Source organism: Enterocloster sp. OA13 (assembly GCF_022440595.1).
Lineage (GTDB): Bacteria > Bacillota > Clostridia > Lachnospirales > Lachnospiraceae > Enterocloster > Enterocloster hominis.
Map to the genome: position 1 here is coordinate 4959752 of NZ_JAKNTF010000001.1, position 57671 is coordinate 5017422.

Sequence of the window (57671 nt, forward strand, 5' to 3'; positions counted from 1 at the left end):
TAGGAAATCTTGTCTGACATTTGCCGCATACTGTTTGAAAGGCTTCCCAACTCATCCTTTGATGTATATTTTACATCAATTTTCAGATGTCCCTGCTCCATCTGCCTGGCTGCAGATTCCAGTTCCTTAATCGGTCTGGTAATGCTGCGGGTGATATAGACTCCAAAAAGAACGCTTACAAGTACACTGGCTAACCCCAACACAGACAATACAACAATAAATTTTGTCTGCGCGGCGCGCAGATTCATAATCAATGCATCTGCTTTCTTGTCCGCTATTTCAATAAGTTCATCCAGTTCCGCCTGTGCTTTATGGATGGTTATGATATTATTTGCCTCCATATAGGCAGCAGCTTCTGCCTTTTGATCCTGCACCGCAAGTCCCAGGACATGCTCACGCTGCGGCGCGAGTTCAGTCAGCGCCGCCTGGAGCCGATCCACAATTGCCTGGTCTCCCAAAAAATCTTTCTGGATAATAGGTATCTGTTCCTGGATCTTGCTTTCACACGCCCTGGCATTATTTAACGCCTGCTCCGTATCCGCCTGATTGGTACTGGCGATGGCACGAAATACAGATTTCTGCATTGCCTCAAAACTGGAATTAACCGTATTCGCCGCATTCAGGACTTTGAAGGGGCCATTATAGAACACCTCCACTTTTTTCCTGATACTTATTAAGTTTCCAATACTCACGGCAATGCTGATTACCAATAAACTCAGAACAAATGCATAAGAAATCGTGAGTTTTTTACTGACTTTAAAATTCTTCATAGCTATTTTTCCTCCTGTTACCGAATCATTCCATTTTCCCCGTTCCATATGGATCAGACTGAATCAAAACAGAGGTTCCCAGCATTTGTTCCTTCTTTAATAATTCCAAAAATGATTCCGCGTTCATCGGTCTGGCAAAATAGTAGCCCTGTCCATGGTCACAATGATATTGATGCAGCAGATTCAGCTGCTCCACCGTCTCAATCCCTTCCGCTAAAGAGCGTGTCATGGGAAGCTCGCGGCAAATCTGCATCGTGTTTTTCATGACAATGCGGCTCTTTGCATCGCTGCTTAATTTATCTACCAGAGACTTGTCAAATTTAATCTCATTAAAATCAAGTGTAGTCAGAATAGACAGGTTGGAGTATTTTGAACCAAAATCATCCAATGAAACAGAAAATCCCTCCGCCGCAATCTGGTTCATTAAGTCAATCAATTGCTGCGGATCCAATTTACTGATACTTTCGGTTACCTCTATGGTAATCTTTTCCGCAGGAACTCCATATTCCTGGCAGATTTGTTTGATTTGGCCCACAACATCGGAGGCCATCAGTGTAACACGGGAAAAATTAGAGGAGATATGGGTTTCAATCCCCTGCTTCTTCCAGTTCTCCCAATCGGCACAGACGGTCTGGAATACAAATAGATCCAAATGGCAGATTACACGCTCCCTTTCATAATGGGGAATGAAACGATCCGGCAGGATTAAGTTTCCCCGCTTGCTCCTTTTCCGCACCAGGGCTTCCGCACCGATAATCCGCCCGGTTTTAAGGCAGATCTGAGGCTGATAATGGACCTCAAAGCGGTGGTCGGCAATATCCCTTAAAAGCTCCGTGGCAATACCTGCGCGTGCCATTCTGTCACCTTGCAGGATGGCATGGTAATACCGCTGCTTTTCTGCATACATCAGGTCATCAGCCTTCAGGATTTCTTCGTCAGCCGATACATTCCCTTCATTCCAGGTATGGCCAATGGATACGTCATACTCTTTGTTCTTATCAAAATCCTGAATCAGCTTCTCTGTAAGCGCCTGAAAGTCCTGTTTATCCATATTGGGGCAAAGCACCGTAAACTCATCTCCGCCCACCCGGTATGCTTCACATTCCACGTGCAGTTTCAGGATATCTGCCACTTTTTTTATCACCTGGTCGCCATATTCATGGCCATTGCTGTCATTGATTTTCTTCATTCCATTGATGTCGATATAGATGACACCTAAGGAACGCAGGGTTTGATTGGAAAGCTTATCCAACATTTTTATAAAGCTGTTCCGGTTCTGGAGGCCAGTTAGTAAATCCGTATAGCTGAATAATTCGAGGGTCTGGATCAGCCGGCGCCGCTCCATTTCCTCCAATACAAAGCTGCATACACTACGGAGCAGGGATAGATCCTCCGTGCTCTCTGTCGGATTGTCAACACCGAGGAAACCGATTATCTGACCATTTTTCTTAAGCGGGGCGGCGGCAAGGCTTTCAATCCCCTGGTCTTTTAAGATACGGTAATCAGGTGAATCAACTGCCAGGTCCTTATCCAGGGAGGTAATAAAAAACTCTCCGTCAATCTTAAATTTGTGATTCCAGTCCCTGATGTATTCCATTGGGATATTTTTTAAAACTTCTATCTGACGCAAAATACCAGGGACGCACCATTCAAAGGTGTTATCAATGTGGTTTTCTCTGTATTCAAAGATATATGCCCGGTCAGCCGCATAAAAGCGGCATATGGTCTCCAAAAAGCGGTTCACCGCCGCGTTGACATCTGCTTCACTGGAAAGTGTCTGAATACAGTCCACCAATGTTTCTTCCACTGTAAGGCGGTTCGAAACACGGTCGAATTTTTCTTTCTGGGCAGTAACATCCCGCGCAATTTCAAGCCGGCGATATTTCCCTTCATACAAAACCAGGATATCCGTGATGTCAAACCACATCCGGAGCTTTCCGTTATAATGCTCCCAATGATATGGCTGGCCTGGCGCCAGTTTACTGTTTGTACAGAATGGGCAGACACTGTCCAGTCCCTGAATCAACTCATAGCATTTTCTTCCATAAGTATCCTGCGCATGCTCGAATCCGTATAGGGAGGCTGCCGCCTGTGTCATATATATTACTTCGTTGGTATCCGTATCCGTAGCATAGGCCACCAGATTCTGCTGGTTTATAATAAATCGTTCAAAAAAAGTTTCGTTCACAGTATACCTCCCGGATAATCAGACTGCAGGGACTAAATATTTTTCTATTTCCAACGCAAGGGTATCAAAACTTAAAGGCTTCGCCATATGACCGTTCATCCCGACGGCCTCTGCATTCCGGATGTCCTCAACAAAAGCATCGGCTGTCATTGCAATAATCGGTATCGTTACGGCATCTGTACGGTTAAGCGCCCGGATTGCACGGGTAGCCTCATAACCGTTCATCACCGGCATCTGTATATCCATTAAGATCAGGGAATAGTAGCCGGGAGTGCTCGCCTGAAAAAGCCTGATTGCTTCCTCGCCATTTACCGCGGCCTCCAGCCTGGCTCCAAAGCCGCCCAAAAGCTCCATGGCAATTTCCCGGTTCAGCTCATTATCCTCTACAAGCAGGATTGTCTTATCATGCAAATCATAGGTTTTGGGTTCCTGGCTTGATGTCTCCTCACCTTTTAAATACTTCATCATGCAGTTCCTGAATGTGGATTGGAAAAAGGGCTTTTCTATATGTCCATCGATACTGGCAGTTATCCCGTTTTTGATTTCGCTCCAATCGTAGGCGGATATAATCAGCAGCGGCGGTTCCCCCGCAGCTTCCCTCCGGACCTGTTCTACCACAGCTGAACCATCCCGCCGGAGCAGCTCCCAATCCATAATCACCATCTGATAGCTTTCTCCAGCCTTCTGACGACCACGGATATGGGATAGCGCTTCACTGATGCTTCCTGCGCAGTCTGTCCCAACCCCCAGGCCGCCCAGGGCCTGCTGTGCATCTTTTAGGACAACCGGATCTGTATCCAACAGCAGAATATTCCCACATTCATCAATACATTCAATTGGAGGAACCGGAATGTGCTGCATCGGCAGCGTCACACGGAACGTGGTCCCCTGTCCCGGCAGGCTGCCCAGTATAATGTCGCCGTCCATCAGCTCCGTGAGCCGTTTCACAATGGCAAGGCCAAGGCCGCTGCCTTCAATCCGGTCGGTGCGGCTATCGCGTTCCCGGGCAAACGTCTCGAAAATATGTTCCTGAAAATCCTCCTTTATGCCGGGTCCTGTATCCGAAACCGTAAAGGAGAGGGCAGCGTTATTCTCCAGCTGTTCCACCTCAAATACAATCTGTCCATTTTCAGGCGTGAATTTAGAGGCGTTGGATAAGAGGTTCAATAATATCTGCCGCAGACGCAGTTCATCGCTGTAAAAATGCTCCTGTCTGACATTCATTAAATGAACCTTGAACTTCTGCCGCTTTGCACGGACATTGGGCAGGGTAATCATGATAATCTCCCTGACTAAATCAGGCAGCGAAAGGGGCGCCATATGTATGGACACCTTTCCGCTTTCAATCTGCGACATATCCAGCACATCATTGATCAGGCCCAGAAGGTGGTGGCTGGAGAGCCGGATTTTGTGCAGGCAGTCCTTTACACGTTCCGGATCCTGGAGGTGGGCGTCGGCAATCTCCGTCATCCCGGCAATCACATTCATGGGTGTACGTATATCATGGCTCATCCGGGAGAGGAACTCCGACTTGGCCGCGTTCGCCAGCTTGGCGGCCTCCAGTGCCGTATTGAGCATTTCCGTGCGCTCTTCCAGCTGGTGCTGGAGTTTTCTAAGCTCTGTAATATCCGTAATGTCAATAAACACCACCAGGTAAACCGGATCATCGGCAATGGCGTCAATACAGGTGCCATGGAGCTGCAGCCAGCAGTCCCTGCCATGCTTATCCTTGACACGGATGGATTCATCCAGTTCCAGTGCCTCCCGCCTCCGCAATTCCGGGAGCAGGGCCTCAATGACCTGGCGGCTCTCGGGCTGTAAAACCCCCATAAAATCAGTATCAGCCAGATGCTCCAGATCCACATCAAAAAAATCCTTGATGCGGCTGCTTGCATCAATCATGATAAGCCGGTCCGGTAAGACCCGGTACTTGACAATAAAACCGGGGACGTGTTCATAAGCAACGCTTTTATCCTGCTGGGCCTGCAGCAGTTCGGTGACATCAATCATGGTGGTATAAGCCATCTGGATCCCGTCCTGATATTCATTGGTAAAGAAATCCACCAGCTTCACCCAGCGCGAGGAGCCGTCCGGGAGCTTCAGCGGCAGATATGTCTCAAAGCTGTCCTCCCCCGCAGCGGACATGTTGTCTATTTTATTGCAGAGGATATCCCAGGTCTCCAGGTTATCCATGAAATACTCATCACAATGATTATGGAACCTGGCCTCATATTCGGGCTTGGTGTACCCGATGAGCTGATAATAAAAATCATTGGCCCAGACCACGGAGAAATGCTCATCCACCTTATGCTTGCTGACGCTGACCTTCATAGCCCGCATCATCATTTCCAGCTCATTCTTCGTCTGAACAAGCTCTGTCACATCTGTCATGACCGTGTAGGAGGTGCGGTAACCATCCACATATTCATCTGTAAAAAAGCTGACCAGCTTTACCCAATAGCTGGAGCCATCCTCGTATTTCATGGGGACAATCATTTCATATTTATCCTCCCCCTTCTCCAGCACAGATGTGACCTTCCTCGTAAGCAGGTCCCAGCCTTCCGGGTTATTGGCATAATATTCATCCGCATGGTTGTGGAACAGGGACTCATACTTTGGCTTCGGATAACCAATCAGTCTGTAGTAAAATTCATTGGCCCAGATACAGGTGAAATGCTCATCCACCAGATGCGAGCTGACACTGACATTGAGCGCGCTCATGAGCATTTCCTGCTCACGTGTCATTGTTTCATAGTTTTGCTGTGCGCGCATCTGCTCTTTCTGGGCCAGCATCATTTCCGTCACATCAACCATGGTGGTGTAGGCGACCCGGTACCCGTCCATATACTCCTCTGTAAAGGCAGCCTGCAGCTTAATCCAGAATGGGGAACCATCCGGATAGACCATGGGCAAATAGACCGAGTACCCTTTTTCCCCGCCTGCCAGACTGGATTTTATCCTATCCGTAAGCATTTTCCACCCCTCCGGGTTGGTTTCAAAGTACCTGTCGCATTGGTTTTGAAAACGGGCTTCGTACTCAGCCTTGGTATAACCAATCAGCTCATAATAGTAGTTGTTGGCCCAGATGCAGGTAAGGTGCTCATCCATAAGGTGCTTACTGACACTGGCGCCCAAAACTCCCATCAGCATACTGTATTCGTTATTGAGTTGCTCATAGCTTAAATTGATTTCCACCTGGCTCTCCTCCATCGTATCTTCTGGTGTAAATATCTTTTGGCGCTAATATCTTATGGCGATAATATCTTATGGCGTTAATATCCTGTGGCACTAATAAATCCTATCTTCCCTGGCGGAAAACAGGCGCCCCGGCTCCGTCGCCATCCCCTCCTGTGAACAGGTGCCCTTCCTCCCTCACCGTCCCTCTTTATCCAGGAGGCGAGTATATGGAATATCGGTTCCGTCCATGGTTCTTAGATTCATACAACGCCTTATCGGCATTCCGGTACAGTTCATCGAATGTCGTTCCATGCGCCGGAGACAGCGCAATCCCAATGCTGATGGAAACAGAACCAGGGTCTTTTCCAAAGGAAAAGGAGTGGTTAAACAGCTCACCCAGCCGGGCCGCTATTTCCATTACCTGTTCAACGGAGGGAACATCATCCATGAAGACCACAAACTCATCCCCGCCCAGGCGTCCGGCCACATCGCAGGGACGGACCTGTTCCCTGAGCAGGGCCGAGGCATCCGAGAGGACTTCATCCCCCCGCTGATGGCCGAAGGTATCGTTGACCCATTTAAAATTGTCAATGTCAATCAGCAGGAAGGCATGATTCTGGTCCGGACCGCAGTGCTTAAGATGCGACTCTACCAATTGCTGAACCGTACCGCGGTTCGGCAGGCCGGTGAGGGCGTCTGTTTCCGCGCGTTTCTGCATCTGGGCAGCTGCCCGCTTATCCTCATCAATATCAATAATAATCCCCACCACCTGCTTCTGCCTTTTATCACTGCCATGGATGACCGTCATACGGGTCCGGCACCAGATCAGCCGGCCCTGTCCAGCACGAAAGCGGTATTCTATCACGACATAGGATTCACCGGCTTTCAGCCTGCTGACAGCCTCATCCACAATAGGGCGGTCTTCTTCAAAAACCCGGTCATATATCTGCGCAGGAGGCGGGAAGCCGAATTTACTTTCGAAAACAGGGGAAAAGTGGATGCTTCCATCCCCCAGGTTCCAGGTGAAAATGATATCCTGGGCCTGTTCAGCAATGATCCGGTACCTCTCCGCATTGATAAGCGACTCCTCCTCCGCCCGCCTGCTTTCAGTAATGTCAATAAGCACGCACTGCACAGAGTTTTTCTCTTCCAGACCGCCGGGCACCCGTGCCGCACTGGCCCGCATCCAGCGCACCTTTCCGGCCTTCGTGAGGATGCGGTAGTCCAGGGAGGGGCAATCCCTCCTGCTGGCAACAAAACTTTTTACCCGGTCAAGTACCATCTCCCTGTCCTCCGGGAGAATGATACGGGTATAACGCCGGTGAATCCCTTCACCGTTGAATTCATCTTCCGGGTACCCGGCCAGGCGGTAAAATCCCTCGTTGGCATAATCGATATAAATGTCGTCATCCACATGCAGCCGGACCACGCCTCCAGGGATACTGTTGGTAAGGGCCGCCAGCCTGCGCTCCGACCGTTCCAACAGGGTGGAGTCCAGGACAATGATATCAATATATATCTGGTCCCCGGCCTGCTCAACCTTTGAGCAATAGGCTGTATTCTGCGAAACGTCCCCATTTTTCATACGGATGCGGTAATCCACACTGACGGCACTGTTGTTCCTGATTAGTTTATCAATAGCTGCATTGACCTTAGGGAGGTCCTCCTCCAGGACAAAATTTAAGGCATTTCCATAAATCGGCGCCTGTCCGCATTCCTCCCTGCTGTAGCCGGTCAGGGCATAATACCTGTCTGTTGCCATCACGATACGGTTGTTGTCAGACAGGCAGAGACGCGCCACACCGCCGGGAATGGTGTTCATCAGGTTACCCATCTTGCGCCGCATCCCTTCAGCGTCCCAGGCTGCTTCCATCCGCTGCGTATCATCCAGCAGGTACAGGAGCAGACAGGATCCCCACGGGGAGTGAGGCAGCCTGCCTGCAAATGCCCTGACCCACATCAGGCCGCCATCCCTTTTCATGATACGGAAGCCAAGTTCCGTTTCGCTGATGGCTTTGGCCTGTCCAGACATGCTGGCATTGGACTGCGCCGTAATGAAGGCTTTGACACATTCCCGGTCCTGCGGAAAAACAATCATATCCAGACATCGGTGGTGACAGCTGACTTGAATCTCCTCCCGCCCATAACCTGCCATATCAAATATACAGCCGCCGGCAAATAAAATATCCCGGCTTTCAAAACTGATTCCAACCAGACCACCCGGAACCATGTCCATTATTGAGTCCAGGATCCCGCCTGCATATTTTTTCTCAAGTCCTCCCGGAAAACCTGATATGCTGTGATGTTCATCCATACCTTCTCATCTCCAAATCCTGGCCATCATCCAATGCCCAACCGTATAGTTTAACAGCCCCTGTGTGGGAGCAAGCCGTCTTGCCGGCCACTGCGGCTTATCTGCATCGTCCCGTTTGAGGACAGCTGGTCATGCACTTCCCTGCAGGACCCTGATCAGAAACCATATCGGGGGACGCCAAACGGACGCCCCCTTCCAAATCCCAGACATATAAATTATCAATATGGAATAATGATACCGTCATACATATATCCCCTTCCCGGCCAGGTTGTATATCAGACAAGGCCATAGGAATATCCCCCATACCGCCCCGGCCTGGGCTTAGGAAAGCGTTCTTCCAAACGTCATCCGCTCGAACTCCTCCGGAGGTACCGGACGGGAAAATATATAACCCTGAAGCAGATCACAGGTAGTCCCTTTCAGGAAATCTTCCTGTGCATCTGTTTCCACGCCTTCTGCAACCGTAGTCATATTCAGCTTGGCCGCCAGTTCAATCACGGATGTTATTACATCTCGTTCCCTCGGATTGTCCATCTTTTCAGAACCAAAGAACGCCTGGTCCAGCTTAATGGAATCAATATCTATATCTTTCAGCACATTGAGCGAGGAATAGCCGCTGCCAAAATCATCCATGGAACAGCGGTAACCGCATTTATGAAATGCATCAATAACCTGCATCAGCACATCCGGGTTCCCAAACACCAGTGTCTCCGTCAGTTCGATTTCCAGCAGGTCTGCCGGGACGCCGTACCGCTCACGGATTTCCTCATACCGCTTTAAGAAATCCCGGTCAGACAGATGGGCACGGGACATATTCACGGAAACCGGCACCGGATTTTCGCCATGATCAATCCATTTGCGGAGCAGGGCGCACACACGCTCAAACACATAGAGGTCCAGCTTAACAATGAACATGTTCTTTTCAAACAGGGGGATAAAATCCTTGGGCGGGATTAATCCTCTCTCCGGGTCAAGCCACCGCACCAGCGCTTCCGCTCCTGCGATGGACTGGCTGCGCAGGGACTGCTTCGGCTGAAGGTAGACGACAAACTGTTCTTTTTCAAGTGCATCACGCATCCGGTTTTCAATTTCTTTCTCCTGCATCAGCCGCAGCTGATCCAGCTCAGAGTAAAACATGCAGAGACACAGCTTTGCATCCGCTGTCCTGATGATGTTCTCCCGGGCCACGTTTGCCCGGTCCTGGATCTGCATGATTGGCAGTTTTGGGTCCTCCACATAGTAGACTCCCGCTGTCAGCGAAAGGATATATTTCTCCTCCGCATCCTTGTTAAAATGATTGACCTTCTCGGCAATGGAGTTTAAGCGTGCCTCCATTTCCTGTTTTGGGGAGGCCTTGAGCAAAAGGCTGTAGTTGTCCGCAGAGGTACGGCTCACATATTCCCCCTGCTCCAGGCAGCCGCGGATTACGTCATGTATGTATTTCAATGTCTGGTTTCCGCCTTCAATGCCAAACATCTCATTGAGAAGCTTGAATTTCTGCACATCCATCCAGACCAGGGCATAGGTGCCGGCCGGGGCCGCCCTGACCCCTTCCCCTGCCTTCAGTTCAAAGCAGGTGCGGTTGTAACCGCCTGTCACCGGGTCCGTGAACGCCAGCCGCTCCAGCTGCATGTTGGTTTCCTTCTGAAGTTCCCGCTGCCGCGTCAGGTCGGTAATATCGATGTATACAATCAGGTAGACCGGATCGCCGTCAATCCAATCAATACAGTCACCATTCAGCTGCAGCCAGACAGCATTTCCTTCCTTATCCCGCGCCTCCATGGTAAACCGGACCGGTTTTCCTCCTCGCATGGCGGGATAGCATTCCCTTAGCTCCGCCTCATTTTCAGGTGTGCTTAGGTTCGTCAGGGTATTCTGCTCCCGATGGCCAAAAAAACAAAGGAAACGTTCATTGGCATCCACAAGCTCTATCCTGCTTTCCCTAATCCTGAATTTTGCGATAAAACCAGGAATGCTGTTATAGGTAACGGTCTGTTCTTTCTGCATCCGTATGATATCGCTGACATCACTCATCACGGTATAGGCAATGTGATATCCGTCAACAACATCCTCCGTGTACGTCCCAACCAGCCGGACCCACATCATATGCCCATCCTTGTGTCGCATCCTTGTAATATGCTCGTAGCGCGGTTCACCGGCTTTTAGCGCCCCCATGGCAGCCGCCACAATCCCCTCCCAATCATTTGTATTGCTGCGGAAAAAGAGGTCGCATTGGTTATGGAACACAGCCTCATATTCTTCCTTTGGATACCCGATCAGGTCATAATAAAAATCGTTTGCCCACACAACTGTAAAATGGTCATCCAGCAGGTGTTTGCTCACACTGACGCGCATGGAAGTCATCAGCAGGTTATATTCATCGTCTTCCACAAAGTTTTTCCCCAACTGGCTTCGCCCGGACTGTTGCATTTTCCCATTCCCTCCTTTTACAATTGATGGTTCATAATGGTTATTCTTACATAAATAGCAGGGCGGAAGTACCGGCTTATTTCCCAGCATGCATTACCAAAAAAGTAAGCACGCCCGGCTTCCGGCACCCCCTGCCATCCACTGCCAGCCACTGCTTCAGGCAGTAAGCCATCCTGATATCCCAGAGGGATAGCAACAATGAAGGAACATTTTCCATATAAGCCCTTTACCTGGACCGCTATTCCCAAACGCGGCTTGCAAAACTGTTCTAAATATATTTTATTATGCTCAATTGATATTTTTCATTATAAGCGATGTCCAAAAATAATTCAAGAAAATAGTATCCATAATGATATGGAAATGATAAAATATAAAAATATGATAAACAATGTTTTTGGAAGGATGAAAAACCTTGGATGAATTAAATTTATACAATATGGCTTACAGACATCTGTTTAACTGCATTCATTTTGGCTTGTATCCTACTGGTTCGAGTCTTCCCACGGTACCTGAACTATGCAGGACCTTTAATGTTTCAAGCGCCACAATCCATAATGCGTTAAGGCTTCTTCAGGAAGACCATTATGTATCCCTGAGCCAGGGACGGAGTGCGATTGTAACTTATGATGTCAAAGAAGAGGCATGCAGGGCAGAATACAGGGCTTACAGCTATGCCACAAAAGCTGCACTCCTGGACCTGTGTGATGCCATGCTGCTGATCTGGCCGGATGTCATGCTGCAGGGCCTGAAACTATGTGATGATGATGATTTTAAAAAGCTCACTGAAATCTTTGAGCGGATGTCACCCTATAATGAATATCCGTTCTTCGAATTTTTCTTCCATATCCTGAAGGCCCTGGGAAATCCTCTGTTTCTCAACTTATATTTAAGCACAAGTTTCTTTGGGCACACTACAATCATGCACCTGGGGGATAAGGCATTTATTTATGGTTATATGACCTATTTAAAAAGGGAAACCGCACAGATACTTTTCCTGTGTAAGACGTCTGATTACGGACAGCTAAAAGATTTGCTGGTACGCCTGTACCAGAAACAGATTGAATGGGTACGCCTGTATCATGACTCGCTGCTTCCGCCTGAGCATCCGGTTGAACCAATTCCATATGAATGGAATTATTTCTCGGAGCGTCCGCTGGTCAATTTTAATCTGGCCATGAAACTTCTCCGGCAGATTTATTCGTCCTTTGGGAACCAGGAATTCCTTCCGTCATTTGCCTCCCTGGCGAAACAGTATTCTGCGCCATTAATAACGGTCCGCCGCGCCGTTAAGATACTCAGCGACATTGGGATTGTGGAGACCATCCCGGGAAAAGGGACACGCGTGCTGGTGGGACTGGATAATCCGGCGCCGATTTCCAAGTTTACCACACCCAATCTGAAAAAAGCCTTGCTCCAATATCTGCAGAGTGTGCAGGTCATCCTGGTAATCTGTAAGGATGTGGCACGGTCTGTTTTTCCTACGCTTACGGATAGTTCCATTCAAGGGGCGATATCCTGGCTGCGAAACATTCTTACTTCCAAGGATTACTACATGACCTTCGGCATCTGCTTCAGCCTGCTGAACGAGAATGCGCAGTCACCAGCTTTAAGGCAGATACTGGGCGGACTGATGCACTTTCAATATCTCGGTTATCCACTTAATGATCTGAAGCCCTATGATTTCAGGTTCGATTCCCAATCAACCTTAATCCTGCTGAAAAGCCTGGAAGAAAAAGATGCGGAGCTATTTGCAACAGAGCTGCAGCGCCTGGGCCTTGAGATTTTTAAGGCTGGGAAAGAGAAACTGATTGCTGGCGGTATTCATGAGGCTGATGCGATTATGCTGCCGTTACTTGATTAAGGGGTGGGGTGGTTATGGGAGTGGGGATGGGATGGGGAAAACTGGATAGCATCCAAAAAAAGCGTAAAGCCAATCCGGCTTTACGCTAAACTATCATACACATCCATTGATTACTATCCCACATGAACATTAATTACCCAAATGAATTTTTATCTTGAATACTCTTAATTACTACTTTTATGCGCTATTCCATCTTCAAACATTGGGTGGTCCTCGTTATCTATAAAAAAGTTCTTTATTCTGCGGGATTCTTTCAAACCATACTCCATTATTTTTGATTGCGCTGCTTGTCCTTGTACATAAGCTGATCCAGTTCATCTAACGCAGCATCAATTTGTTTACCAAGTTGACCGATTCCCATGCTAAAGGAAAGGTTTCCATGTTGGCGGTAGGCTACCTCATACCGGATCCGTGCCTGCTCTAGTGCTTCGGAAACGCCACCAGCAGTCTCTCCACTTTGGAAAATGGCAAGGAACTCATCACCACCCAGTCGGATCATCGCCATGACGCCAGACACCTGTTCCCGAATAAAGTTGACAAAATCACGCAGGACCTTATCCCCAATGAGATGCCCTTCAAGGTCATTAACAGCCTTAAAATGATCCAAATCAAAGACTGCTGCATAGTGTCCAAAAAATTGTTCTGAATGCATCTCCAGGTAGCGCCGGTTTTGTGCGCCGGTCAAACTATCCGTCAGCGCATTCTGCAGATTGAACATATCCTCCTGATAAAGCTCTGTCACATCATAGGCAACGGTAAATATATACTTCGCCCCATCAAGGGTTACCCAGTACTTCAGCGCATCAAAATACTGGGATGGTTCTTTGGTACCCACTGCCCCTTTAAATTCCAACAGCTTCTTGACACCGGTTCGGTTGCTCTGCTCCTTTTGCAGGTCAAGGCTTCCATCGTGGCACTGCATAAAGGTATCTGCCACATTTTCCGGTACAATTGCTGCCAGGTCTATATTGGTTTTTCCCAGCGAATCCACATCCGTATACTTTGCAATCCAGTCCCGGAAATTTTGATTCAAATATACGATTTGATGCTGCTCATTACGAAGGCTCAGGAAACCTGGATATGTCTCTGCCAAAACCTCTTCAAACATCCGCTTACTTCTCTTTTCCCAGTTCGGAACCATGGAATTCCCGCTCTTGGCCATGCGGCGCGGGGGTAACATGATTCGTGGTCCAAACACCGGATATTTCTGATCGAATGCTTTCTGTGGGATGGGCTTTGTAAAGTAATAGCCCTGTGCAAAGTCACACCCGATTTCACGCAGGAAGTTTACGTGCGGTTCCGTTTCCGCTCCTTCACACACAATCTGTACTCCCATAGTATGGGCCAATTCCACCGCACAGATGATAATCCCCTTTACCCTGTCATGTATGTCCGCTTCCTGCAAAAATACTTTATCTAATTTGATAATCCGCAGAGGAAGACTGCCCAGCAGATTCATATTGGAATAACCAGATCCAAAATCATCCATAGCAATGGGGAAACCCTCTTCATCCAGTCTGTTCAGCATTTGGAGAACTATATCCGCAATATCATTGAAGGCACTCTCTGTCACTTCAATTTCAATACAGTCATAGGGAATCGGGTATTGATCTACAATGCTGTGGAAGGTCTCGTAAAATGCCTGGTAATATAGGGTGACTCGTGAAAAATTGATTGAGATAGGAAACAGCTCCTGGCCTTGCTCCTGACGATTATGCAGATATCCGCAAACCTTTTTGAGCATATAGAAATCCAAGTCTGCAATGGAACCATTCTCCTCGAACAATGGGATGAATGAGTCGGGATACAAGGTGCCTTGTCCAGGCAGTTCCCATCGCACCAGCGCTTCAGCTCCAACGATTCTTAGATTGGACAGTTCCACTCTGGGTTGAAGATACAACCCAAACTCCTGATTGACAAGAGCATGCTGTAACTGCTCTTTTAATTTACGATCCTGAGTCAGCTTTTCCAGCAACTTCCCATCGTACCAGACCAGCGATTTATCAGCGGCTGCCTTTGCTGCCTTGTGTGCCATTTTAGCCTTATCCATAATGGTCTTAATCAGTTCCCCGTTGTTTTGAATCTGATAGGCCCCATAGGTAAAACCAACACCGCCAAAAGGCTCCAGAAATACCTGTGATTTTGTAGTATGCTCCAGTATATCCTGTAATTCAGGTATGATTGCTTCATTTGCTTCAGCCAGCAGGATAAAGTCGTCTGCGTCAAGACGGGCACATAGATAGTTCCCAGCTTTCCAGCTTTTTAACGCCGAAGCCAGGGCACATAGAAGCTGGTCCCCCTGGACATATCCAATTGAATCATTAATCATCTTAAAATTGTCAATATCGAATGCCACGATAACAAATCTGCTTTTGGCCTGTTGGCGCAGTAAATCCGTGGCAGCAGACTCAAAGCCGGCCCGATTCAAAAGGCTGGTCAGTTTATCTGTAGATACAGCCGTCTCTAATTTTCTTTGATTGCGCTTATTTACAATTAAGAAAACGACTATGGAGAGAAACAGAATGAAAAAGTACACCAAAATAAAACTGATTAGTTTGTGGTTTGAGTCTTGTTCTGCCTGCAGCACCAAACGGTCTGCCATTTCAAAGTGCTGCTGGCTTAAATCATACAGCCTTGTATCGGAGGTGTTCCCAGAACGTACAAAATTTATTTCATCTTTAATATTCTTCCAAATCCCATCCAATTCATTTAGCTGCTCCTGAAATTGCTTATTGTTATTCTTTGTAAGACCATATTCCCCCTTACCGGTTTGGAGATCATAAATGATTCCATCAAGACGCGCAATCAGCTCATCATCTGGCTTACCACTCATCTCTTCCTTCACCAGACGCTGCGTGGCACCGCGGACTAATCCAGCATAATTGATAATACGGGCATCACCTACATTCCATAAGAGCATCACTACCAAAAGCAGGACTGCAAGCAGCCACATCCCGGTATACAGTTGAAATCCCCGCTTCGTCTTCATTGTTTTAGTCTCCCCATCTTCCATATCGATTCAATCGCCGGTAACCGTATGACACAGCAATCGCAAAATACCGAATTTCCACGATATTAATGTTTTAATTGTAACCTGAATCCCAATACAAAGCAACAAAGTTTTGCCGCTCTTTCTACTAAAATCAGGGGTTATAATAGCCAATCCCCTCTGACCTTTGGGTAACCCAGGGTGTGTTTGAAGTAACAATAGGAGCTTTAAATCTGCGACAAAGACAGACTTAAAGCTCCTTTGCTATTTGATGCAATAATCATTCACTATCCAAAGTTCAGAAAGCCCTAATCCTGGGCGGAACCTACTATTTCTTAATCACTTTATACAATTCATAATCACACTAATCATCATTTCTTTTTCTTCTGGCTTTGATTCAGCAATCATAATTGTCAATGCCACCAGCGTATGATCAGCAATCACCTTTTCGCCATCCCGAAACAGCGCCTGATTCCTATCCATAAAATACAAGAAAATAGCAGCAGCAATCCTTTTATTCCCATCTGAAAAAGAATGATTCTTTGTAATAAAGTACAACAAATTTGCTGCCTTTTCTTCTAAAGATGCATAAACTTCCTGACCTGCAAAGGTCTGGTAAATTGCCCCAATACTTCCCTTAAAAGAATCATCCTTCTCATTGCCAAAAACATCACTGGAGCCTCCATAGCTCATACTGTCAATTAATTTTCTACATTCTTCGTAAGAAAGCAGATAAATAGTATTTCCGCCTTCCGGCCGCTTCATATTTTGGTGGTCATATGCGTCCAATAACTCCAGGGCTAAGCTATATTTTTCAATCACTGATAAAATCTGTTTTGCATCTAACTGTTCTTCTGAACGTTTCATAATCCGCACCACCTCTTTTAATTGATTCATGCGGTTATCATTGACTGCATAGCCTTTTACTATGTAATCGCGAAGAACTTTATTTGCCCATTTGCGGAATGCGATGCCACGTTTGGATTTTACTCTATATCCTACAGAAATAATAACATCCAAATTATAATGAGCAACCTGCCTCATTACGGATCTTTCCCCTTCTTTTTGAACTATCGCAAAATATGCGACAGTTGCGGTCTGATCCAGCAATTCCTCTTTCAAAGCGTTATTAATATGTTTTCCAATCGTTTTTACATCTCGCTCAAATAATTCGGCCATCTGATTTCGGTTTAACCAAACGGTATCCTGTTCCGGCGTCATGGGTACTTCTAACGCAACATTGCCATCTGTAAATAAAACAATTTCCTTCTTATCCATTAAATACCCCTGTCTTAACCCCTGTCTTAATTATTTTGCATGTCTAAAACATTTTTGAATCAATACCGTTGGTACATTTGGCATCTCCCTTTTTCAGTATAACAAATTATCAACTGTTTTTCATAAGCATCTATTTTCTTCACATTATCTTTTATGATATTTTCATCGTATTCCCTATTACACACAACGCTTCTTTCAATTTTCTTGATTAAAACTATTCGCAACCTCCTGGCTTTATGGTATAGCTAAAAAACAGATCAAAAAACAGCTATTTTTTGATCTATTTTTCCAAAGCCACTATATTTTGTGGTTTGGCTCTCTATTTCCCTTTCAAGCCACAATTCCGCATCATTATTACAGTCTCCACATGTGTTGAGGGTGTGAAAAAGATTCCCGGAAGGCGTGATTGAGCCTTGGCGGAAGCAGTTAATTATTAACGCTTAACTTTATCTGAGGCCAACTTAATTCGTGCTGTTTCCCACTTTATTAATTCATTTTTTGGATAACCTTTGTAGTAATCTATTATCTGATTTCCAATTATATCAATCTGTGTTGCAATATAATTTCTTACATATTGCATGATCTCTTGTAGCCTTGCTCCAGCCAAATAATAGTTTAATCTTGCTCTATTCCATACAACTGATGGTGGTCCAGAAAAAGTATTATCGGTTTCCGAATCAATCAATAAAAACGCAACTGCTTGTAGCATTCCATTTTCATCATGGTCAAAATGTTTATCTCGCATTTTTTCAAAATCAGTAAATTCTTCAAGTATTTGCTCGTTATTATCAAAAACTTGCTTCTTATCTAATTTGCCTCTCGAACTACTATATTTAAAACATTTCATACAATTATTTAATCCAGCAATAAAGAGTCCCTCATTTACGGTCACAGGTTTATCATTAGAAATACATTGTAAAAAATCAATTCCTCTTTCAATATCTGCTTTATGCAAGAACATATCAATAAACTGTTTTTTTAATAAATTATCATCAGGAATTTGGACTGAAACTGAGTTCGGTCCAAAAGGCCCTTTTACAATGAAACAACCATTTTCTCCGTCTGTAATAACCTCATAATCTATCATTCATAATACCTCCTTTGTATGGTCAATATATTTTTGACATTATATGGTTATTTTCTACGCAATTCCACACAAACTTCACAATGCACCGTCCCAGGAAACATATCGCACGCCCTAACTTTCCCAACCACATATCCCCCATCCGCCAGATACTTTAAGTCCCGAGCCAGCGTAGCGGAATCACAGCTTACATACACAACCTTCTCCGGCCGCATCTTAAGAATCGTATCCAGACAGACCGTGTCACAGCCTTTCCTGGGTGGGTCTACCACAATCACATCCGCGTGTATCTGGTTCTTTTCATACTGTTCAGGCAGCACTTCCTCTGCCTTCCCAACAAAGAATTCCACATTATCCATTCCATTAAGCGCCGCATTCCTGCGGGCGTCCTCAATGGCCTGGGGTATAATTTCCACTCCATACACTTTTTTAGCCTTCTGCGCTAAGAACAGGGAAATCGTCCCTATCCCACAATATAAATCCCAAACCGTCTCATTGCCGCTTAAGTCCGCATATTCAAGGGCCGTCCCATATAACTTCTCAGTCTGCACCGGATTAACCTGATAGAAAGACAGCGGGGAAATCTGATACTGCACATCCCCGATATAATCCGTTATATATCCCGGACCATACAGATTAACAACCTCTTTTCCCATAATCACATTTGTCTTTTCCATATTTACACTATAAGAAATGCTGGTCATCCCCTTAACCTGGCACAGTTTTTCCACTAAACATCCCGCCAGTCTGTCTGCCGAGTTATCCGCTAAGCTGTCTGCCCGGCTGTCCCTTAAACCGTCCTCCAGCCTTCCCCCCAGCGTCCTCCCATTTATCACAAGACACACCATCAGTTCCCCGGTCTTAAACCCTTTCCGGATCAGCACATGCCTCACAAGCCCTTTATGTGCATTCTCGTCATAAGGCTCCAGTCCATTTTCCTTCATAAATCCTTTTATGATTCCCAGTATCTCCTGGTTTTCTTCCACGCCCAGAAGGCAGTCATCATTCCCGATAATATCATGGGTCCTTCCGGCATAAAATCCTGCAATAATCTCCCCATCCTTATTCCTTCCAAATGGGAACTGGGCCTTATTGCGGTACCTCCAGGGATTCTCCATTCCCATAATCGGAAGCATTTTAATCTCATCCCGTTTGAACTTCCCTATCCGCATCAGGTTATTCAGCACCTTATTCTCCTTAAACCGCAGCTGCTCTTCGTAGCTCATGGCCTGAAGCTGGCAACCCCCGCACTGGCGGGACACCGGACAGGGTGGCTCCACACGGCCGGCGGAAGGCTCCAGCACTTCCATAAGCCGTGCAAACCCATAGGATTTCTTCATTTTCATGGCTTTTGCCCGCACCACATCGCCAATGACCGTATCCTTAATAAACCAGATGTAACCATCAAGCTTGCCCACGCCGGCTCCATCCTCATTCATGTCTTCTATTGTCACAGTAAATTCCTGATTTTTTTCCATTTTCAAATTCTCCATTCCCAACTATTATTCGAAATTCCTATACCACTCATAACCGCTACATTATCTACACTCCCTATACTCCTCGCAGTCCCTACATTATCTACATTTCCCCTATATTCTTCACAATCCCTACACTATACGCACTCCCTACACTCCTCACAATCCTTACACTACCCACAGTCCCTACACTACCCACAATCCCTATACTATCCACAGTCCCTACACTACCCACAATTCCTACACTACCCACAGTCCCTACACTACCCGCAATTTCTACACTACCTACAGTCCCCACACTACCTACAGTCCCCACACTACCCGCAATCCCCACACTACCTACAGTCCCCACACTACCCGCAATCCCCACACTACCCGCAGTCCCTACACTACCCACCAACCACACCAACCACAATTCCCCATCGCCCCCGCACCCCAACATCCAAAAAAGCTGAAAACCCTCCGCGCACCGATATATCCTTCCGTCCATACCATCTGCCCCATAAGTTTTCAGCCTTTATAAATCATTCCACATTTCATTCCGCGATCCAGCCCGCAATCATCACCCAGCCAGCCCATCGGACCGCGCTTTTCCACAACACCCGGAATCCATCACACGGATTCCGAAGTCTTCCTGATATTGGTCTCCAGCAGCCGGTTATACCCCAGCCACCCCTTATTATCAGAACCCGGATTACCGGCGTTCAGCGCTTCAATCATGGTTTCCATCTTTGCATCCGTATTGTCGGCAAAGTTCAGTGCCAGGGCTTCCAACAGCGCCGGTTTCTTGGGCGAACCGTACTCCAGCTCCCCGTGATGGGCCAGGATACAGTGTTTCAGTTCCACGGCCAGCACCTCCGGGAATCCCGGAATGGCGCGTATGCCTTTGCTCACCATCTCCGTGCCGATTATGATATGCCCCAGAAGCTGGCCGTCATCCGTATAGTCATTCTCCGGGAAACGTGACAGTTCCTTGGTCTTGCCTATATCATGGAAAATGGCCGCCGTCAGCAGCAGATCCCTGTTAAGCTGCGGATAACAGGATGAATAGTAATCACACATCTTTGTGACGCTCAGCGTATGCTCCAGAAGCCCGCCCACAAAACCGTGATGGACGCTCTTGGCAGCGGAGTGGAACTGGAATGCCTTTGCAAATGCCGGACTGTCCACAAAGTAAATGCTTAACAGCTTCTGAAGATATGGATTCTTCACGGTCTCTATGCAGTGAAGCAGCTCCCCGTACATTTCCTTAATATCCTTCTTGGATACCGGCAGATAGTCCGCCTCCACGTATTCACCTTCCTGCGCCCTTCGTATGCGGCGGATATTCATCTGGTTGGAATTCTGGAACAGCGTGATGTCCGCTTCCACATGCACATAATCCATGGTCTCAAAATCACCTACGCCAGGTGAACCCAAATCCCAGATTTTGGCGTCAATGGTTCCTGTCTTGTCCTGAAGCACCAGATTGCCGTATTCCTTTCCATTCTTGGTCATCGCAATCTGCTTGTTTTTGCACAGGTACACATCCGCAATGTGCATGCCTTCCCTGAAGGTGTCGATGTATTTCATCCTTTACTTCCTCATCTTTCTAATATGTTGGCCCATAAACCCTTATTCTGTTTATGGTGCTCATTACAATAACGCAGCCAGGCGTTAAAAACTACCTGGCTCCGATTGTTACCGAAAACTCAATTTCTTTGTACTCATCTTTCCCGCTGCGCAGGACTGCCACCTTGATTTTATCCCCGGAATGGAGTTTTTCCACCAGGTTCTGGAAATCCTTCATGTTCCCCACCTGTTCCCCGTTCATCCAGGTAATGATATCCCCTGCCTGTATGCCCGCGTTGTAAGCTGGCCCGTCCGTGACGGTAGCAGTAACATATATGCCATGAGGCATGCCGCTTTCTTCCATGGCCTGGCTCACTTCCTGCCCCTTGATTCCAAAATACGGGGCCGGGATTCCGTTGCTCAGCCGCTCAAGAATTCCCTTGTAGTCTGATATGGCCACCACCGTGGTCATCTTGCAGACCCCGTCCTCGTCATATTTGTCCGTGACCCAGCCAACCAGTTCTCCTGAGATATTCAGTAAAAATGTTCCCGCGCCGGCGTCCCCGTTGGCATCCGTATAGAAAATCCTGGAATTGCCGTCCACGGTCTGCACATTGCGCACGACATAGGAAATGTTGCCGTAATCGCTGGAGTGTACGATTCCCGCCGGAGCGCCCACCGCAATCACGATGTCCCCCTGCTTCACCCCATAGGAATTCCCCAGTTCAATTGCTTCCACCTTCTTGAACTGTTCGCTGTCCATCTTGGCCGCATCCACGCTTACCACGGCCAGTCCTGTAATGGTATCGCTCTGTTTCACGGTTCCGGCCATCATGGTGCTGTCCGGGAACGCTACCTCAATGGAGTCCGCGGCTTCCACTGCTTTCTCCGGCGTCAGTATCAGGATTTCAGAGCGTGTCCTGGCAATGATGATGCCGGAAAACTGTCCGGATGTCTCAATGGGGTTGTCAAACCAGTCCTTTTCATGCTGTATGGAATGGACTACCACAAGGCTGTCATCTGCATCCACCGCAATGGTACGCAGGTTACTATATAATTTATTCAGATCGTCTACGGAATAGTTGTACTTCTCGATTGCACTGCGGACCAGTACATCCACCGGTTCCGTCTGGGCGGGAACCTCTGTGGACGGTACCTGTGACACGGTAGCCTGGGTAGTCTCAGGGTTGTCCTTGGGAATGGTAATCTGGCTGCTCTCCTCAGGCGTCTCCTGTCCCAGGAAACGCTCCGCCACCGGGCGGCTGACCACAAAGCAGACGGCTGACAGCACCCCAAACAGCATGGCACAAAAAACAGTCAGAAGGATCTTCCTGGCAATCTGGCGCCGGGACATGGGCTGACGGACGATTTTCTCGTTGATGAACCGGTGGGACTTGTCCGGCTCACGGTCCTGCTGGTTCTTATTCGGATGCTGATCTGCACGTTTATCCGCCATGGTACTCCTCCCTTGCGAAGAATCTTATTCTCTATTATACGTTTCTTCCAGTTATTATGCAAGATTTTATATATGAAAAGATAGTAAAAAAGATAGTAAATATCATTTTTTATGGTATAATTTAAATGTCGCCTTTTGGAAAAAGGCCCTTATTAATCCAGCATTTATACGTAAATCATAGGTGAAATCAATGAATCAGAAAGCATTAAAAACGTTAGAATACGATAAGATAATCAACCAGTTAACTGAATATGCGGCGTCCCCGCTGGGCAAGGAGCTGTGCCGCAGCCTTACCCCTTCCTCTGACCTTGAGGAAATCCGCACATGGCAGGCCCAGACCACGGATGCGGTGACAAGAATCCGTTTCAAGGGTTCCACGTCATTTTCCGGCGTAAGGGATATCGGGGATTCTTTAAAACGTCTGGAGATTGGAAGCTCCCTTGGCATCCATGAACTGCTTGCCATCAGTTCCAACCTTACAGCCGCTGCCAGGGCTAAGGCATATGGCAGACATGAAGCCGAACAGGATACAAGGAGTGGTGCCGCCAACAGGAACACAACAGGCGGCAAGGATGGCGCCGGCAGCAGGAACACAGCCGGCCAGAACACCGGCGCCGGCACCCCGGACAGCAATGCCCCGGAGGATGACTACGACTCCCTGGAGCCACTATTTGCCGGTCTAGAGCCTTTAACCCCGTTAAACAATGAGATCAAGCGCTGTATCCTCTCCGAAGATGAGATTGCCGATGACGCCAGCCCGGGATTATCCCATGTGCGGCGTTCCATGAAGGTGGCTGCGGACCGTATCCATACGCAGCTGAATTCCATTCTCAATTCTAACCGTTCCTATCTCCAGGACGCGGTCATCACCATGAGGGACGGGCGTTACTGCCTTCCTGTCAAGTCAGAATACAAAAACCAGGTGTCCGGCATGGTCCATGACCAGTCCTCTACCGGCTCCACCCTGTTCATAGAACCCATGGCTATTGTAAAGCTGAACAATGAGATACGCGAACTGGAAATCCAGGAGCAAAAGGAAATCGAGGCTGTCCTTGCGTCCCTGAGCAACCAGGCGGCCCCTTACTGCGAGGAACTCCGGATGAACCAGGAACTGCTGGCGCAGCTGGATTTTATCTTTGCAAAAGCCGGGCTGGCACGCCATTACAAGTGCAGCGCGCCTGTGTTCAATGACAGGGGATATATCCACATCAAGGACGGACGCCATCCCCTCCTGAACCCGCAGACAGCGGTGCCCATCAACATATGGCTGGGCAGGGACTTCGACCTGCTGATCGTGACAGGACCCAATACGGGCGGCAAGACCGTATCCCTCAAAACAGTGGGACTCTTCACCCTCATGGGCCAGGCAGGTCTTCATATCCCGGCCTGGGAAGGCTCGGAGCTGGCGGTATTTGACGAGGTATTTGCAGATATCGGCGATGAGCAGAGCATTGAGCAGAGCCTCAGCACCTTCTCCGCCCATATGACCAACACGGTCCGTATTTTAAATGAAGCGGATTCCCGTTCCCTCTGTCTGTTTGATGAGCTGGGAGCCGGGACAGACCCCACGGAAGGCGCGGCCCTGGCCATCGCCATCCTTACCTTCCTGCACAACATGAAGTGCCGCACCATGGCCACCACCCACTACAGCGAGCTGAAGGTATTTGCACTGACCACGCCCGGTGTGGAGAATGCATGCTGTGAATTCAGCGTGGAGACGCTGCAGCCCACCTACCGGCTGTTAATCGGCGTTCCCGGCAAGAGCAATGCCTTTGCCATTTCCAGCAAGCTGGGGCTTCCCGACTATATCATCGATGAAGCCAGGAACCATCTGGAAGCCAAGGACGTGTCCTTTGAGGACCTGCTGACCAGCCTGGAATCAAGCCGCCTTACCATTGAAAAGGAACAGGCTGAAATCAATGCCTATAAAGACGAGATTGCCAAGCTTAAATCCAGGCTTACCCAGAAGGAAGAACGGCTGGATGAGCGCAAGGACAAGGTCATCCGCAGTGCCACCGAGGAAGCCCAGAGGATTCTCAGGGAAGCCAAGGAGACAGCGGACCAGACCATCAAGCAGATTAATAAACTGACGGCAGGCGCAGGCATCAACAAGGAACTGGAAGAACAGCGCTCCAGGCTGCGGGACCAGCTCAAGAAGACGGACGATAAACTGGCGGTAAAGGCCAAGGGGCCAAGCCAGCCCATCTCCCCGAAGAAGTTAAAGATTGGCGACGGCGTGAAGGTATTGTCCATGAACTTAAAGGGCACGGTCAGCACCCTGCCCAATGCAAAAGGCGACCTCTACGTCCAGATGGGTATCCTCCGGTCCCTGGTAAACATACGGGACCTGGAACTTCTGAATGAGAAAGACATAAACGCCACCTTAGGCGACGGCTCCTCCATCAGCTACGGAGGCAAGTCCCCTGCCAAAGGCAAGGGCAGCGGCAGCAGCCAGATCAAGGTCTCCAAATCCGCCACCATCTCAACCGAGGTGAACCTGATTGGGATGACCGTGGACGAGGCCCTTCCCGTGATGGAAAAGTACCTGGATGACGCCTATCTGGCCCATCTGCCAAGTGTGCGGGTGGTTCACGGACGGGGTACCGGCGCCCTTAAAAACGCGGTGCACAAACGTCTGCGTCAGTTAAAATACGTAAAGGAATTCCGCCTGGGCCAGTTTGGCGAAGGCGATTCAGGTGTGACCGTTGTCACGTTCAAATAATTACCGGCCCACACAGACTAACAACAGCTATAGGAGGAATGGAACATGGCAGAGAAGCAGAGAATCCTGATAGTGGATGATGATGCAAATATTGCAGAATTAATCTCCCTCTACCTGATGAAAGAGTGTTATGAAACAATGATTGTAGGCGACGGCGAGGAAGCGCTCAGGGTATTCCCTGAGTTCAAGCCCAACCTGGTACTCTTAGACCTGATGCTGCCCGGCATGGATGGATATCAGGTCTGCCGGGAACTGCGCTCCGGCTCCCAGGTACCCGTCATCATGCTTTCAGCCAAGGGCGAGATATTCGATAAGGTCCTTGGCCTGGAACTGGGCGCTGACGACTATATGATCAAGCCCTTTGACTCCAAGGAGCTGGTTGCCCGCGTAAAGGCAGTGCTGCGCCGCTACCAGGCAGCGCCCGCACCCGCGCCATCCAGCACACAGCAGGGTGAGTACGTGGAATATCCTGATTTAATCGTAAACCTGACCAATTATTCGGTCATCTACAACGGACACTCCGTGGAAATGCCGCCAAAGGAACTGGAACTCCTTTATTTCCTGGCATCTTCCCCCAACCAGGTATTCACCAGGGAACAGCTTTTAGACCATATCTGGGGCTATGAGTACATCGGCGATACCCGCACCGTGGACGTACATATCAAACGTCTCCGTGAAAAGATTAAAGACCACACCAACTGGGCCATCACCACAGTATGGGGGATTGGCTACAAATTCGAAGTAAAGAGGTAAGATGATGACCCGTTCCTTATATTCCAAATTCATACTGGGATACCTGATATTTGGACTTCTGGGTTTCATCACCATTGCCACATTTTCCTCGAAAATGACCCGTGACTATCTGGTCAGATACCAGGCGGATGCCATGTACGATGAAGCCAATATCATAGCATCCTCCTGCAGCACCATGTACCAGGGCAAGCGCATGGATTCCGAGGAGGTCACCTCCCAGATACGCGCCCTTTCCAAGTACCTGAGGGCTGAGATATGGGTGGTCAACCGCCAGGGCACCATTGTCATGGACAGCCAGGGCGGATCAAGGGTCCAGACAGACATCAGCAATTTCGATCCTGCGGCCATGGGGAACCGTTCCTATACCACAGGCAGGTTTTACGGGATGTTTAATGAAAATGTCCTCAGCGTTTCCGCACCCATTACCGGGAATTACAATACCTACGGCTATGTTCTGATCCATCTTCCATTAAGCCAGATCACCCAGTCCCAGAATGATATCCTGAACATACTTTATATCACGTCCGCCATTGTATTTGCCCTCTCGTTAATCATCCTCCTGGTATTTACCCAGACCGTTTACCTGCCCCTGCGCAAGATTACCGTTGGAGCCAACGAATACGCGGCCGGCAACCTGGAGTACAGGATTAATGTTAAAACCCACGACGAGGTGGGTTACCTGGCCGATACACTGAACTATATGTCGGACGAGCTGAACAAGATGGAGGAGTATCAGAAAAACTTCATCGCCAATGTATCCCACGATTTCCGGTCGCCCCTGACCTCCATCAAGGGATATCTGGAAGCCATCCTGGACGGCACCATACCTGAGGACATGTACGAAAAATACCTGTCCAGGGTCATCTCCGAGACAAAGCGGCTCCACAAACTGACGGAAAGCATGCTCACCCTCAACTCCCTGGACGCCAAGGGATACCTGTCCAGGACGAATTTTGATATCAACCGGGTCATCAAGGACACGGCTGCTTCCTTTGAAGGCACATGTGATGCCAAGAACATCAGCTTTGACCTGACATTCTCAGACAGCATCCAGATGGTTTACGCGGACCTTGGCAAAATCCAGCAGGTCCTGTACAACCTGATTGATAATGCCATCAAGTTCAGCCACCACAACTCCACCATCTACATCCAGGCATCGGGACGGTATGAGAAGATATTTGTCTCAGTCAAGGATACGGGAATCGGGATTCCCAAAGACAGCCAGAAAAAAATCTGGGAACGTTTTTATAAGACAGACCTTTCCAGGGGCAAGGATAAAAAGGGGACCGGGCTTGGCCTTTCCATTGTAAAAGAAATCGTCCAGTCCCATGGGGAGAATATCGATGTGGTCAGTACGGAAGGCGTTGGGACGGAATTCATTTTCTCCCTTCCCCGTTCCACAAACCTTTAAAATATCGTAAGACATTTCCTTCCATATTGTGCTATAGTTATAATTAGGAATATGTATCACATACATGTATCAGGAATCAGAAGTATTATTTAAAGAAAGGACAGGAAAGATATGATTACATGGAAAAAAGCAGCCAGCGCGCTCCTGATTGCATCCCTGCTTTCCTCATCAATGGCACCAATGGCCATGGCGGCAAGCAAAACAAAGGTCGGCAAGATCAGCCTTACCATTGACTCCGATATACGGACCGGACGGGAAGGAGGGGACGTTGAGGTAACCCCCACCGGAGATAATACGGACCGCTACTATGTAGACTCCTGGGAAGTGACCAATGATGACGGGGATTCCTGGTCCAGGTCCAATCCGCCTGAGGTTGATATCATCCTTGGTGTGGAGGATGAAGAGGAATATTATTTTGCAAGCACTTCGTCCAGCAGCTTCAAGCTGACCCTTGGTTCCTCCAGCAAATACCGTTTTGACAAGATTAAGTTCGTGGACGCAAAGCGCAAGGACAGCAATTCAACCCTTATCCTGACCATCCAGCTTGTATTTGACAAGGATGCGGACACCAGTTCGGCAACAGCGCCGTCCGGTCTTAACTGGGATGACGCCCGAAACGGCATGGGATCCTGGAATCCGGTCTCATCTTCCAAGTACTATCAGGTGCAGCTGATTAAGGATGACTCTGCCACAGGAGACATTAAAGATATATATGATACTTCCTATAACTTTGCAGAGCAGATTACAACTCCCGGAACCTACCGCTTCAAGGTGCGCTCGGTCAAATCCAGCAACAGCGCCAAGAGCAGTTGGACCACATCCGGTTCCTGGGCGGTCAATGAAGCTGACATCATCGCCATGGGCAATACCCCTCAGGCTTCGGTTCCTGACGGCGGCAGCTGGCAGCTGGCGGCTGACGGCATCCGATGGTGGTGGCGCAATGCTGACGGCTCCTGTCCCACCTCAACCTGGAAGGATATCAACGGCCAGTGGTACTACTTTGACGCCGAGGGATATATGGCAACCGGATGGATTGAGCTTGACGGCAAGTCCTATTACCTTGACCCTGCAACCGGCGCCATGTACGCCAATACGCGGACACCTGATAACTGCTGGGTGGATGCATCCGGGGCATGGGTGCCCGGAGCATAAGCACAGGCTGCATAAGTCATCGGGACTGTCTGGCATCAACGGTATTTATGTATAATTATTAAAAAGCTCTGTCATCAACTGGTATTTACTGATTACCAGCCAATGACAGAGCTTTTATGATTATCCTTTAACAGAGGCAGCCTTCCCTACAGCAACAGCCTGGCCGCCCCATAGATTCCGGCATCATTGCCCAGAGTCGCCAGGCCCAGCTTGGCTTTATATTTGGAAATGGGGGTAAAATAGTCATAGTGCTTCTGTACAACGTCAATCAGGAACTGTCCTGCCTTGGAAACTCCGCCGCCAATCACAAATATCTCCGGATCCACGGTCATGACCACCATGGACAGGGCCAGACCCAGGTAGCGTCCCACCACGTCCATTACCTCCAGGGCCAGTTCATCCCCGTCCTTGGCAGCGTCCAGCACGTTCTTCGCTGTCACCGACTCACCGTATTGCCTCAGGGCAGACGGCTTATCACTGGCAGCCATCTTCCTCCTTGCCTCCCTGGCAATACCGGTAGCGGAACAGATCTGCTCCACACATCCCACTCCGCCGCAGTTGCAGTGCTCCCACTCCTCGTCGCGCACGTGGATATGGCCAATCTCCCCGCCCAGTCCGTGTCTTCCTGCAACGATTTTCTCATCCATGATCACACCGCCGCCGACGCCGGTTCCCAGGGTCACCATTACCAGGTCTTTATAGCCCTTGCCTCCGCCCTGCCACATCTCTCCAAGGGCAGCCACATTGGCGTCATTGCCGCTCTTCACAGGAATCCCGTCCAGCAGACGGCTAAGTTCCACCTGGGGATTCAGGCCATGCCATCCCAGGTTGACACATACCTCCACGTATCCGTCGGGAAGCACCGGTCCCGGCACACCTAAACCGACACCTGCCAGGTCCTTTTTAAGGTCAAGGCCCTTTGCCGCCATCTTCTCCCTGATGGAGTCCGCCACATCCGGCAGGATATGGCTGCCGCCTTCTTCCTTACGGGTTTTTACTTCCCACTTGTCAAGCAGTTCTCCGGTCACTTCAAACAGCCCAATCTTTACAGATGTGCCTCCAACGTCAACTCCGATACATTTCATCCCCATGGTATATACTTCCTTTCCATTCATATTTATACTGCTATTGCAGCTTGATTTCCATCATCATCTGCGGTCCCATCACAAGAAGTGTTCCAGGGAACCTGCCTGCCGAAACCTTATTGACCGTGAAATCGAATGTCCCATTATATTTCTCCGTCCCTGTCATATTAAATACCTTACAGGAACTATCATTATACAATAACACCAGGCCTCCGTCTATATCAAATCCAGTGTACTGGTAATTAAACGTCCTCTCAAACACAAGGGCGCCTTCTTTGTCATATATCTTCAGGCTGTATGGGTCCTGCCCTTCCACATTATCCGTCACAAGACCTATATGGTCTTCTGTATACGCAATGCTGCGGATTTCCTCGGTTATGGGAATCTGGTTCACGGACTCCGGCGAAGTTTCCACCCTGGTGGAGAAAAGCTGGATGCCCTTATCCGTAAATATAGCGGCATGGCTTTCATCCAGGAACCTGACCCTTCCCGCCATGGCATCATTCAGGTCCTGGGGGAAGAAAATCCCCACCACCCTCCTGGGGTCATTTTTACCCAGTCCGAAATTGTAGAAAACAATCTTGCACTTGATGATTCCCTGGTCCAGATACATGTAGGAGGTAATTAACTGGGTACCATTGGGGGACAGGCTTAAGTCCACTGGATACCCGTCCCCGGAAAGCAGGGACTTTACATTGATATCAAGGGCGCTTCCATCCTTTTTATAAAAGTAAATGTAACTGGCCTTGGAGTCCTCCTGCAAAGCGGCTACCATACCCTTGGCCGACACCGTCACACGCAGGATTGGCAGGAGCGTGGTGGCCTTTCCCACGGGTCCGCCCTTATTACATATGTAAATGCTGTTGCCCTGCTGGTCCCCGATTGCAGCGTACTCGCCGTTAATGGAAACCATGGGCGTCTTCATCTCATAGCTCTGTACCCAGACCACCTTTCCCTGGGCATCCAGATAAGAGGCCCCGTCCTTGGTGTACTTAAGCACACCGTCCCCAAAATCCATATACCCGCAGAAGCTTCCCTCCCCCTGGACAGCTGCCTCCTGGGCTTCACTGATCAGATTTTTCTCCCATATGACCTGATAATCCGTAAACTGGTGATAGCGGTCATACCTGAGCAGCACTAAGGCCACCACAGCCGCAAGAATAACCAGTACCAGAAATATGGTCAGCCGCTTCCTCACCACCCGCTTATGGGCTTTATGGACAATATCCCGGCTGTCTTCTTCCTCCTGATACTGGTTATTCGAGGGGACAATCTGACGCTTCAGCTGCTTCTTTTTATTTTCACGGCTCATTGAATTGGTACTGCCCATCTTACGTTCTCCCAACAATCCTCTTTTGCATCTATGCAATAGTATACAACAATTCTGGGTAAAACGCATTAATTTTTTCCGGAAGCCAGACTTTCTTCTACGGTACAAGGAGCTTCTGTCCTGCGAAGATGCTGTTCTCGTCTGTCAGTGCATTGACCCGGCAGATTTCATCAATATGCTTCAGGTTATGATACAGCTTAAAACAGATACCATACAATGTCTCTCCGTCTTCCACCGTATAGACGCTGTAGTTAACCGCCGAAACAGTCTCCGCTGACGCATCTGCGCGGGCGCCGGTGGCTGGGGGCGCTGTCTCTTCCTTGGACGATGAGGCTGTTTCCCTAGATGCCTTGGCGGTTCCCTCACCAGTGGGTGACGAGGCAGTCTGGGCTTTGGACGGGGCCGTTGTCTGGGCTTCGGATGAGGCCGTTGTCTGGGCTTCGGACGGGGCGGTTGTCTGGCCCGTGGGCTGGCTGGCCTGTGTTGTGGATTGGCCCGCTGACTGCCCTGCCTGGCCTGCTGACTGCCCTGCCTGGCCCGCTGACTGCCCCGTCTGGCCTGCCGCATCTGCCTCCCCTTCGCCCTCATGATGCGCGCTGCTCTCAGCAGGCGGCATGGTTTCCGGCGTTACCGGGGAGGATTGTTCTTTATTATTTTCAGCTGCCGGTGCCGTAGTAGGATAAACCTTGCCCGCTGCTTCTTCAATCACATAGTCCGGCTCGTCCACGGATGACCAGCCTTTGCCGGAGGAATTTTCCGTTTTACCGGAACCTTTTCCGGCGGATGCAAGGAGGCCCTGCTTTACGCTTCCTTCCGGCATCACGGAGGCGATGACGCTTTCCATCTGATGCATTTTCTGATAGTTGTTGAACATGGCGACCCCGCCAGCCAGGACCGTGACAGCCAGTACGCTGCAAATCCCGGACAGGACGCCCACCGTGCTTCTGTGGCGTCCGGCTTCATTTTTACGCTCGTCCATGCGCTGCTTAAAATCACGTATGACTTTATCGTCAACCTCCGCCTCTGCCCTGGGCACGTCCTTGCGCAGGATCATATAATCCTGCATCATCTGGTTGCGCTCATAGTAGACACTGTATCCCCTCAGCTTATAAAATCCATCTGAGGATGTTATGTAAACTGCCTCTTCCCCTTCCAGGCCGCAGTTGAGATACATCAGCTGGTTCTTGCCTGTAAAGTACTGGCTATGCTGTTTCCAATATGTCAGCGGGCTTAAGGTACAGCCCGGACCGCCGCACAGGAACCATCCCTGCACCGTGCGTTTGGGGAACATCTGCTCCACATCCTGATATGCCTTTTTCCAGGCATCCTCGGAAAATACCACCTTTTCGCCTTCCGCGGTAACAGAATCCATTTCCAGGGCGCCATCCACGAATACATAGGGCGTGTCCTCATGGGTCTCCCTGCTTCCAAGGAGCAGACCCACACGCAGATCAGCCCCCTTGGCCGGCTGGAGGCGTCTTAAGTACGTATTTACATAATCTTCTAAATATAATTTTAAAACCTGGTCCCGTTCCCCAATCTGCCGAATATTTTTCGGCAGCTTTGGAAAGGGTTCATATAATTCTCCCATAGAATCACCCCGCTGTCTTTAATCTGTACAAGCATAGCAGATTCCATGTGCAGATTCTGTCATATTATGGCGGCATTATCCCATAATCGTTCGACAAGACAGATTCCTTCGCAGATGCAGTCCGCCATCTTCATGACAATGGACAGGCGGACGCTCTGAAGCATGACCGGGTCGCGGCTGCCTGCCCCGCCTACAATCCCTGTGATGGAAATGTCTCCCACCGCCTCCAGGTTCTTGGATACCCCAAGCCCGGGCTGCAGCGCCCCGCGCCCCAAGGTGGCATATCCTACATGGTCCGGACTGCCCACCGAGGCATCGATGGCCACCACCACGTAATCCGGGTAGTGAAGCTTTATATACCTGGCGTAAAGGTCCAGGTTCATGGCATGTACCGGCTTATCCAGGGTACCGATGACCGCCGCCCCGGCCAGCCGTCTGCCCCGCAGCTTATGCCCTATGAGCGGACCCAGGCTGTCCCCGGTCGATCGGTCCGTGCCAATACACAGGAACATGACCCCGTCCTTACCGGTAGCCGTCATTTCCTCACAGATCAGACGGTTCAGGTGCAGTGCGAACTGTTCTGTCTCAAATTCTGACTGTGTATTATAATAGGCAATGCCTTCCCGTTTTTGTATGTTAAATGTCTTCCATAATCTCATATCCAAGTTGTCCACCCGAAATTTATTAAAATGTCAGGCCTTACCGTGCAAATTGGTATTCATTGGCTGATAAGGGCTGTTTTTATAGTATAGGCTTGGGTTTTTGAAATTATGCATGAAAAAGGGACACACGGATTGACAGTATCCGCGTGCCCGCCTGGAAAATGCTGCTATGACAGCAGATAAACAGCCTGCTGTGGTATGCCCCGTTTTTGTGTTCATAAACAGAAAAAGAATCCTGAAAGATCCGGCGGGGTACGCTGTCCGTCAGCCGTGCGTCCCACTTCCCCAATGGGATATCCCTGTCCTCCGGCCAGGCAGCGTACAAAAATAATCAAACACTCCCTGATGTCCCGGAATCTTTATCTTCCGACAAAAATTCCTCATATTCTCTCGTAAACCGCTGGATTTTATGCGTCACCACCTGAAGGTGCTGCTGCATCTGCGCAATACGTCCTTCGACCTCACGTTTATGCTCAATCAGCATTTCACATCTCTCCTTCAGCGTCTCAGGTCCTTGGTAGCACAGATTGACAAAGTCGCGGATCTGCTTTATGGACATATCTGTGTTTTTCAGGCAGGTGATTAATCCCAGCCACTCCAGGTCCCCATCCGTATAATACCGGATTCCGCTTTCTGTCCGCTTGACGTTGGGCAGCAGCCCTTCCTTTTCATAATACCGAAGGGTATTTGGGCTAAGGTGTGTTTTTTCAGCTACATATTTAATCGTATATCCCATAGAAAGAACCTCCAATATATTTTAGGTAACGTTAAGTAACGAAGTAACACAAAACAGGATAATCATACCATGATAAGTGTAACACTAAAATCGTCAATCACGAATTTAGTTGGTGAAACACGAATTTAATATTACATTTTACAGAAAGTAACGCAAAAAAAGCTTGACTTAGCGTTAACGCTAAGGTTTATGATTATCATACAGTATAATTCAATCATATGTCAAGAAACAGAACAGGAGGAAAGAGAATGAAATCATTAACTGATTGCTACAGGCTGTCCAATGGGGTGGAAATTCCCTGTATTGGCTTCGGTACATGGCAGACTCCCGACGGGGATGTCTGCGTATCATCGGTGAAAGCCGCCATCGAGGCAGGCTACCGCCACATCGATACCGCCGAAATGTACGGGAACGAGGACAGCGTGGGCAAAGCCATAAAGGAGAGCGGCATCGACCGGAAGGAGCTTTTCATCACCTCGAAGTTGAGCAATCAGGCCCACGGCTACGAAAAGACCATGGAGGCATTTGAGGGCACCATGGAAAAACTGGGTCTTGATTACCTTGACATGTTCCTGATTCACTGGCCCAACCCCATTGCCTTCCGCGACCATTGGCAGGAGGCCAATGCAGGCAGCTGGAAAGCATTCGAGGAACTGTACAAAGCCGGCCGGATCCGCGCCATCGGAATCAGCAATTTCCGGCAGCATCACATTGAAGCCCTGATGGAAACCGCCACCATCCCCCCAATGGTGAACCAGATGAAACTCTGCCCAGGGGAAACGCAGGAGGAGGTTGTGGACTACTGCCGCTCCAAGGGCATGTTGCTGGAAGCCTACAGCCCCCTTGGCATCGGACAGATTTTCCAGGTGCCCGAGATGCAGGAACTGGCAGACAAATACGGGCGTTCCATCGCACAGATCTGCATCCGCTGGAGCCTGCAAAGAGGGTATCTGCCGCTTCCTAAGTCAGTCACCCCTTCCCGGATCCAGGAGAACGCCAGGGTCTTCGACTTTGAGCTGGAGGAAGCAGATGTCCGGCTGATTGCCAATTTGAAGGGATGCGTCGGCTATGCCGCTGACCCGGATACAAGGACATTTTAACGGATTGGGAAGATACACGGTTGTGCATTGTGCATGGATATAATGCGGGACAGATACACACATCATTTCAGCGGGGACACATAAAAGACCATCGGTCCCTCTCAAAAGAAATGCCGTAACAGAAGAAAAGCAGGGCATTTACAACATACGTAAAAATCAGGGAGGACCCCATAAACAGGAGATCCATCCCTGATTTTATTCATCAGCTGTAAAGCTTCTCTTTGTACACTCCGGCGTCAATCAGCGCCCTGACAGCATCCACCACGGCCTGTTTGTCCTCTTTATAGGTGACCCCGAACCACTTGTCCGGGGTGCCAAGGACCGTGACCCTTGCACGCTTTGACTGTACCAGGTTGTCGATGATCCTGGGAAGAAGATATTCCGATTTAACATCCCCCTCCTTCAGGTTATCCAGGAATGCAGGGAAGCCTGCTTCTAACTCATCCAGGAATCCGGCCGGGATGCCCCACATGTTCATGGAAACCGGCTGGTCCGGGCTGACCGTGACAGGATTGCCCTGCTCATCGGTTGCCAAAAGTCCCTCATCGGTCATCCTGATATTATAAGTTTCATTGACCGTCTTAAGGATACCGTCATCATCCACCTGGCATACGCCCCTGGTAACAGCGCCATTGTCGCTCAGGGTATTGGAAAGCACGAATCCGCCCATGCACAGGTCATATACGTCTGAATCCCCGTCCATGACATTGACCATGTAATCGTGTATCTTCTTAAAGCCTTCCCTGCCATAATAGTCATCTGCATTGATGACCAGGAAGGGACCGTTCACCATTCCTTTTACCATAAGGACGGCCTGTCCTGTTCCCCATGGTTTTGTACGGCCGGGCGTTACCTCATAGCCAGCCGGAAGGGCGTCCAGTTCCTGATAGGCGTATTCCACAGGCAGAAGCTTTTCTATCCTGTTGCCGATAACTTCCTTAAAATCCTTTTCAAGGTCTTTCCTGATAATAAAGATAACTTTGTTAAAACCTGCTTCCATGGCGTCATGGATGGAATAATCCATGATGATCTCCCCACCTGGTCCCACTGGTTCCAGCTGCTTGATTCCTCCTCCAAAGCGGCTTCCGATTCCGGCCGCCATGATTACCAGCGCAGTCTCTCTCATAGTACTTTTTCTCCTTTGATATGAACTGGTTACATAATAGCACAATCGGGAGAAAAAGGCAAAATTTTATATTGGAAATTCTTTCTCATATTCTTTATCCGCTTCCGGGTAATCAAGCCTCATATGTGTCCCGCGGCTTTCTTTCCTGTTCCACGCCGCCTCCACCATCAGACGGATGGACTTTACAATCTGAAACGCCTGTGTATCCTTCTTTATCTCCTGCTGGGACAGCATTTCATCCAAACGCGCCCTGGCCTGCAAAAGCTCCTCTCCCCTGCGGTAGATTCCCAAGGCTTTGACTGCAATTGCCTTTGCCTCAGGGACATATCTTCCGTATACGCCTGCATCCTCCTTATATTCCGCCGGAAGGTCATGGACCGGTTCAGGCTGGCAGGCCTTTAAACCTGCAATGGCCTGGGCACAGAGAAGTCCTGACAAGGTGGCCTGGCTGGCTGCATTGCCCGCGCACCTGCATGCCCCATGTACGCCGCCGCAGGCCTCCCCCACCGCATAGAATCCGGCTACGGTGGACTCATAATTTTCATCCACCATGATTCCTCCTGAGAAACTATGGGCCATAGGACCAACCTCCACCAGTTCCTGATTGGGGTCCACCCCATTATCCATCAGGCGGTTGAAGAACCAGGGATAGGCTTTTAACACATTCCTGTCAATATGCCGTAAATCCACCCACGCGCCGCCATGGGGCGTTCCCCGGCCTGCGTCAACCTCTTTCCATATCTGCTTATTAATCAGTGTCTTAGGAGAACCGCCTTCTCCCTGAGGCCTCACTTTTAACATGAAGCGCTCCCCCTCTGAATTGAGAAGGTATGCTCCTTCACCCAGCATGGCGGTGGGGCAGGGTTCTCCCACTGCGCCGGGTGGGCTCATTACAACCATCGGTTCATATTCCAGGAATTCAATATCAACCAGTTCTGCTCCGGCTTCCTTTGCAATGGCAAGGGTATTGCCCTTGATGTCCCCAGGGTATGTGGAAACCCCAAACAGGTTTCCTACCCCGCCCCAGCCAGCCACCACAACAGGCGCATGGATATTTTCGATTCCGCCTTCCGGATTTTTTACCGTGATTCCGCAGACATGTCCATCCTCCGTCAGGACATGAAGGCATTCATATCCCATGTGGATGGGAATCCCATTTTCTTCCAGTCCATCCACCAGCTTCTTTACAATCTCAACGCCAATCAGTTCAGTGGTACAGCACAGGGACCTTGGATATGTATGGCCCGAGAGATGCCTCAGTTTTGTAGTCCCATCCTCATTTTTTGCAAATTCCACACCCCAGCGGCAGAGGAGATTGTATCCCTCCATGGTGCTGGCCGTCATGTCCCTGACCAGCGTCCTGTTATTAATCCCATATCCTGCATGAATCATATCATCATTATACTGCCCGATGGTATCCCCGTAAGGATTGTCCGGCAGGACGAAATTAATTGCTGCAATATATGGTGTTCCGCCATATGCAGTGGTGTAAATACCGATATCCTTTACACCCAGTTCACTGAGCCTTGCTGCTGTTGCCAGGGAAGCAAGCCCCATGCCTACAATGATAACATCATGTTTTTTTGCCATATATTCCTCCGATTAGTGTACCGGCACGGTGGAATGCCATCGTGCCAGTGCCTAGGGCGTGTCTGGTCCTAAGGGGGTACCTCTGGTGGATTCCTTAGGGCAGCTGCCGGAAAGTAATTTTCAAACACGCCCTAACTCATTACAGGTATCTTCATAATGATTTTGGTAAAAGAATGGGGTTCATCCGTATGGGATACAGGCTTGTGCCCGTCATGGGGAAATGCAATGTAGAACATCCCCTTGTCCACCCGGATATGGTTCCCGGTATCCCCTAGAAGCCTCTCCGCATCCTTATCCTTATCATATGGGACCACGGTCTTTAAATCCGCCACATCCGCCCATGCCAGTTCCTCGCAGCCCTCGGCCATGATCTGGACATCAATATATCTGCGGTGCGCCTCAAAGGTCCCCTCATCCATGGGTCTCGTATCGCCCATCTGCACGTTAAAGAAACCGCCGTCAAACTTATATTTGCCCGGCTCCAGCTTCTGCATCGCCTTGACCGCCTCCATTCCTGCCCTGAGGGCGGGAATCATGGGCGTATAAAATAATATGTTCTCTGTTTTGTCAATAACCATATGCCTGTCCTTTAATTCATGTAGCTTCCGCCGTTTACGTTGATTGTTTCCCCGTTTATGAATCCCGCCATGTCCGAGGCCAGGAAAACAGCCACATCGGCTACATTTCCCGTGGTTCCAAGAACCCCCAGGGGGATTTTCTTTACCACATTCCTGCGGTATTCCTCCGTCCACTGCAGGGACATATCCGTTTCAATGGGGCCTGGGCAAATGCCGTTTACACGGATATGGTACGGCCCCATCTCATAGGCCAGCTTCTGGGTCATGGAATTGACCGCCGCCTTGCTGGCCCCATAGCATATGGAGGCATTGGCATGGGCAGTCTTACTGGCCGTGGATGAGATATTGATGATGGTTCCCGACTGTTTCTCCACCATGTGGGGGAGCACGGCCTTACAGCAGTAGAATACGCCGTCCAGGTTGATGCCCATCATCCTGTGCCACTCCTCCTCTGTCAGTTCCAGAAAGGGGATGCGGCTGTTCACGCCTGCATTATTCACCAATATATCGATTTTCCCAAATGCTTCCATACAGACGCCGGCCAGTCTGGCAGCCGTGCCGCTGTCAGAGATATCCCCCCTGACAACACGGCATTTTACTCCCAGGGCTTCTGCCTCTGCCTTCACGCACCTTAATTTTTCTTCATCATTGCCGTTAATCACCACGTCAGCGCCGTTTGCCGCCAGTGCAAGGGCAATTGCCCTGCCGATTCCCTTACTGGAACCGGTGACAATAGCAGATTTTCCTTTTAACATATCCTTCATCCCCATCACGCCACGACTTTACTTTCTTCTCTGTCCTTACTGTAGAATTTCCGTTTCTTTGCTGAACAGATGACAAAGAATGCAACTGCCACCGCGATTCCTATGATATCAGTGATTGTCTCAGGAAGGATGATTAGGATTGCGGATGCCAGCAGGATTCCCCTCTCTATCCTATTTAAGGGTACCAGGAAGAATCCGGCCATTCCGGATGCCAGCAGGTATGTTCCAAGGAACAGGATCAGGGTTCCCTTGACAATCTCAAGAGGAGTTCCTACCAGGAGGATGGACGGGTCATATATGAAAATGAACGGTACGAGGAACGCCACTAATGCGTACGCAAAACCTGTCAGCCCCGTCTTCATGGAATCCGCCCCCGCTATACCTGCCGCAGTGAAGGACGCCACGCACACAGGCGGTGTGATCTGAGCCATGATACCAAAATAGAATACAAACATATTTGCCTGCAAAGGCTGGATGTTAAGGCCAATCAGGGTTGGCACGAACAGGACATTTGCCACCAGATAAGCCGCCACCGTAGGAAGCGCCATTCCTAAAAGCATGCATCCCAGCATTGTAATCAAAAGTGCAATAATCAAATAGCTGGATCCCACATTGGCTATAAGCTTGGATACCTTGGTTGCCAGGCCGGACTGGATGACAACTCCGATGATGATTCCGCATGCAGCTGTTGGCACGGCAATTTCAGAAGCCTGCTTCACTCCCTGAAGAGCGGTTTCCCCCAGTTTCTTAAGGCTGACACAGTACTTTCCGCCTAAAACGAATTTGCTCACGACATTGATGATAAGGCAGGTGAAGATACCCATCATGCCGCTCCGCATCAGGGATGCGCCGGATATCATGTAGTAAACCAGCACAATGGCGGGAATGATCTGATACAGTCTTGGCAGTATCTTCTCGGTCTGGATTGCCTCTGCCTTCTGTGCCCCGTCAATCATGCTCTTTTTATCAGCCATGAATGTAACCAGAAGGAACACGGACATAAAATAGGCAATGGCAGGAATCAAGGCTGCAAATGCAATGGTCTTATATGGAACCCCCAGCATTTCCGCCATGATGAACGCGCCCACGCCCATAATCGGGGGCATGATCTGTCCGCCGGTGGATGCAACCGCTTCAATGGCCCCTGCCTGGTGCGGTTCATAGCCAATCTTCTTCATCATGGGAATTGTCATGACACCGGTGGTTGCCACGTTGGCAACGGCGCTTCCTGAAATCATTCCCATAAGGCCGGAGGAGATGACGGCTGCTTTTGCAGGACCGCCGGCGCCGTTCTTGGACACCTTCATGCCCAGGTCAATGAGAAGCTGCCCGCCTCCGCATTCGGAAAAAAATACGCCGAAAAGCATGAAGTAAAACAGGCTGCTGGCCGATGTATACAGCGGGGTCCCATAGATACCGCTGGAACCCATGGTCATCAGTTCCGTGAACTGCTGCATATTGGTCCCTTTAAACCGGAAGATGGATGGAAAATATTTCCCGAACCAGAAGTACACAATGAAGAACAGGATGAATCCGAACAAAATGGTTCCCAGTGTCCTTCTGACTGCCTCCAGAAGTATGATGATACATACCACCATGGCAATCTTATCAATCATTGTAACAGGTGATACATACTGCACGCGGGAGGTAAGACGTGCAGTATTGGCAATCACATAGTACAGGACAAAGGCTATGCCTGCATAAACCGGTATATCCAAAGCCTTCATCCACGGCTTCCCTGACTTCTTGTCAGCCGGGTTGTTGAGGAATACAATGAGCAGCGCAAACATCAGGTGCACCGGGCTTTGCAGCATGGGATGCAGCGGGGACACCAGCGCCAGATATAACTGAAACAGGATCCAGACCGTACCGACTGCAATATAGGCCATTTTCTTGGGTGGTATTTTTACTCTTTCCATTATTTGCCCCTTTCTGTCAGACAAATGTCATTTATTCCATATAACCCATTTCCTTATAATAAGCCTCAGCGCCTGGATGGATTGGAGCGCCCAGCTTAATGGGCTCCCATGCAGTCTCAGGATCAAATGCCTCCAGGGCGGCGCTTGCGTTCACAAGTGTCTGTGTGTTCTCACACAGGGCCTTTGTCATTGTATATACAGTGGCATCATCCAGCTCAGCGGATACAAGGATTACCTGCGGGGAACCGACTGTTTTGATTTCCGCGTCCTGGCCTGACCAGGTTCCTGCCGGAATGACGGTATAGTCAAAGCCTTCTTTTGTCAGCTTTTCCAGGGTATCGTCACTTAACTGAGGGAAATACATATCTGCTGTCATACACAGTTCGGATGTGGCGGACTGTCCCGGCGCGATATGGTCAATCGTCATATCTGCCTTGCCATCCTTTAACAGGCTGACAATTGCATCTGAACCTGTCTGGGTAACGCTTCCTCCCCAGGACTCAACATCCTCGTAGCTCACCCCAAGCACTTCCAGCACCTTATTGCAGGCCAGCTCCCCGAATGCGCCGGAGGATTTAACTGCTATGCGGACCGGATACTTCTGGGCAACCAGCTCCTCAACCGTCGTGATGCCTGTCTTATCCACAAATGACTGGGTAAAGATGACGTTGAGGATTGCCTTGTCCAGGCCGCCTGCAAGGCCTCTTACATTTTCTGTGGGCGGATTCCCAAGGATTCCTGTCTCGCATGCCCACTTGGCAGGAGCGCCGTTGCTGATTGTCACATTACACTGGTTATTTTCAAGAATCACAGGGGAACCCACGCCGCCTGGGGATGTGGTGGTCACATCAATGACAGAACCATTGGGAAATGCATCCGTAAACAGGTTTGCCATCGTGGACGCATATACATATGCCGTGGTTCCTACGTCCTGGGTTGCAAATGTAATCTCAACCGGTTCCGTTACCGTATAGGCGCCGCCTGTCTGGCTGGCCGCGCTTTCCCCGGCCTGCGTGTCAGCCTGTGCTTCTGTCACCGAAGCAGCCACAGTGGTTTCCTGGGTTGAACCGGAACAGCCTGTCAGTCCTGCTGCCATCACACCTGCCATACCGAATGCGAATAATTTCTTCATTGTCTTTTTCATTTACTTAACCCTCCGTCTATTGTTCTTTTTGCAGTTTTTGCTTTATTGCTTTTTGAAAGACGAATGCCGTAATCAATGGCATTTATCAGACTTAACTCATTTGCGATTCCCTGGCCCGCCTGGTCAAATGCGGTTCCGTGGTCCACGCTGGCCCTTACGATGGGAAGCCCCAACGTTATGTTAACACCCGCGACCGCATCCCATTTCTGCTGTTCCTGATTATATACGAAGCCAATTACCTTCAGCGGGATATGTCCCTGGTCATGATACATGGCCACCACCATATCATACCACCCGCCTCTGGCTTTTGAAAAGATTGTATCCGGCGGAACCGGGCCTTCTGCCTGGATTCCTTCTGCCTTGGCAGCTTCAATCGCCGGGATGATCTCGTCAATCTCCTCCCTGCCGAAGAGGCCGTTCTCCCCGCTGTGGGGGTTAAGGCCTGCCACGCCGATTCTTGGCTGTTCCAGCCCCAGGTCCCTGCAGGCCTGGTATGCAATGCGTATGACCTCCAGCACCCGTTCCTTCTTCACCCGGTCACAGGCTTCCCGCAGGGATACATGGGTAGATACGTGCACTACCCGGATATTCTCATGGGCCAGCATCATGGTATATTTTTTGGTTCCTGTCATATCCGCATACACTTCGGTATGGCCTGAGTAATGATGTCCGGCCATGTTGATGGCTTCTTTATTAAAGGCATTGGTGACCGTGCCGTCAACCTCCCCGGCCATGGCCATCTGTATCACCTTTTCCACGTAACGGAACGCGGCCTCCCCGGCCATCACGGATACCTTTCCACGTTCCAGCTTATCCATGTCCACCAGATCCATATCATACACATCTATGGTACCTGCCTGGAACAGGGCCTCTTCTACGGAATGGACCGGATGTATCCTGACATCCTCTTTTCCCACAATTTTAACTGCTGCCTCCATCACGCCCGCATCCCCGATGACCAGCGGACGGCATTTGTCATAAATCCCATTGTTGGCCAGGGCCTTTACCGTAATCTCCGGTCCTATACTGGCCGGGTCCCCCATTGTAATCCCAATTATCAGACGCTCATCCATATCTGTCAGCACATCCCTTTCTCATGGTTTTCAGCCAGCACCTTCTTTAACGCCTCAATGCCCTCTTCCGGCACCTGGTTAAACGGCGCCCTGCATTTTCCTACCGGATATCCCAAAAGCGCCACCGCTGTCTTTACAATGGTATTGGGATTGCCGAACCGGAAGCATGCGCGGAAGGAACGGATGCTGTCCTGGGCCTTTCTGGCATTTTCCATATCGCCTGCCACAAAGTAATCGTAGATGGACGCCATCACCTCCGGAAATACGTTTGCACATCCTGCGATGCCGCCCGTCCCCCCTGCCAGGAGGTTCCAGAGTATCAGGGAATCATTGCCGGACAGCACGGCGAAGCCGTCGCTTTCCCTGGTCTGTTCAATGTACTGGAGCATATTGTCAAAATTGCCGGAGCTGTCCTTGGCCCCTACAATATTTTCTATCCTGCTTAGACGGGCAACCGTTGCCGGCGCCAGGGCATTGCCGGTCCTGGCCGGTATATTGTAGAGGACAATGGGCATATCCACTGCCTCTGCCACTGCACGGTAGTGCTCATACAGCTCATTCTGGGACGCCGCGGCAAAGGACGGGGTAATGATGGAGAGCACATCCGCTCCCAGGGACTGCGCCATCCTGGACTGGCGGATGGTATCCTTTGTGCTGATGCACCCGGTTCCCGCATAGACCGGAACCCGTCCCTTTGTCTCATCTATCACAATGCCCAGGACCTGCTCTTTTTCCGCCTCGCTTAATATGTATCCCTCCCCGTTCGTCCCAAATGGGAACAGGCCGTGGACGCCTCCCTTTATCTGGCGGTTGACCTGGTTCCTCAGTTCTGCCTCATTGATGGTCTCGTCCTCATTCATGGGCGTAATGATCGGCGGGATGATTCCCTTGATTTCCACCTTTTTCATCCTGTTGTTCCTCCTCCTTCTATGCCAAATCCTGCTGTTCTTTTTATTCCAACATTATACATGTATTTCTTTATTCCAACATTTTACATGCATCTTTGTATTCCTGCATTTTACATGTACCTTTTTATTCCTGCATTTTACATGTATCTTTGTATTCCTTCATTTTACATGTATTCTTTGTATTCCCGCATTTTACATGATTTCCATATACAGTTTCCTGGCATCCTCAGGGGTGACTTCCCGCATATTATTCACCAGAAGCCGCTTGACGTCCATGCCTGCCTCCACCAGTGCATCCAGGTCCTGGTCCCCAACCCCGTACTCCCTGAGGCTGGACGGTATCTCAAGATGGGTTACTATCTCGTCCAGACGGCGTATGATCCAGGCCGACTTTTCCTCCGGTGTCCTCTGGGGCATGCCTTTGCCTCCGGCTATCCGGTCATAGGCTGCCGCGAATCTGTCCCTGCAGGCCGGTTCGTTAAACTTCATCACCGGTACCAGGAGCATGGCATTGGAAACGCCATGGGGTATATGGTACTTTCCTCCCAGGGGATAGGACAGTGCATGAACTGCCGTTGTTCCTGATGCGGTTATGGCTGCGCCCGCATAGAAGGCGGCTATGAGCATGGCGTTTTTGGCATCCAGGGCATCGGGGTCATCACACGCCCTTTCTATATTGGTAAGGATTAAATCCAGGGCTTCCAGTGCAAATGTATCGCTGAAGGGATTGGCCTTATTGGAAGTATAACACTCAATCGCATGGGCAAGGGCGTCCACACCCGTGGCTGCCGCGATTTTCCTTGGAAGGTTTTTAATCATTTCCCCGTCCAGGATTACATAGTCAGCTATCATCGCATCGTTGACAATCCCTACCTTCAGCTCCTTCTCAGGAACCGCCACAATGCTGTTGGGGGTTGCTTCGGAACCAGTCCCTGCCGTGGTGGGTATCATGAGGGTTGGGACGCATTTCTTTGCAAGACAGGGATCATCAAGCAAATCCCTGACCGTGTATGCGTCCGTTGCCAGGACCGAGGCCAGCTTCGCGATATCCATCACGCTTCCACCGCCCACTGCTATAATAAGTCCGGCCTTCTCAGCCTTAAAGGCATCAATGACCTTCTGGGCCTCATCACAGTCAGGCTCTGCAGGCAGTCCGTCTAAGACCGAATATCCTACCCCCGCCTCCTTTAGCAGGGATAATGGTTTCTCAAGGAGTCCGGCAGCCATGATTCCCTTGTCACTGAACACAACTGCTTTCCCGGCACATGTCCCGGCAATCTCCTTGATATGGTCCAAGGCTCCCTCACCGCTGTAAACCACATGAGGCATCTTTAATGTATACTGTGTCAGCATAATACCCTCTCTTTCTTATACAATATCGTATCCGCCAGCTGTACCAGCAGGTCCTCTGTCCCAAAGCCGCCTGACTTGGATATGACCTGATACATATTATCATTAATCTTAAAGCGTGACAGCACGGTTCCCGGCGCCATCTCGCAGACCGGTTCCATCTCACAGACCTTTATCTGATTCATGAATCCCAGAAGCGTGTCGCCTCCTGTTATCAAAAGCGTACTGTTGAGACCGCGTTCCACCATATGCTTAAGGATATAACCCATGGAATCCGCAATCCTGGTCCTCACCTCATCCAGGCTGATGCCCTTTTCCCTGGCATATTCCATGGTCTCATCCGTCCCGTCGTAATCATTGCTGTCAAGGATGGACCTGCGTTCCAGCCGGCATTGCAGCATCCATTTCTTCAGCACTGCCTGCCCCTCATCTGTCTTCCAGTATCCCCTGTCCAGCTTTTGCCTGGGTGTCAGCCGTATTCTGGTGAATCCATGTTCCTCCGCATAATCCAGCTGTTTTTTTGTAATGGGATTCACGCTTCCGCAGGCTGCCAGGAACCTGGGTATGAATTCCGGCGCATAGGATTCCCGGCCCTCCAGGCCCAAAAGTCCAGGCAATACCGATGCAAATCCCGCGCACCCGGCCATGACCGACAACCGGCCTTTACGGTACAGGTCCAAAGCGGCGGCTGTCAGGCCCTCCTGTGACCGTGCATCATATACAGCTATGCGTGACAGCGGACCATCGTCCGGTGCCTGCCCATCTTCCATCAGGGCCTTATTGCCGTCCCCATCTTCTTCCTTAATCACTTCAACCCGGATGTTGCTCTGCTGATGGATGATATCAGGTACGAATGAACAGGTGACCGGCTCAAAGGGGTCTTTCCCAAATACGCTGTCCTTTACAGGAACATCATTTATGTAATGGATTCCTTCCCTTGTGGTTCTGCCCATCTGTGGAAATGCAGGAATGAAAGGAAGGATGTCCTGACCGGATGCGTCTAAGAGCGCGGTCAGCTCACTGCCGATATTCCCCCGTAATGCCGAGTCTGTCTTCTTATAAATAAATGGTATGCCGCAGGCCATGGCCCTCTTTGTGATATTCCACACCACTTCATAAGCATCCCTGCTGTCAAGATGCCTTGTCTCGGCATCCATCACCAGGACCCTGACCCCCTCGTCCGCCTTCCTGTAATCATACCGGATATCCGTAACCACCCTCACAACGGTGCCAGCCGCCGCGAATTGGACTCCCGTATCCAGAGCACCTGTAAAATCATCCGCTATTATCAGTAAGGTTATCACTCAATCACCGCCAGTCCCCGTATGTTGCATTTATGAACATACAGGTTTAGTTTTTTATTGTTTCTCTCTTAGTTCTGTTTCAGTTTACTAAATATCGGCTGGGTTTTCAACTGCTTTTCTCGTCTTTTATGTTCATATATGAAACATTTTAATTCTACCCCTGGATTTATATGTTCAATTATGTTACACTTGTTTCAGATAGAAACAGTGGAGGTGCTTATATGGAATCGCCTAAGATTAAAGTCCTTGGAATCGCCCCTTATGAAGCAATGAAAAATGTGATGGAAAAGCTGGCCCGGAAAAGGCCTCAGATGGAAATGGATGTGTATGTGGGGGATTTAAAAAAGGGGGTTGATATCGCCCAGAAGAATATCCAGGGAAACTATGACGTCATCATATCGCGGGGCGGCACAGCGGAAATGATTGGCAAGGTGACCCATATACCTGTCATCGAAATCAGCCTGTCCGTCTATGATATACTGAGGGCCATGAAGCTGGCTGAGAATTATTCCGACAAGTATGCCGTGGTCGGGTTCCCCAGCATTACCAGCAGTGCCCACCTGCTCTGCGACCTGCTGCAATATAAGATAGACATCGTGACCATACACAATGAAAATGAAGTGGAATCCACCCTGCGGGATTTAAAGAAGAACGGATGCCGCATGATCCTGTGTGACATGATTGCCAATACAACCGCAAAAAAGCTGGGGCTGAATTCCATCCTTATTACCTCGGGCAACGAAAGCATCGAGAATGCATTTGACCAGGCATACAAGCTCTGCATCAGCTATGCCAATATCAAAGAGGAGAATTCCCTTCTGGGCGAAATCATCCGCGGGGAAAATTCCTATACGTTTGTGTTTGATGAAAAGCAGAACCTGTACTTCACCACCTGGGACAACGATGATTCTGAAATCACCGATATCCTGCGCAGGGAGATACCCGAGACACTGAACGGGGATAATTACAAGGCATTCCGCAACATTGACGGCAACCTGTTCTCCATCAACAGCCGTGTGATTGAAAAGTCCCTGCACCGTTACGCCGTGTTTTACGTGTCATCCACCAAGGTACCCATGGCCACCAGCAAATACGGCATCCTGTTTTCCAACAAGCGGGAGGCGGAACAGCATTTTTACAACAGTTTCTACAGTATCACAGGCTCCATGCAGGGTTTAAGGAATACGGTGGAGCAGATCAGCCAGAGCAGCTTTCCGGTTATGATTTCAGGCGAGGAGGGCACGGGAAAGGAACAGATTGCCCGGGCCATCTATGCACAAAGCTCCCTGCAGCACAATCCGCTTATCGCCATTAACTGCAGTCTTGTCAATGACAAGAGCTGGGGCTTTTTAACCAATCATTACAACTCACCGTTAAATGATAACAACAATACGATATATTTTAAAAATATCGAGGAGCTTCCCTCGGAACGGCGCAAACAGCTTCTGTCCATCATACTGGACATGAACCTGGACAAGCGGAACCGGCTTATATTCTCCTGTGTCAGCGCCAGCCAGACCGCCCTGCCGTCTGCTGCCAGGGAATTTGTCAACCTGCTCTCCTGCATGACCATCCATCTGCCGCCCCTGCGTGAACGGATGGAGGAACTCCCCACCATTTCAAGCCTGTACCTTGGGAACCTGAACGTGGAGCTGGCCCGCCAGATCATCGGGTTCGAACCGGAGGCCATGGCACTGCTGGAGGCATATGACTGGCCGTATAACTACACCCAGTTCAAGCGGGTCATCAATGAACTGGCAGTCATTACCTCCACACCGTATATAAGCGCCCGTGACGTCAGGTCACTTTTAGAAAAGGAAAGGGCCTCCTCCTTTACCGGCTCCGGCCAGACAGAGGAGACCCGCCATACAGGCCTGGATATAAACCGTACCCTGGACGAGATTACCTGCGATATAATCGGACAGGTACTGTCCCAGAACAACGGCAACCAAAGCGCGGCAGCAAAACAGCTTGGGATCAGCCGGACCACACTGTGGAGGTATATGAACCGCAGATAAACAGGCCCTAGAGCGTGTTTGAAAATTGCTTTCCGTCAGCTGTGCGTCCCACTTCGTGGGAGATTTGGTCCCGATGAGGGAGGCGTAGCGGGCTACGTTGACCGAATCGGGACCAAATATGCCGCGATGTGGGGGGTGCAGATAGCGGGAATGAATTTTCAAGCACGCTCTAGAAAACCGTCCGCTCCACCAGCCGCCACAGCACCCGCCTGCACCTGCACACATCCTCATAAGGCACATACTCATTGGGCTTATGGGCCAGTTCCAGGCTTCCCGGCCCATAGGACATACAGTCATGGTTCCCCAGGGTCCCGGCAATGACAGCCGTGTCCGTATAACCGTTAAACGCCCCGATGACAGTATCCATGCCGGTCACCTCATCGCAGGCCTGCTTCAGATGCCCAAGGAGCAGGGAACCATCGTCCTTCTCCACATAGGGACGGTCGCCTGTTATGACATAATGGCCTTTCACGCCGGGGACTTCCTGCTGCGCCAGTTCTATGGCCTGCTTCACGATCCGCTCCGCGGCCCTGGTGTCCGTGGGCGGCACCAGCCTCATATCAATCCACACCTTACAGGTATCCGGCACCACATACGGGCGGTAGCCTCCGGTTATCTGTCCAAAGGTCACGGTGGAAACCCCAAGGTCATGGTGGGACGGACAGGCCGCGACGGACTTCCTGATGAAGCTGACCGCCTCTGCCATGGCTGCAATCGCGTCCGCGCCCTTCCATGGATTGCTGGCATGGGCCGTGATTCCGTCCATGGTAAGCTCAAACCAGGCCCGCCCCTTGTGGGCCACCTGGATCTGCCCGTCCGTAGGCTCTGTATCCAGTATCCAGTCTTGTGCAGAAACCCAGCCATCCTGTATGGCCCGCTCCACGCCCCGCATGAAATCCTCCTCATCAACGGTTCCGATGAAGGTAAAGGCCCTGTCCGGAAGCTGCCCATTCTTCCCCACCAGCTCCACTGCCCGGGCAAATGCTGTCAAGGCGCAGGCAAGCCCGGATTTCATATCGCAGGCCCCTCTTCCGTAAAGCCGCTTCGCGCCGTCCTCCTGTGTGACCACGGCTCCCAGGGCAGGCGTATCCTCATTCCATCCATCTCCCAGCATCACCGTGTCCATATGGCATATGTAAGTAAGTCCCGGTTTTTCGGATTTGCCCGGTATGCGCGCCATCAGGTTAAAGCGTCCGGGAAGTACTTCCTGCTCCTTAAGTTCCATCCGTCCTGCCAGGCTTCCTCCCGCCATCTGTATCTTGCGTACCAGCCATTCCTTTATCCATCCCTCAATCCGCCCTTCATAGGCGCCGGGGTCTGAACTGTCAATCCCCACCAGCTGTCCGGCCAGGTCCCAGGCCTCATCATCCAATCCATGCTCCGCGTCCGATTCCCAAATTCCAGCCTTTGCTTCCTCCGGATTCAGCCCATCATTTTCCATTTCCCAATTCCTCCCATTACTTCTAATGCTTCATCCTATCATTCTACTACAATGCACAGATACTTCAACCCCTATGCGCCCTTAAACCTTCCCTACAGATCATCAATAATCGCCGCGCTCTTTGCATAGGCCGTGCTCTTGGCCTCGAAGAAATCCGTCTTTACCATATTGGCATTGGAATACTGGTTCACCCATGCCATGGATTCCGGTTCCTTCTCATATCCTTCATACAGCGGCTCAAAGCCCAGGCCGGTCCACCTCAGGTTCCCCAGGTATTTGATATAGGACGATACCATGTCCTTTGTCAGTCCCGGCACCTCATCCCCAATCACATAACAGCCCCATTCTATTTCCTGGCTCACGCCTTCCCTTAGCATGTCCTCCAGCATTTTCACATTGTCCGGTGTGAACAGGCCCGGTTCTTCTTTCTTAAGTTCTCCTATCATGCTGCGGAACAGCCACAGATGGGTATTCTCATCCCGGTTGATGTAGCGGATTTCCTGGACGCTTCCCGGCATTTTCCCGTTGCGGCCCAGGTTGTAGAAGAACATGAAGCCACTGTAAAAATATATGCCCTCCAGGATGTAATTAGCCATCATGACCCGCAGGAGGGTGATGTCATCCTTTCTTTCCTGGAACTCGTTATAAAGGTTCCCGATAAATGTGTTCCGTTTCAGAAGGTGTCCATCCTCCTTCCACTGGTAAAGGATCCGGTCCCTTTCCACGGGGCTGCATATGGAATCCAGCATATAACTGTAGCTCTGGCTGTGCACCGCCTCCTGGAATCCCTGTATGGTCAGGCACAGGTTCACCTCGTTGGCCGTTATGTACTGGCCGATACAGGGGAGGTTGGCTGTCTGTATGGAATCCAGGAATACCAGGAAACTGAGTATCTTGTCAAATGCCTCCCGCTCCGCCACGGACAGGTTCCGGTAATCCTTCACATCCGTGCTCAGGTTAATCTCCTCCGGTATCCAGAAATTATTCATGGCCTGTCTGTACCAGGCGCTGGCCCAGGTGTACTTCATATTGTTAAAGTCGTTGAGATTGGTGGTATTGCCCCCAATCATCCTCCGGCTGTTCTTATCCGTGTCCCCCTGTGGGTTAAACAGGGATTTTGCCTTCAAAACTGTCATGTCGTGCTCCTTATTAATAATGGTATATGAATCTTGGGACTGCGCACCAGCCTGCCGCACTCAGCTGGAACAGCTCTCGCACTCCTCCACCTCCAGGGACTGGCTGCGCACATAATAGATGGTCTTGACGCCCTGTTCCCAGGCCAGGATATAGAGGTTTAACAGCTGGCGCATGGTATATTCGTTGGTAATATACAGGTTCACGCTCTGTGCCTGGTCGATGTGGCGCTGGCGCACCCCGGCTGCCCGCACCGTATAGGTCTGGTCAATGGTGTATGCGCTTTTATACAGCCAGAAGGTACTTATATCCAGCTCAGGCGCCACCCTTGGCATGATGGAATTTTTCTTTTCCTCCAGGAAGAAACGCTTCATCACAGGATCCAGGCCGGCGGTTGTCCCGGACAGGATGCTGGTGCTGCTGGTAGGCGCCACCGCCATCAGCCATGCATTGCGCATCCCCTGTGCGGCCACCTGCGCGGCCAGCCCATCCCATCGTCCGCCTTCATATCCCCTCTTTTTAAAATACTCCCCTGACTGCCATTGGCTGCCCTCGAAATATTCATAGCTGCCCTTTTCCGCGCCCAGCGCGCTGCTGGCCCGGATGGCCGCATAATTAATCCGCTCAAACACCTGGTCTGCAAATGCAAGGTGCTCTTCGCTTTCCCACCTGATCCTGTGCTTTGCCAGCATATGATGATACCCGCTAACCCCCAGGCCGATGCTCCGGTAGCGTGCGTTGGTCACTTTTGCGTAGGGAAGGGGATAAAAGTTCAGGTCAATCACATTATCCAGCGCACGCACGGCAGTGGACACAATCTCCTCCACCTCGCTGTCGCTGGTCACATCGATATTGCCAAGGCAAAGGCTTGCCAGGTTGCACACCACAAAATCACCCGGCCTGGTGGTATTCACGATTACGGTGTCGCCCTCCCGGTTCAGGATTTCCGTTGACACGGATTCCACAGGCGACATGTTCTGGGCAATCTCGGTGCAGAGGTTGGAACAGTATATCATTCCCTTATGGCTGTTGGGATTGGCCCTGTTCACTATATCGCGGTTAAAGGCAAAGGGCGTTCCTGTTTCCACTGCCGATTTAAGGATCAGTCTCACCACATCCTTTAACAGAACCGTGCGTTTGGAAATGCGCTGGTCCTTCACGCAGTCCCAGTACCGTTCCTCCCACTCCTCTCCATAGGAATCCTCCAGGCAGTAACCTTTGACCGCCTCTATCTCATGAGGACACATGAGATACCAGTCCTGGTCCAGGCTTTCCTCTGCAAGCTTCCAGAACAGGTCCGGGTAACAGACCCCCGGGAAGATATCATGGGCCTTCATCCTGTCGTCCCCGTTATTCGTCCTCAGCTGAAGGAACTCAGGCAGGTCCTTATGCCAAGCGTCCAGATAAACCGCGGCAGCGCCCTGGCGCATCCCCAGCTGGTCCACGGCCACGGCTGTGTCATTGACCAGTTTTATCCAGCGGATTACCCCGCCCGCAGCCCCCTTAAAACCGCGTATGCTGCTGCCGGTTGCCCTTACCTTTCCAAAATACAGGCCCATTCCTCCACCGAATTTGCTGACCTGGGCAAAGTTATCCACACTTCGGTAGATTCCCTCCAGGCTGTCCGGCACCGTATCGATGAAGCAGCTGGAAAGCTGGTGGTATGGCTTCCTGGCATTGGAAAGGGTAGGTGTGGCCATGGTGGCCTTTATCTGGCTGAGCATGTCATAGAACCGGCGCACCCACTCCATCCTGACATCTTTCTTTTCCTTCATGGCCAGGTGCAGCGCAATCCCAAGATACATTTCCTGGGGTGTCTCCAGACCATGGCGCTCACGGTCCTGAATCACATAGCGCTTCAGCAGCAGGTCCAGCCCCGCATAGGTGAACAGGCAGTTGCGCTCCTCACGGATGAATCCCTGGGCCTGTGCAATTTCCTCCCTGCTGTAGTTCTCCAGGATATACGCCCCGTAAAGCCCCTGGTCTGTCAGATATTCAAGCTTATCATAGAGGGAGGCAATGCCCAGTGTGCCAAGACGCTCCTTTACTTCCTGTTCAAACTGGCAATACCTCAATCTGGCCGCTGCAAACTCCCACCTTGGCGCCTCCCTGGAGGTCAGTTCTGCCGCGGACCTGATAAGCGCCTCCATGTGTTCCTCCGCAGTCATATGCGCTTTTTCAAATGCCCTGCTGCGCTCAAATAAAAGCTCCAGCCCATAGCCTTCACCTGTAAAATCCCGTTCTATTCCCCTAAGGCATTCCATAAGCCCCGGATTCCCGGTCCCATGGACCACCGCGTTTATATACGTATCATTCATAATCTCATTATTATCTCCTTATGTTCCTTCCATACATAACCCTTACCGCACAGATCCCAGCCGCGTTTCAGAGCCACGGTTCCCATTATAAACCATATATCTTGTGGTTACAAGCTGAATTTATACAAAAATACCCAAAATGCTGTGTTTTACCCAAATTTACCAAATTCCATATTTCCCTTATATCCCCCTCCCGGATATCCCGGGAATCCCCCTCCTCCCGCCTTTTGCTACAGCCCCATGGTTGTAGCTATTTCAGCAAAAAATGTGATTGCACTTGTGGCCCTTTCCGCTTATTATATGGTTGGACTGATAATATCAATGCGGCAAAACCGCAAAGGGGGTAAACTTTCCGGCCTGCGTAACTGCGTCCGGGAAGCAGGGATTATGAAAGAACTGAAAAATCCATTCTGGCGCATGGCCGCCGAGTATGGTGTCATTACTTTAAGTATCTGGATTATGGTAGTGGGGATTTACTTTTTCAAATTTCCAAATCATTTTGCATTTGGAGGCGTGACAGGCTTTTCCACCGTGGTCAGCGAGGCAACCCGCTGGTCTGCAGGCGATTTCACATTCATTGTGAACACGGCCCTGCTCCTGCTGGGCTTTATTTTCCTTGGAAAAGGATTCGGACTTAAGACGGTTTATGCCAGTATGCTTATGTCGGTCAGCCTTTCCATGCTGGAGCGCATCTGCCCCCTGGCCCGGCCCCTGACAGAAGAACCGCTGCTGGAGCTTTTATTTGCAATCTTCCTTCCGGCCGTGGGCACCGCCATCCTGTTTAATATCGGGGCGTCCAGCGGAGGGACCGATATCATTGCCATGATATTAAAGAAGCACACCAGCCTTAATATCGGAACCGTCCTCATGCTGGTGGACGTGGCTGCCGTGGCTTCCTCCTTCTTTATATTCGGGCCGGAGACAGGGCTGTTCTCCACCATTGGCCTTGCGGCCAAGTCCCTTGTGATTGACGATGTCATCCAGAACATCAACCTATGCAAATGTTTCAATATCATCTGTGATAACCCGGACCCCATCTGTGACTACATCATTAACACGCTGCACAGAAGCGCTACGGTCTACCACGCACAGGGAGCATTTTCCCATAACGAAAAGACCGTCATCATGACCACCATGAAGCGCAGCCAGGCCCTGAAGCTGCGCAACTATATACGCGGGATTGAGCCTACGGCGTTTATGCTGATATCGAATTCCAGCGAGATTATCGGGAAAGGGTTTTTGACGAATTGAGCTGGGATGTGGTTTCATGTGATTGAATGTGATTGGGATATGATTGAATATGAATCTGGTGAAATAAAACCGGAGCAGTTTCTGGCATGGTATGATACCGCCAGATTCCTGCTCCGGTTTCTTATCTTGAAATCCTTATTTTGAAATCCTTATTCCGTCATTCTCACTCCGCTGCATTTCCGTCTCCCAGCTCAGCCGCATTCCCATCCCCCAGTTCAGCCGCCAAAGCCGCCAGATCCTTCCTTATCCCAATCCCCTGAGGACAGACCTTCTCGCATTTCCCGCACTGGATACACAGGTCTGCCCCGGCGCCGGCTTCCTGTTTTTCCTTAAATGCTTTCCTGGCCCTTTCCTCAACATCATACATGGCTTTTTCATTCCATATCGCGAAATTCCCCGGTATATCCACTCCGGCAGGGCAGGGCATGCAGTAGCGGCAGGCCGTGCAGCCGTTCTTAATGCGCGTCCGTATGGCCTGGGCTGCCTGTTCAATGATATTTTCCTCTTCCCTGCTCAAGGGTACGAAGGGGCTGAAGGTCTTTATATTATCCTCCAGCTGTTCCTCGGAGGACATGCCGCTTAATACCAGCTTCACGCCAGGATGGCTGCCCACCCAGCGCAAGGCCCAGGATGCAGGGGTACGCCCGGGATCTGCTGCCTCAAGGATTGCCTGCGCATCCCCGGGAAGCCCGGACAGCATGCCGCCTTTTACAGGTTCCATGACAATCACGGGAATCCCCATCTTGCTTGCCAGTTCATATCCCCGGTCCCCTGCCTGGATGTTCCTGTCCATGTAATTATACTGGATCTGGCAGAAATCCCACTGCCTGTATGTGATGATTTCCCTGAAAACCTCATAATCATCATGGAACGAGAATCCAAGATGGCGGATTTTCCCCTCCTGTTTTAACTGCTGCGCCCACTCAATGATACCGGAACCTTTAAGCTTCTCCCAGCGTTCACGGTTCAGGGCATGGAACAGGTAATAATCCACATAGCTGACCTGAAGGCGGTCCAGCTGCTCATCGAACACAGCCTGCGCCTCATCCGCCGTATTAACCAGCCATACCGGCAGCTTGGTTGCCAGATAATAAGAATCCCTAGCATACTTTGCCAGTATCCGCCCCAGGAACGGCTCGCTCTCCCCATCGTGGTAGGGATATGCCGTGTCTATGTAATTCACGCCGGCCTTCAGGGCCATGTCCAGCATCTTCCCAGCCCTTTCCTGGTCAATGTCCCCGCTTTCCGTCTTGGGAAAGCGCATGCATCCAAACCCAAGCAGGGACACCTTGTCCTCAGCCTTCTGAAACCTCATTGTCCTGTATTGCATGATAAAATCCTCCTTTATTAGTAAATCATTCCCACACCATAGCCCCCAGGCTTTCCAGCAGCCCAAACATATAGTCCGTATACCGCTCCGCCACCTCAATCACCACAACATCCGGCTTAAGCTCCCTGACAGCGGCGGCGCAGTCTTCCGTACGGTAATCCATCAGTGTCACCTGGGGATATTCCTTTGCAAAGTACTCCGCCATATGGACGCCGAAGGAATCCCTGAATATAAGAACGTTCCGTTCCTCATCCTGTACATCGGAAATGTAACGGGTGACTGTCTCCCTCTGGTTCTGGAAGTCCAGGGAATAGGTGATATCCTCACGGTAGTCCGCCACCTTCAGGAACGGGTCGTCATCATAATATTTCTGAAGGTTCAGCATGACGGCCAAATCCCCGCTGAAAGTTCCCCTGTCCTCTATGGTATATCCCATGTAGGACTCCGGGCCGAATTTTTCATGGCTGATATCCGTAATCAGCATCCGCGCTGCCAGGAAGGCGCCCATATCATTCCAATGGGTATCGTATTTGCGGTAAATCTGGCACCAGTTCTGGCTGGCCTGCCTGAATGACTCCAGCGGATAATACACATCGGCATCCGTATGTTCCTTAAGATAGGCGTATAAAAGGTCCGCCCTGGATTCCTCATTCACCACCTTAATGGAAGACGGCATGTATTCACTATACACCTGCTCCTTGTTGGGGACAATATATAAAATGAATTTTATTCCCCGGCTGTCAAGATTCCTGTCCGCCGACCGCAAAAAACCGGCAAACTGCTCCAACTGTCCTTCTGAATAATGGTTGGTCCCCTGGTAATCCGCCAGGCTGTCCTCCATTTCCCCCTTTAACTTGTAAAACATCCACCCGTCCTTCCCCATGAGCACCGCATCCGAGGACACCTCGCCAAACACCCGGATATCCGTCAGCTTCACAAATGCCACCAGCGGGTTCTTAAAAGCCAGATGGTCGTTAAAGTAAGCATCATAAAGGCCGGGATACCGGGAAAGTCCCTGTATGTCCAGCACAGGTTTCTCCTGATAAACCCGGTTCTCATAATTCTCCGTATCCACATATCCCTTCAAGGGAATAAACAGAATACGTGGCAGCACCATCATCGCCAGGAACATGCCTGAAAATATATATGCTTTCATCCGCTTATTCATCCAATGCCAACCTCCCTGCCGGACTGGGCCAAAAGCCCTGGGGCCTGTTTGAAAATTCATTCCCGCCATCTGCACGCCCCACTTCGCGGCATATTTGGTCCCAATTCGGTCAACGTAGCCCGCTACGCCTCCCTCATCGG

General features: G+C 50.0%; 38 protein-coding genes and 4 pseudogenes (2 of these 42 running past the window's edge). 10 read left to right on the top strand and 32 right to left on the bottom strand.

What is annotated here, in order from left to right:
- The 5 genes from MCJ35_RS21945 to MCJ35_RS21965 form a co-directional block, all read right to left on the bottom strand.
- Positions 1-770, bottom strand: the 5' end (the start) of a protein-coding gene (locus MCJ35_RS21945; RefSeq protein WP_025485279.1) for a methyl-accepting chemotaxis protein. The gene continues 904 nt to the left of window position 1, outside the view; 770 of the gene's 1674 nt are visible here — the first part of the coding sequence; it begins with the start codon at positions 768-770; the stop codon falls past the left edge of the window.
- A 25-nt stretch (positions 771-795) separates the two neighbouring features.
- Positions 796-2958 (bottom strand): sensor domain-containing phosphodiesterase, encoded by a 2163-nt coding sequence (locus tag MCJ35_RS21950; protein ID WP_025485278.1) that lies wholly within the window; start codon positions 2956-2958, stop codon positions 796-798.
- A gap of 18 nt (positions 2959-2976) precedes the next feature.
- The gene (locus tag MCJ35_RS21955) at positions 2977-6153 is read right to left on the bottom strand and encodes a hybrid sensor histidine kinase/response regulator (protein WP_025485277.1); all 3177 of its coding nucleotides are present in this window, start codon (positions 6151-6153) and stop codon (positions 2977-2979) included.
- A 190-nt stretch (positions 6154-6343) separates the two neighbouring features.
- Entirely contained in the window at positions 6344-8449 is a 2106-nt protein-coding gene (locus MCJ35_RS21960) for a diguanylate cyclase (protein WP_025485276.1), read from the bottom strand.
- A gap of 321 nt (positions 8450-8770) precedes the next feature.
- On the bottom strand, positions 8771-10879 hold the full coding sequence (locus MCJ35_RS21965; RefSeq protein ID WP_025485275.1) for a putative bifunctional diguanylate cyclase/phosphodiesterase: 2109 nt from the start codon (positions 10877-10879) through the stop codon (positions 8771-8773).
- Positions 10880-11291: 412 nt separating this feature from the next.
- Here MCJ35_RS21965 and MCJ35_RS21970 point away from each other — a divergent pair, with 412 nt between their 5' ends.
- Positions 11292-12740: a GntR family transcriptional regulator gene (locus MCJ35_RS21970; RefSeq protein WP_008720238.1), complete on the top strand. Its 1449-nt coding sequence runs from the start codon at positions 11292-11294 to the stop codon at positions 12738-12740.
- A gap of 268 nt (positions 12741-13008) precedes the next feature.
- Here MCJ35_RS21970 and MCJ35_RS21975 read toward each other — a convergent pair whose 3' ends face one another.
- The 6 genes from MCJ35_RS21975 to MCJ35_RS22000 form a co-directional block, all read right to left on the bottom strand.
- Positions 13009-15729 carry an EAL domain-containing protein gene (locus tag MCJ35_RS21975; RefSeq protein WP_025485273.1) on the bottom strand — a complete coding sequence of 907 codons (2721 nt, stop codon included), beginning with the start codon at positions 15727-15729 and terminating at the stop codon, positions 13009-13011.
- 339 nt (positions 15730-16068) lie between these two features.
- Positions 16069-17007, bottom strand: a complete 939-nt coding sequence (locus MCJ35_RS21980) for a virulence RhuM family protein/type II toxin-antitoxin system death-on-curing family toxin (RefSeq protein ID WP_025485272.1) — start codon at positions 17005-17007, stop codon at positions 16069-16071.
- A 433-nt stretch (positions 17008-17440) separates the two neighbouring features.
- Positions 17441-18094, bottom strand: coding sequence for a hypothetical protein (locus MCJ35_RS21985; RefSeq protein ID WP_025485271.1), 654 nt, complete (start codon positions 18092-18094; stop codon positions 17441-17443).
- Between the two features lie 47 nt (positions 18095-18141).
- Positions 18142-19569, bottom strand: coding sequence for a 23S rRNA (uracil(1939)-C(5))-methyltransferase RlmD (rlmD, locus tag MCJ35_RS21990; RefSeq protein WP_025485270.1), 1428 nt, complete (start codon positions 19567-19569; stop codon positions 18142-18144).
- 609 nt (positions 19570-20178) lie between these two features.
- Positions 20179-21138, bottom strand: a complete 960-nt coding sequence (locus MCJ35_RS21995) for a 3'-5' exoribonuclease YhaM family protein (protein WP_008720249.1) — start codon at positions 21136-21138, stop codon at positions 20179-20181.
- 91 nt (positions 21139-21229) lie between these two features.
- The gene (locus MCJ35_RS22000; protein WP_025485266.1) at positions 21230-22573 is read right to left on the bottom strand and encodes a S1C family serine protease; all 1344 of its coding nucleotides are present in this window, start codon (positions 22571-22573) and stop codon (positions 21230-21232) included.
- A 190-nt stretch (positions 22574-22763) separates the two neighbouring features.
- Between MCJ35_RS22000 and MCJ35_RS32600 the strand changes: the two are divergent.
- The 5 genes and pseudogenes from MCJ35_RS32600 to MCJ35_RS22020 form a co-directional block, all read left to right on the top strand.
- A pseudogene (locus tag MCJ35_RS32600) lies at positions 22764-23090 on the top strand (endonuclease MutS2); the annotation flags it as partial.
- Between the two features lie 135 nt (positions 23091-23225).
- Positions 23226-25295, top strand: a pseudogene (locus MCJ35_RS22005) (endonuclease MutS2); the annotation flags it as partial.
- Between the two features lie 45 nt (positions 25296-25340).
- The gene (locus MCJ35_RS22010; protein WP_008720252.1) at positions 25341-26048 is read left to right on the top strand and encodes a response regulator transcription factor; all 708 of its coding nucleotides are present in this window, start codon (positions 25341-25343) and stop codon (positions 26046-26048) included.
- Between the two features lie 4 nt (positions 26049-26052).
- Positions 26053-27459 (top strand): sensor histidine kinase, encoded by a 1407-nt coding sequence (locus MCJ35_RS22015; RefSeq protein ID WP_008720253.1) that lies wholly within the window; start codon positions 26053-26055, stop codon positions 27457-27459.
- A 111-nt stretch (positions 27460-27570) separates the two neighbouring features.
- Complete coding sequence (locus MCJ35_RS22020; protein WP_025485262.1) at positions 27571-28611, top strand: hypothetical protein; 1041 nt, start codon at positions 27571-27573, stop codon at positions 28609-28611.
- Positions 28612-28757: 146 nt separating this feature from the next.
- Here the strand turns inward: MCJ35_RS22020 and MCJ35_RS22025 are convergent, their stop codons facing one another.
- The 5 genes from MCJ35_RS22025 to MCJ35_RS22045 all read right to left on the bottom strand — a co-directional run bounded on the left by MCJ35_RS22025 (position 28758) and on the right by MCJ35_RS22045 (position 34015).
- Positions 28758-29702 (bottom strand): ROK family glucokinase, encoded by a 945-nt coding sequence (locus MCJ35_RS22025; RefSeq protein ID WP_025485261.1) that lies wholly within the window; start codon positions 29700-29702, stop codon positions 28758-28760.
- A gap of 34 nt (positions 29703-29736) precedes the next feature.
- Positions 29737-31026, bottom strand: coding sequence for a DUF5711 family protein (locus MCJ35_RS22030; protein ID WP_025485259.1), 1290 nt, complete (start codon positions 31024-31026; stop codon positions 29737-29739).
- Positions 31027-31123: 97 nt separating this feature from the next.
- Positions 31124-32617 (bottom strand): LysM peptidoglycan-binding domain-containing protein, encoded by a 1494-nt coding sequence (locus MCJ35_RS22035; protein ID WP_240299656.1) that lies wholly within the window; start codon positions 32615-32617, stop codon positions 31124-31126.
- A 59-nt stretch (positions 32618-32676) separates the two neighbouring features.
- The gene (gene yyaC, locus MCJ35_RS22040) at positions 32677-33186 is read right to left on the bottom strand and encodes a spore protease YyaC (RefSeq protein WP_227116934.1); all 510 of its coding nucleotides are present in this window, start codon (positions 33184-33186) and stop codon (positions 32677-32679) included.
- 424 nt (positions 33187-33610) lie between these two features.
- Positions 33611-34015 (bottom strand): MerR family transcriptional regulator, encoded by a 405-nt coding sequence (locus MCJ35_RS22045; protein WP_008720261.1) that lies wholly within the window; start codon positions 34013-34015, stop codon positions 33611-33613.
- 248 nt (positions 34016-34263) lie between these two features.
- Between MCJ35_RS22045 and MCJ35_RS22050 the strand changes: the two genes are divergently transcribed.
- Entirely contained in the window at positions 34264-35115 is an 852-nt protein-coding gene (locus MCJ35_RS22050; protein ID WP_025485255.1) for an aldo/keto reductase, read from the top strand.
- A gap of 202 nt (positions 35116-35317) precedes the next feature.
- Here the strand turns inward: MCJ35_RS22050 and MCJ35_RS22055 are convergent, their stop codons facing one another.
- The 10 genes from MCJ35_RS22055 to MCJ35_RS22100 all read right to left on the bottom strand — a co-directional run bounded on the left by MCJ35_RS22055 (position 35318) and on the right by MCJ35_RS22100 (position 46871).
- A complete protein-coding gene (locus MCJ35_RS22055) occupies positions 35318-36241 on the bottom strand; it encodes a sugar phosphate nucleotidyltransferase (RefSeq protein WP_008720264.1) in 924 nt (307 codons plus the stop codon).
- A 66-nt stretch (positions 36242-36307) separates the two neighbouring features.
- The gene (locus tag MCJ35_RS22060; RefSeq protein ID WP_025485253.1) at positions 36308-37831 is read right to left on the bottom strand and encodes an FAD-binding protein; all 1524 of its coding nucleotides are present in this window, start codon (positions 37829-37831) and stop codon (positions 36308-36310) included.
- A 131-nt stretch (positions 37832-37962) separates the two neighbouring features.
- The gene (locus tag MCJ35_RS22065; RefSeq protein ID WP_008720268.1) at positions 37963-38409 is read right to left on the bottom strand and encodes a NanQ anomerase/TabA/YiaL family protein; all 447 of its coding nucleotides are present in this window, start codon (positions 38407-38409) and stop codon (positions 37963-37965) included.
- A gap of 11 nt (positions 38410-38420) precedes the next feature.
- Positions 38421-39164 (bottom strand): SDR family NAD(P)-dependent oxidoreductase, encoded by a 744-nt coding sequence (locus MCJ35_RS22070; RefSeq protein WP_025485252.1) that lies wholly within the window; start codon positions 39162-39164, stop codon positions 38421-38423.
- Between the two features lie 14 nt (positions 39165-39178).
- On the bottom strand, positions 39179-41092 hold the full coding sequence (locus tag MCJ35_RS22075; protein WP_008720272.1) for a TRAP transporter permease: 1914 nt from the start codon (positions 41090-41092) through the stop codon (positions 39179-39181).
- Between the two features lie 31 nt (positions 41093-41123).
- Entirely contained in the window at positions 41124-42236 is a 1113-nt protein-coding gene (locus MCJ35_RS22080; protein ID WP_025485250.1) for a TAXI family TRAP transporter solute-binding subunit, read from the bottom strand.
- A complete protein-coding gene (gene pdxA, locus MCJ35_RS22085; RefSeq protein ID WP_025485248.1) occupies positions 42233-43279 on the bottom strand; it encodes a 4-hydroxythreonine-4-phosphate dehydrogenase PdxA in 1047 nt (348 codons plus the stop codon). Before pdxA ends, MCJ35_RS22080 begins: the two co-directional genes overlap by 4 nt.
- 35 nt (positions 43280-43314) lie before the next feature.
- On the bottom strand, positions 43315-44217 hold the full coding sequence (gene dapA / locus MCJ35_RS22090) for a 4-hydroxy-tetrahydrodipicolinate synthase (protein ID WP_008720275.1): 903 nt from the start codon (positions 44215-44217) through the stop codon (positions 43315-43317).
- 192 nt (positions 44218-44409) lie between these two features.
- Positions 44410-45570: an iron-containing alcohol dehydrogenase gene (locus MCJ35_RS22095; protein ID WP_025485246.1), complete on the bottom strand. Its 1161-nt coding sequence runs from the start codon at positions 45568-45570 to the stop codon at positions 44410-44412.
- Positions 45564-46871 (bottom strand): four-carbon acid sugar kinase family protein, encoded by a 1308-nt coding sequence (locus MCJ35_RS22100; protein WP_025485245.1) that lies wholly within the window; start codon positions 46869-46871, stop codon positions 45564-45566. The genes MCJ35_RS22095 and MCJ35_RS22100 overlap by 7 nt, the downstream gene beginning before the upstream one ends.
- 221 nt (positions 46872-47092) lie before the next feature.
- Between MCJ35_RS22100 and MCJ35_RS22105 the strand changes: the two genes are divergently transcribed.
- Complete coding sequence (locus MCJ35_RS22105; RefSeq protein WP_025485244.1) at positions 47093-48889, top strand: sigma-54-dependent transcriptional regulator; 1797 nt, start codon at positions 47093-47095, stop codon at positions 48887-48889.
- A gap of 54 nt (positions 48890-48943) precedes the next feature.
- Here MCJ35_RS22105 and MCJ35_RS32290 read toward each other — a convergent pair.
- From MCJ35_RS32290 to MCJ35_RS22120, 4 genes and pseudogenes are all read right to left on the bottom strand, one after another.
- Positions 48944-49171 (bottom strand): annotated as a pseudogene (locus MCJ35_RS32290) (DUF6783 domain-containing protein); the annotation flags it as partial.
- On the bottom strand, positions 49059-50330 hold the full coding sequence (locus MCJ35_RS22110; RefSeq protein ID WP_025485242.1) for a M20 family metallopeptidase: 1272 nt from the start codon (positions 50328-50330) through the stop codon (positions 49059-49061). The gene MCJ35_RS22110 and the pseudogene MCJ35_RS32290, both read right to left, overlap by 113 nt.
- Before the next feature lie 92 nt (positions 50331-50422).
- Positions 50423-51466 (bottom strand): ribonucleotide-diphosphate reductase subunit beta, encoded by a 1044-nt coding sequence (locus MCJ35_RS22115; RefSeq protein WP_025485240.1) that lies wholly within the window; start codon positions 51464-51466, stop codon positions 50423-50425.
- A 60-nt stretch (positions 51467-51526) separates the two neighbouring features.
- On the bottom strand, positions 51527-53782 hold the full coding sequence (locus MCJ35_RS22120; protein ID WP_025485239.1) for a ribonucleoside-diphosphate reductase subunit alpha: 2256 nt from the start codon (positions 53780-53782) through the stop codon (positions 51527-51529).
- Between the two features lie 387 nt (positions 53783-54169).
- Here MCJ35_RS22120 and MCJ35_RS22125 point away from each other — a divergent pair, with 387 nt between their 5' ends.
- Positions 54170-55033: a YitT family protein gene (locus MCJ35_RS22125; RefSeq protein ID WP_025485238.1), complete on the top strand. Its 864-nt coding sequence runs from the start codon at positions 54170-54172 to the stop codon at positions 55031-55033.
- 163 nt (positions 55034-55196) lie between these two features.
- Here the strand turns inward: MCJ35_RS22125 and MCJ35_RS22130 are convergent, their stop codons facing one another.
- Positions 55197-56363, bottom strand: coding sequence for an aldo/keto reductase (locus MCJ35_RS22130; RefSeq protein WP_025485237.1), 1167 nt, complete (start codon positions 56361-56363; stop codon positions 55197-55199).
- 25 nt (positions 56364-56388) lie between these two features.
- Positions 56389-57531, bottom strand: a complete 1143-nt coding sequence (locus tag MCJ35_RS22135) for an alginate O-acetyltransferase AlgX-related protein (protein WP_025485236.1) — start codon at positions 57529-57531, stop codon at positions 56389-56391.
- A gap of 108 nt (positions 57532-57639) precedes the next feature.
- On the opposite strand from MCJ35_RS22135, the pseudogene MCJ35_RS32295 reads away from it, so the two are divergent.
- Positions 57640-57671, top strand: a pseudogene (locus MCJ35_RS32295) (DUF6783 domain-containing protein) (its annotated part continues 70 nt past the right edge of the window); the annotation flags it as partial.

Bases quoted from the DNA above. Each gene is read 5' to 3' on its own strand.
- MCJ35_RS22125 (WP_025485238.1), top strand. From the start codon at position 54,170: ATGAAAGAACTGAAAAATCCATTCTGGCGCATGGCCGCCGAGTATGGT.
- MCJ35_RS22135 (WP_025485236.1), bottom strand. From the start codon at position 57,531: ATGAATAAGCGGATGAAAGCATATATATTTTCAGGCATGTTCCTGGCG.
- MCJ35_RS22050 (WP_025485255.1), top strand. From the start codon at position 34,264: ATGAAATCATTAACTGATTGCTACAGGCTGTCCAATGGGGTGGAAATT.
- MCJ35_RS22025 (WP_025485261.1), bottom strand. From the start codon at position 29,702: ATGGGGATGAAATGTATCGGAGTTGACGTTGGAGGCACATCTGTAAAG.
- MCJ35_RS22000 (WP_025485266.1), bottom strand. From the start codon at position 22,573: ATGGCGGATAAACGTGCAGATCAGCATCCGAATAAGAACCAGCAGGAC.
- MCJ35_RS22130 (WP_025485237.1), bottom strand. From the start codon at position 56,363: ATGCAATACAGGACAATGAGGTTTCAGAAGGCTGAGGACAAGGTGTCC.
- MCJ35_RS22060 (WP_025485253.1), bottom strand. From the start codon at position 37,831: ATGGCAAAAAAACATGATGTTATCATTGTAGGCATGGGGCTTGCTTCC.
- MCJ35_RS22045 (WP_008720261.1), bottom strand. From the start codon at position 34,015: ATGGGATATACGATTAAATATGTAGCTGAAAAAACACACCTTAGCCCA.
- MCJ35_RS22055 (WP_008720264.1), bottom strand. From the start codon at position 36,241: ATGAGAGAGACTGCGCTGGTAATCATGGCGGCCGGAATCGGAAGCCGC.
- MCJ35_RS22110 (WP_025485242.1), bottom strand. From the start codon at position 50,330: ATGGAAAATGATGGGCTGAATCCGGAGGAAGCAAAGGCTGGAATTTGG.
- MCJ35_RS22095 (WP_025485246.1), bottom strand. From the start codon at position 45,570: ATGCTGACACAGTATACATTAAAGATGCCTCATGTGGTTTACAGCGGT.
- pdxA (WP_025485248.1), bottom strand. From the start codon at position 43,279: ATGGGGGACCCGGCCAGTATAGGACCGGAGATTACGGTAAAGGCCCTG.
- MCJ35_RS22120 (WP_025485239.1), bottom strand. From the start codon at position 53,782: ATGAATGATACGTATATAAACGCGGTGGTCCATGGGACCGGGAATCCG.
- MCJ35_RS22010 (WP_008720252.1), top strand. From the start codon at position 25,341: ATGGCAGAGAAGCAGAGAATCCTGATAGTGGATGATGATGCAAATATT.
- MCJ35_RS22020 (WP_025485262.1), top strand. From the start codon at position 27,571: ATGATTACATGGAAAAAAGCAGCCAGCGCGCTCCTGATTGCATCCCTG.
- MCJ35_RS22115 (WP_025485240.1), bottom strand. From the start codon at position 51,466: ATGACAGTTTTGAAGGCAAAATCCCTGTTTAACCCACAGGGGGACACG.
- MCJ35_RS21965 (WP_025485275.1), bottom strand. From the start codon at position 10,879: ATGCAACAGTCCGGGCGAAGCCAGTTGGGGAAAAACTTTGTGGAAGAC.
- MCJ35_RS22030 (WP_025485259.1), bottom strand. From the start codon at position 31,026: ATGGGCAGTACCAATTCAATGAGCCGTGAAAATAAAAAGAAGCAGCTG.
- MCJ35_RS21995 (WP_008720249.1), bottom strand. From the start codon at position 21,138: ATGAAATACATCGACACCTTCAGGGAAGGCATGCACATTGCGGATGTG.
- MCJ35_RS21985 (WP_025485271.1), bottom strand. From the start codon at position 18,094: ATGATAGATTATGAGGTTATTACAGACGGAGAAAATGGTTGTTTCATT.
- MCJ35_RS22070 (WP_025485252.1), bottom strand. From the start codon at position 39,164: ATGTTAAAAGGAAAATCTGCTATTGTCACCGGTTCCAGTAAGGGAATC.
- rlmD (WP_025485270.1), bottom strand. From the start codon at position 19,569: ATGGAAAAAAATCAGGAATTTACTGTGACAATAGAAGACATGAATGAG.
- MCJ35_RS22075 (WP_008720272.1), bottom strand. From the start codon at position 41,092: ATGGAAAGAGTAAAAATACCACCCAAGAAAATGGCCTATATTGCAGTC.
- MCJ35_RS22015 (WP_008720253.1), top strand. From the start codon at position 26,053: ATGACCCGTTCCTTATATTCCAAATTCATACTGGGATACCTGATATTT.
- MCJ35_RS22105 (WP_025485244.1), top strand. From the start codon at position 47,093: ATGGAATCGCCTAAGATTAAAGTCCTTGGAATCGCCCCTTATGAAGCA.
- MCJ35_RS22065 (WP_008720268.1), bottom strand. From the start codon at position 38,409: ATGGTTATTGACAAAACAGAGAACATATTATTTTATACGCCCATGATT.
- MCJ35_RS22080 (WP_025485250.1), bottom strand. From the start codon at position 42,236: ATGAAAAAGACAATGAAGAAATTATTCGCATTCGGTATGGCAGGTGTG.
- MCJ35_RS21975 (WP_025485273.1), bottom strand. From the start codon at position 15,729: ATGAAGACGAAGCGGGGATTTCAACTGTATACCGGGATGTGGCTGCTT.
- dapA (WP_008720275.1), bottom strand. From the start codon at position 44,217: ATGAAAAAGGTGGAAATCAAGGGAATCATCCCGCCGATCATTACGCCC.
- MCJ35_RS21980 (WP_025485272.1), bottom strand. From the start codon at position 17,007: ATGGATAAGAAGGAAATTGTTTTATTTACAGATGGCAATGTTGCGTTA.
- MCJ35_RS21960 (WP_025485276.1), bottom strand. From the start codon at position 8,449: ATGGATGAACATCACAGCATATCAGGTTTTCCGGGAGGACTTGAGAAA.
- MCJ35_RS22035 (WP_240299656.1), bottom strand. From the start codon at position 32,617: ATGGGAGAATTATATGAACCCTTTCCAAAGCTGCCGAAAAATATTCGG.